The organism is Dapis purpurea BLCC-M126 (assembly GCF_050015975.1).
In the GTDB taxonomy this organism is placed as follows: domain Bacteria; phylum Cyanobacteriota; class Cyanobacteriia; order Cyanobacteriales; family Microcoleaceae; genus Trichodesmium.
On the sequence record NZ_JBNHER010000245.1, the window covers coordinates 1 to 43,095 of the forward strand.

23 protein-coding genes are annotated in these 43,095 nt (G+C 36.1%); 6 read left to right on the forward strand and 17 right to left on the reverse strand.

Features of this window, described 5'->3' with window-relative positions; translation table 11 throughout:
• The 11 genes from ACP6PL_RS21895 to ACP6PL_RS21945 form a co-directional block, all read right to left on the reverse strand.
• Positions 1-3,862, reverse strand: a 3,862-nt coding sequence (locus ACP6PL_RS21895) for a polyketide synthase (protein ID WP_426547393.1), incomplete at its 3' end; no start/stop codon positions are given.
• Positions 3,850-4,626: an enoyl-CoA hydratase/isomerase gene (locus ACP6PL_RS21900; RefSeq protein ID WP_426547394.1), complete on the reverse strand. Its 777-nt coding sequence runs from the start codon at positions 4,624-4,626 to the stop codon at positions 3,850-3,852. The genes ACP6PL_RS21900 and ACP6PL_RS21895, both read right to left, overlap by 13 nt.
• Positions 4,617-5,876 (reverse strand): hydroxymethylglutaryl-CoA synthase family protein, encoded by a 1,260-nt coding sequence (locus ACP6PL_RS21905; RefSeq protein ID WP_426547395.1) that lies wholly within the window; start codon positions 5,874-5,876, stop codon positions 4,617-4,619. The genes ACP6PL_RS21900 and ACP6PL_RS21905 overlap by 10 nt, the downstream gene beginning before the upstream one ends.
• 4 nt (positions 5,877-5,880) lie before the next feature.
• Positions 5,881-7,104: a beta-ketoacyl synthase N-terminal-like domain-containing protein gene (locus tag ACP6PL_RS21910; RefSeq protein ID WP_426547396.1), complete on the reverse strand. Its 1,224-nt coding sequence runs from the start codon at positions 7,102-7,104 to the stop codon at positions 5,881-5,883.
• A 34-nt stretch (positions 7,105-7,138) separates the two neighbouring features.
• Positions 7,139-7,384: an acyl carrier protein gene (locus ACP6PL_RS21915; RefSeq protein WP_426547397.1), complete on the reverse strand. Its 246-nt coding sequence runs from the start codon at positions 7,382-7,384 to the stop codon at positions 7,139-7,141.
• A 29-nt stretch (positions 7,385-7,413) separates the two neighbouring features.
• On the reverse strand, positions 7,414-16,386 hold the full coding sequence (locus ACP6PL_RS21920; RefSeq protein WP_426547398.1) for an SDR family NAD(P)-dependent oxidoreductase: 8,973 nt from the start codon (positions 16,384-16,386) through the stop codon (positions 7,414-7,416).
• Between the two features lie 55 nt (positions 16,387-16,441).
• Positions 16,442-20,134, reverse strand: a complete 3,693-nt coding sequence (locus ACP6PL_RS21925; RefSeq protein ID WP_426547399.1) for an AprA-related methyltransferase — start codon at positions 20,132-20,134, stop codon at positions 16,442-16,444.
• A 485-nt stretch (positions 20,135-20,619) separates the two neighbouring features.
• Positions 20,620-21,795, reverse strand: a complete 1,176-nt coding sequence (locus ACP6PL_RS21930) for a glycosyltransferase family 4 protein (protein WP_426547400.1) — start codon at positions 21,793-21,795, stop codon at positions 20,620-20,622.
• A gap of 312 nt (positions 21,796-22,107) precedes the next feature.
• Positions 22,108-22,419 carry a DUF6200 domain-containing protein gene (locus ACP6PL_RS21935; protein WP_426547401.1) on the reverse strand — a complete coding sequence of 104 codons (312 nt, stop codon included), beginning with the start codon at positions 22,417-22,419 and terminating at the stop codon, positions 22,108-22,110.
• Between the two features lie 103 nt (positions 22,420-22,522).
• A complete protein-coding gene (locus ACP6PL_RS21940) occupies positions 22,523-22,765 on the reverse strand; it encodes a DUF6200 domain-containing protein (RefSeq protein WP_426547402.1) in 243 nt (80 codons plus the stop codon).
• 563 nt (positions 22,766-23,328) lie between these two features.
• A complete protein-coding gene (locus ACP6PL_RS21945; RefSeq protein ID WP_426547404.1) occupies positions 23,329-23,658 on the reverse strand; it encodes a DUF6312 domain-containing protein in 330 nt (109 codons plus the stop codon).
• A gap of 1,035 nt (positions 23,659-24,693) precedes the next feature.
• Here ACP6PL_RS21945 and ACP6PL_RS21950 point away from each other — a divergent pair.
• Complete coding sequence (locus ACP6PL_RS21950) at positions 24,694-25,935, forward strand: serine hydrolase (RefSeq protein ID WP_426547405.1); 1,242 nt, start codon at positions 24,694-24,696, stop codon at positions 25,933-25,935.
• 137 nt (positions 25,936-26,072) lie between these two features.
• Here ACP6PL_RS21950 and ACP6PL_RS21955 read toward each other — a convergent pair whose 3' ends face one another.
• From ACP6PL_RS21955 to ACP6PL_RS21965, 3 genes are all read right to left on the reverse strand, one after another.
• A complete protein-coding gene (locus ACP6PL_RS21955; RefSeq protein WP_426547406.1) occupies positions 26,073-26,714 on the reverse strand; it encodes a Uma2 family endonuclease in 642 nt (213 codons plus the stop codon).
• Positions 26,715-26,978: 264 nt separating this feature from the next.
• Positions 26,979-28,439, reverse strand: coding sequence for a helix-turn-helix domain-containing protein (locus tag ACP6PL_RS21960; protein WP_426547407.1), 1,461 nt, complete (start codon positions 28,437-28,439; stop codon positions 26,979-26,981).
• Between the two features lie 930 nt (positions 28,440-29,369).
• A complete protein-coding gene (locus ACP6PL_RS21965) occupies positions 29,370-30,308 on the reverse strand; it encodes a glycosyltransferase family 2 protein (protein WP_426547408.1) in 939 nt (312 codons plus the stop codon).
• Positions 30,309-30,748: 440 nt separating this feature from the next.
• Here ACP6PL_RS21965 and ACP6PL_RS21970 point away from each other — a divergent pair, with 440 nt between their 5' ends.
• The gene (locus ACP6PL_RS21970; RefSeq protein WP_426547409.1) at positions 30,749-31,372 is read left to right on the forward strand and encodes a TenA family protein; all 624 of its coding nucleotides are present in this window, start codon (positions 30,749-30,751) and stop codon (positions 31,370-31,372) included.
• Positions 31,373-31,623: 251 nt separating this feature from the next.
• Here the strand turns inward: ACP6PL_RS21970 and ACP6PL_RS21975 are convergent, their stop codons facing one another.
• Positions 31,624-32,928: a pentapeptide repeat-containing protein gene (locus ACP6PL_RS21975; protein WP_426547410.1), complete on the reverse strand. Its 1,305-nt coding sequence runs from the start codon at positions 32,926-32,928 to the stop codon at positions 31,624-31,626.
• A gap of 692 nt (positions 32,929-33,620) precedes the next feature.
• On the opposite strand from ACP6PL_RS21975, the gene def reads away from it, so the two are divergent.
• From def to ACP6PL_RS21990, 3 genes are all read left to right on the forward strand, one after another.
• A complete protein-coding gene (gene def, locus ACP6PL_RS21980) occupies positions 33,621-34,184 on the forward strand; it encodes a peptide deformylase (RefSeq protein ID WP_426547411.1) in 564 nt (187 codons plus the stop codon).
• A 101-nt stretch (positions 34,185-34,285) separates the two neighbouring features.
• Positions 34,286-34,486 carry a hypothetical protein gene (locus ACP6PL_RS21985; RefSeq protein ID WP_426547412.1) on the forward strand — a complete coding sequence of 67 codons (201 nt, stop codon included), beginning with the start codon at positions 34,286-34,288 and terminating at the stop codon, positions 34,484-34,486.
• Positions 34,487-34,589: 103 nt separating this feature from the next.
• Entirely contained in the window at positions 34,590-35,951 is a 1,362-nt protein-coding gene (locus tag ACP6PL_RS21990) for a PrsW family glutamic-type intramembrane protease (RefSeq protein ID WP_426547413.1), read from the forward strand.
• A gap of 426 nt (positions 35,952-36,377) precedes the next feature.
• Here the strand turns inward: ACP6PL_RS21990 and ACP6PL_RS21995 are convergent, their stop codons facing one another.
• Positions 36,378-36,773: an NUDIX hydrolase gene (locus ACP6PL_RS21995; RefSeq protein WP_426547414.1), complete on the reverse strand. Its 396-nt coding sequence runs from the start codon at positions 36,771-36,773 to the stop codon at positions 36,378-36,380.
• A gap of 1,501 nt (positions 36,774-38,274) precedes the next feature.
• Positions 38,275-40,437, reverse strand: a complete 2,163-nt coding sequence (locus tag ACP6PL_RS22000) for a hypothetical protein (RefSeq protein ID WP_426547415.1) — start codon at positions 40,435-40,437, stop codon at positions 38,275-38,277.
• Between the two features lie 800 nt (positions 40,438-41,237).
• Here ACP6PL_RS22000 and ACP6PL_RS22005 point away from each other — a divergent pair.
• A complete protein-coding gene (locus ACP6PL_RS22005) occupies positions 41,238-42,332 on the forward strand; it encodes a glucose-1-phosphate thymidylyltransferase (protein WP_426547416.1) in 1,095 nt (364 codons plus the stop codon).
• Positions 42,333-43,095: the final 763 nt, after the last annotated feature.

A 43,095-nucleotide genomic window follows, 5' to 3' on the forward strand; every position in this document is an offset into this window, starting at 1 on the left:
ACAGTTGCCTTCCCATATTCACATACTGAGAACCTTGGCCTGTGAATAGGAATGCTATTTTCTGACCTTCGCTATTTCGTTTTCCTGAAAATAGTCCTACTAATTCTTCCTGAGCTTTCCACCCAAGTAGTTTCTCTATTAATGCTTTTGGTTCAGAAGCAATAACTCCTAATCGATAATTAAAATGTGCTCTACCTGTAGAGGCTGTATAACATACATCTGCTAGTGGTAACTTGGGATTAGTTTCTAAATAATTTTGATAATTACTGACTAAATCTTCTAGAGCCTTTTCTGTTTTCGCAGATAGAGTTAACAGATGGATCGGACGTTCAACAATATTCTGACTTTTAACTTGAGAAGGAGCCTCTTCTATAACTATATGAGCATTAGTGCCACTAAAACCAAAAGAACTAACTGTAGCTTGCCTTGGTTGGCCTTCAAGCACTTCCCAATCTTTTAATTTTGTATTGACATAAAAAGGGCTATTTTCAAAGTCAATATGTGGGTTTGGTTGATTAAAATGTAAGGATGGAACTAATTTTTGATTTTTGAGGCACAAAATTGTCTTGATCAAACCAGAAACTCCGGCAGCCGCTGCTGAATGACCAATATTAGTTTTTACCGAGCCAATCGCACAAAACTGTTTTTTGTTCGTCCATTTAGAAAAGGCTTCTGTTAAAGCTTCTACTTCTATCGGGTCTCCCAGAGGTGTTGCTGTACCATGAGCTTCTACATAACTAATAGTTTCTGGGTTAATTCCAAATTTCTGATAAACTGTTTCTTCTAAACTGGCTTGAGATTGACTACTAGGGGCACTAATCCCGTTAGTATTACCATCATAATTAACTCCTGTTCCTTTGATTACTCCATAAATATGGTCGTTGTCTTGAATTGCTTGACTGTAGCTTTTTAATAAGAGAACACCACAACCTTCGCTCCAGGCTGTACCCGATGCTGAAGCATCAAAAGTCTTACAACGTCCATCAGGAGATACAACTTGAAACTGACTTGACATTATTTGGAAGTCTGATGTTGGCATTAGAGTAATACCTCCAGCGATCGCTATTTCGCTCTCTCCTCGTTGTATGCTTTGGCAAGCTTGATGAACAGCTACCAATGACGACGAGCAGGCAGTATCAATAGCTACTACTGGCCCTTGAAGGTCAAGCATATAGGCAATTCTTGCTGGTATCATTGACGGACCATTTCCTGTAGCCGCCATCCTATGAACATCTAATCCTGAAATTGACAACAACTTAAGATAACCACCATTTACCGTAACTCCCACAAATACTCCATATTGTTTACCTCTAAGAGAGTCTGTAGCATATCCAGCATCTTCTATAGCGTGGTAAGCTTCTTCTAAAAATATTCTTTGCTCAGGCTCCATAAACCGAGCTTCTTCCGGAGAAATATGAAAAAATAAAGGGTCAAATTTATCAATTTCATCTAAAAAACCGGCACATTTTGAATAGGAAGTACCTGGATTATCTGGATCTGGATGATACCAATTTTTTTCTTCCCATCTTCCAGGAGGAGCTTCCGTTACACTGTCAATTCCATTCTTTAAATTTTCCCAAAATTCTTTCCAGTTATTCGCTCCTGGATATCTACATGAAATACCAATAATCGCTATATCTATAGTTGGTATATGATTTTGACTAGGATTAACCTCATCATTAAGCTCTGTCTTAACTTCTGGTTCTACTACTTCTAATAATAATTTTTCTGCTGTTTCTAAAGATATTTCTCCTGAACTAATCAAAGATAAGATTTTCTCTGAGCTATCCATGTTAATTAACTTATTTTGAATATTATCTATTTGATTTTCTGCTATAGCTTTCTCTTGTGTTTCTGTTTCCGTATTTCCTAACAATAGTTGTTCCGCATTTTCTAAGGAAACTTCACCAGATTGTAATTGAAATAATATCTGTTCCTCTTTAGTCATTTGGTCTTGAATGGATAGCCGAGCATCCAATTCTTTTTCCTTTCCAGAATAGGAGTCAGGCATAACTACCACTACCCTGCCGAAATGCTTCCCACGTCGCATATAATCAAAGGCTTTAATAACATCTTCTATTGGAAATGTTTTGTAAGGTAGTGGCTTCAAGCGATCGCGGTCAAATTCAAGTGCCAAATTATCCCATATCTGAGAAAACAATTGATTATCTTTGGCAAATTCTTCTAACAAATCAAAAGTAAAATATTTGATGTCTGGGCGTTTCTGATAGACTTGCTCGTGACTCCAAATGCCCAACTTACCAAGTTCAACATATCGCCCTCTATCGGCAAGGATATCTATATTTTTCTGGATGTATTCTCCATGAGTCAGGCTATTGAGAATAACATCTACCCCACGGCCTTGAGTGAATTCCATCACATCATTTACAAACTCCATCGTTCGAGAATTCATCACATACTTAATTCCCTGTTCCCGGAGATAATTCATCTTACCTGGACTAGTAGTAGCAAATACTTCCGCCCCAAAAAGTTGAGCCAACTGAATTGCTGCTTGTCCAATCCCACCTGAAGCAGCGTGAATTAATACTCTATCTCCTGGCTGAATTTTGGCTAAGTTAATCAACCCGTGATATGCAGTCGAAAACGGCCCCCAAATACTAGCTCCATCTTCCATATTCAGATTAAAATTTTTACGCACCAGTTTGTCCGGCGAGCAGATAATAAAGCTACTAAATGCATCGTGAATTCTCATTACCATTACTTCATCGCCGACTTGCCACTGCGATACTTCTGCCCCAACAGCTACGATAGTACCTGCACCTTCAAAACCAAAAGTGAGTTCTTCAGCATTAGCAATGCCAAATGTGTTTTCATAATACTCTTGGAGCATACCAAGTGCATTGAGTATATCCCGAAAATTAACTGGTACAGTTTTGATCTGAACTTCAACTTCATTTTGGCTTGGAACTCTACGTTCTAGAGGTACCAAAGTTAAATTGTTTAACGAACCATAACTAAATGTCTTCAACTGAAATGGTTGACAATTCAATGAATCTGTTCTTATTTCTTTTCTTATAACCTCTTGAGGAAAATTTTGAGGGTTATTACTTGCCGTTGTCCTTTTGTCAAAATTTTCCTCTATTCTACTTGCTACCTCTGGTTGGTGAAAGGTTATTTCGTGCATAGCTACTTCTTTGTCTATAACTTCTGGTAGCGTTTTCCGGATTTTTGCAGTTAAGTGTTCCTTTAAAGTTATTAAAGATAGTCTGGGTTTTTCCGACATTTCATAGGCTATCTTTTTAGCCACTTTTAGCACATCTTTTCTGGGTACAACTGGAAAAGAAACACCCCGTTCAGCTAATTCTTTCCCTCGATAATTTTGGGCAGTATACATCATTTCAAACCCTAAAGCACCTAATTTTTCAGGGACAATTAACGTGCATCCGACACCTGGAGTAAAACCATACTTCATAAAATTAGTAGTGTAAATACTTTCTTGACTTAACACAACTAAATCTGCATAAAATCCCAAAACCAAACCACCACCAATACTATGACCTTGCATCGCTGCAATTACGGGTATTTCACAATCTAGTGCTATCCTAAAAAAATCTAAATCATTACATTTACTTTCTCCTTTCCAAATACTTATTAACCCTTCTTTTGTCCCTCCCGAACAGAAATAATTTCCATAGCCTGTCAAAATTACTACTTTATAACTTTTGTTTTCAGCAACTGCACCAAAACATTTGTATAATCCCTCAATTATTCCGGCAGAACAGGTATTGCGGTTTTCTTCATCTTGCATCGTAATTTGTACAACACCATTACCCAACTCTACCAGTTGTACTACCTCAGAGTGGCCCTCTACTAAGTCCAAATTAAGATTTAGGTTTGCCATGGAAATAATCCTTCTTTTTGAAAACGTTTAATTTTTTCTTGAACCGTAGGTTCTGCTATTAGACTAGAAATCTGATTGACAGCTAAATCTTGAGTTTCTGCTTGAATAATCCATAACTGATTAATATAGTTTTTTAACTCTTTTACCCCTGATGAGGGTAAATACTTTAAACGTCGAATATATTTACTTATTAACTGATTAGTATTACTGCCATATTCATCAATTAATCCCCATTGATCAGCTTCTGATGCTGAAATAGCTTGAGTCGTTAGTGCTAAACGGTAGGCTTTTTGAAACCCCACTCGACGAATCAAAAAAGGTAATACACAAGCTGGTAATAATCCAAATAATAATTCTGATAAAACAAAAGTTGCTGTTTCATCAGCAATCACTAGATCGCTTGCTGCTACTAAACCCACTCCCCCTGCCTGTACTTTACCACGTACAAGTGACAAAATTACTTTACTACTTTGAGACATTTGTTTCAAAATATTGTAGTAACGGTGATTACTTGCTTTTGGGTCTAGTTGTTTTCCTGTTGCCACTTCTTCAAAATCCATCCCCGTACAAAACACATCAGGTAGTCCTTCCAATATTATTACTTTAACAACTTCCTCTGCTTCAGCAGCTTGCAAAGCTGACAACAATTCCATTGTTAACTGACTATTGATGCTATTGTTAAATTCAGGCCGATATATCTGAATTCTTTGTACAACATCTTGATAACTGATTTTTAGGGTTTGATAATTCATAACTATACCCATTCATATTCTCGATGAAATTCCTTGATTCTTTTCAGCACTAAACGACCTTTACCTTCAATTTGTTCCCATACACCTGGAAGGATTTTGTAATCTAGGGTAACATTTCTAGTACCAAAAGCAACTGTCGAACTATGAATTAGTAACTGCTCATATTCTTCCATACTTAAGCCATAACGTTTTTTTAACTGTGATGCAATTTTTCGTTGAGCTTGAATTTCCTTTCCTTGTGGGGTGACAACTCCACTATAAAATTCCGAACAACAACCAGAACCATAAGAGAATATACCAATTCGTCGGGATTTGCTAAAATCTGCATTATCAATCATGCTAGCTAAAGATAAAAATACTGTAGCTCCCATAATATTCCCCACCTGTTGACAATAGACTAATCCCGGCATCACCCGTTTCTGAAAGTCTTCTTCAATCTCCACAGGTTTTGCCCTTTTAAACTTACGCATCATACTTCTGTGAGCCCCTTTCACCATTCCCCCAAAAGGAGTATGAAAGCTCAAGTAATCAAAAGTTTTTTGGTAATCTACTCCTTCTACTCGATCTTGATATTCCCGGTAAGCATTTTCACAACAATCTAGGTAAGATAGCAATGATAAATCTGAATCTCCTGCTTCTGAGTCTGGGTTAGGTCTGCAAGTATCCATAACCTCATACCCATAATAACCATTGCATCCTACATCAACTTGGAAAATTTTAGGAACATCACTGACCAAAATAGCTACTGCTCCAGCGCCACTGCTTGGTTCCACAAAAGACCAATCTTCGCTGAGAGCTTCTCCTCCCTCTACAACAACAGGCCGAAATATATCAGTTCCTATAACCAAAGTTTTAGCCCCTGGAGATGTTTGGGATAAAATCAAATTTAATGCCATCTGTAAACCTGCTGTACCTGAGTAGCAAGCTTGCTTAATCTCAAACATTCGGCAGTTACGACTTAGCCCCAAATAATCATGGATATAAGTGCTCATAGATTTGCCAAAATCAATGCCAGATTCACTACAAGCTATCACCATTTTGATTTGTTGCTTCTCCAGATCGCTGAGACTATCAATAATAGGTTTGGCTGCATTAATAGCATTAGAAACTGGATCTTCATAGGGCATAGCAACTGTCTTCTCTTTCATCAGAAGATTATCGAAGCGAGTCGTGTCTAAGTGACGTGCTTCGCCTAACATTCGCACATCGAGTTTAGCCGAACCCCCATATACATTTAGTGCTTCTATTCCAACTTTTTGCATTAGTTTACTCCTGTGCAATTAATAAAGCTGTATTAATCCCTCCAAAACCAAAACTGTTGCTGATAGCATATTTTATCTCAGCCTTAACAGAAGTTTCTTTGACCCAATTTAGACTGGTATCAATGGGATTAACTAAATTTTTAGTTGGATGACAAAAAGCAAATTTCATTTGTAATATGGAAGCGATCGCTTCCACTACACCAGCAGCAGTTAAACAGTGACCAGTTAAAGATTTTGTTGAATTTAGTTGGCAGTGGTGAAGTCCCGCAGATTTTAAAGCTGCCACTTCTGTTCTGTCACCAAGGGGGGAACCAGTACCGTGGGTATTCACATAATCAATACTCTCTGGCTGAAGGTCTGCCATGGCTAAAGCAGTATTCATAGCCCGTTCTTCCCCTTTTTGGGAAGGTTCGGGACTACGATTCCCATCTAAAGCTAATCCCCAACCCTTAACTTGGCCATGGGATTTAGCGCCCCGTTGCTTGGCGTGGTCAGTTCTCTCTAAAATCACTGCTCCACAACCTTCTCCATATATAAAGCCATCATGGTCTTGGTCAAATGGCCGACAAGCAAGGTCTGGGCGATCGGCAAAACGTTCGCTCCCCATTGCCCCTAAATTCCTCAGTGCTTGGAATTCATACGCCGATAGATCGGATAAAGTTCCCAAGGCAATGCAAATATCACTGTTACCCATTAAAATTTGACGGGCAGCATGAATTATAGCAACTGCTCCACTGGCGGAAGCTCCACCTACACTATAGCCTTCGCCTTGAATCTGAAAACACTGGGAAATCAGACCCATTATATCAGTATCCCAAAAGGTCAGACCATAAGTTGGTCGTATAAACTCCTGGCGTGACTGATAACGTTGCCAGGTTTGCTGCTGATAACGTTGTTGTAAATTTGAACCACCTACGACTAATCCTACTCGTTCTGGATTAACTTTACTAGAGGTTAGTTGAGCATCTTGCCAGGCTTCAGCCACAGCTACTATTGCTACTTGGGCGCTCTTAGTAGCAGTACGTAACAATCCACTATACTCAGGAAATAAAGTTCTGACGTCAATATCGGGAATTTCGGCACCAATAAATGGTTTGATGCTTTCACGTCCAGGCTTTTTTAGATAAGCAAATTGAGTTTCCCCTGATAACAGAGCTTCTTTAAAAGTAGCAACTCCTTGACTAATGGAAGTAATAATGCCCATACCTGTTATCTCTATGTTGCTCATTGATAGCCCCTCTAGTTTTTTTAATTCCTTACTTCTAATTTCCTAATTTCGCTGCAAATAGATCGGCTAGTTCTCCTATATTTTTGGCTCCAGCTAATTCAATGCGTGGGATATTTAAGGATAAGTCTTCCATTACCATCATTATAATTTCTGCCCTATTTACTGAATCAATGCCTAAGTTTTTGAGACTATCAGTTGGCGCTATAGGTACTTCTTCTAATTCTGGTGCTATTTCACAAGTATGTTTTTTGATGATGTTAAATATTTGTTCTTTGTTCATAAAATTATCCTGATGAATATACTATATTTTTATTTTACTTGATTTTTGATTTTTTGAATCATTTGATTTGCTTCTTGGGCTGTTAATTCTTTATTGGCTACTTTACTCAATATTGAGCGTAATTTTTGTTTCATTTCCTCTTGCGAATCTACAGGTAAATAGTCTTTTTGAGTAGATTCTTTATCCTCTGTTTGGAATCTACTTCCTCCTGTACAATTAATTTCCTGGGTAATATATTTGGTTAAATCTAATAAGGTAGGGTAGTCGTATAGTTTAGTGGCCTTTATATTCAAATTGAAGGTTTGATTGATGTTAGTTACCCATTCTACTCCAACAATGGAATCTAAACCTAAATCAACAAACTTTTTGTCTTCTTCTATTTCACTGATATCCACATACAGGGCTTCCGCTAATTGTTGTTTTAAAATTTCCCTGACTTGTGAGAAATTCTTCTGGGAGTCATTTCTTAGTTGAGGTTGGTTACTAATACTCACTTGACTTGAAGAGGCATCTGGCGATCGCTCCACATCAATATTTTTACCCTGATTTGATAAGCTTTGAGCAATATATTTGCCTAAATCTAATAAAGTCGGGTAGTCGTATAATTTAGTGGCCTTTATATTCAAATTGAAGGTTTGATTGATATTAGTTATCCATTCTACTCCCACGATCGAGTCTAAACCTAAATCAACAAACTTCTTGTCTTCTTCTATTTCACTTATATCCACATACAGGGCTTCCGCTAATTGTTGTTTTAAAATTTCCTTGACTTGTGAGAAATTGCTCTGAGACTCATTTCTTAGTTGAGGTTGGTTACTAATACTCACTTGACTTGAAGAGGCATCTAGCGATCGCTCCACATTAGTATTTTTACCCTGATTTGATAGAGTTTGAGCAATATATTTGCTTAAATCTAATAAAGTCGGGTAGTCGTATAGCTTAGTGGCCTTTATATTTAAGTTGTAGGTTTTATTAATATTAGTTATCCATTCTACTCCCACGATCGAGTCTAAACCTAAATCAACAAACTTCTTGTCTTCTTCTATTTCACTTATATCCACATACAGAACATCTGCAAGACTTTCTTTGAGGGTTTCTCTGATTTTAGTCTCATCTGTGTCAAGGTTATTCAATTGAATATTTTCAGATTCAATATCGGCAGGTTTTACTTTTACTCCCAACTTAGCCAGTTCCTTTTTGGGTGAAGGATCTATAGTTGATGCCGAATCCGATAAAGATAGTGATCCTGGAGCTGATAATTTTAGTTTTGGTTGCTGTGACATTTTGTCTTTGTTCATTTGTATTTCCTGTTGCTGGATATTTACTCCATTGAGTTTTACTTGTTTTTCAGATTTTATGCTCTTTTTCTCTTGACTTTTCCATTGTCGAATATCTGTTATCCAATACCTTTTTCGTTGCCAAGGATATGTTGGTAATTCTACCTTATTACGGGAATAATCCCGATCAAATCCTAACCAATCAATCTTTATTGCCTGTGCATACAATCCCCCAAGACTTTGTAGCATTTGTAACCAGTCTGGTTTTCCTGAACGTAAACTGGGCAACCATAGTTTTCTTTCTCCCATCAGACACTCACGACCCATACCTAACAGTATTGGTTTTGGTCCTATTTCTAGGAAGATGTCAATACCTTGTTTGCGCAAAGTCTCCATCCCTTGAGCAAATCTTACTGGTTGACGCACATGACCCACCCAATATTCAGCAGTGGCTATTTCTCCATCTACTTCAGTACCAGTAACATTTGATACTAGTGGTGTTTTGGGTTCATTATAGATAATTTCTTTCGCGACTGCTTCAAATTCGGCTAACATTGGTTCCATCAATGGAGAATGGAAAGCATGGGATACTTGTAGTTGTTTTGTCTTAACTTCTTCTGATTCAAATCGACTACAAATACTTGCTATGGCTGCACTCTCACCTGAAATTACTATACTTTCAGGTCCATTGAACGCTGCTATTGTTACTTGGGAACTATATTCTTTGATGGCTTCTGTTACCTGAGATTCTGATGCCATTACAGATACCATTTCACCACCGGATGGTAACTTTTGCATTAACTTTCCTCGCATTGCTATTAGTTTCAGACCATCTTCTAGGCCAAATACTCCCGCAACGGTTGCTGCTACATATTCTCCTACACTATGACCCATCATCACATTGGGTTTGATTCCCCATGATTCCCATAATTTAGCTAGGGCGTATTCTATGGCAAATATAGCAGGTTGGGTATAACGTGTTTGGTCTATCAAAGTCGAAGTTTCATCTTTAACTTCACCTGGATAAAGCACATCTAATAAAGAAACTTCTAGATATTTTCCTAGAATTTCACTACACTGGTCGATAATTTTCTGAAAAGTGGGTTGAGTTTCGTATAACTGCCTTCCCATTTGCAGATATTGAGAACCTTGACCGGTAAATAGAAAGGCAATTTTTTTCGTTGTTTCGCTTGTTACTTGTCCTGAAAAGATGCCAGTAACATTCTCTCCTTCTTTGTATTGTTTGAGTTTTTTGATTAAATCTTGTTTTTCAGAAGCAAGGACAGCTAATGTATGGTCAAATTTAGCTCTCCCGATGTTGGCTGTGTAGCAAATATCCCCCAACTCATTATCATTATTTTCTGCTTCTAAATAACTTTGATAACTATTGACTAAATCACCCAGAGCTTTTTCTGTTTTCGCTGACAGAGTTAGTATATGAACCGGACGTTCTAGTTCACCCCCCCTTTCAAAAGGGGGTTGGGGGGATGCTTCTGGGTTCTGAGTTCCGACTTCAGTAGGAGCCTCTTCTAAAACTATATGAGCATTCGTACCACTCATACCAAAAGAGCTTACTCCTGCCACTCTTTTCTCCTCTGATGACAGCCAAGGAGTCAGTTGAGTCGGGACCTTGAAAGGCATATTCTCCCAATCAATATAGGGGTTAGGATTAGCAAAATTCAGATGAGGGGCAATTTTTTGATGTTGCAGTTGCAAAACCACCTTAATCACACCTGCTATTCCCGCTGCAGGTTCTAGATGACCAATATTAGTTTTCACTGAAGCGATATGCAATGGATTTTCCCGATCGCGTCCCTGCTCAAACACGCTAGCTAAAGCTCTCACTTCCATAGGGTCTCCTAGAGAAGTCCCTGTACCATGAGCTTCCACATAACTCACTTGTAATGGTTCCACTTTTGCGGCTTTCAGAGCTTGCTGAATCAGTTTTTCCTGAGCTAGTTTATTAGGTACTGTTAGTCCGCCACTAGGCCCATCATGGTTGACTGCTGAACCACGAATTACTGCACAGATATTGTCTCCATCTTTGAGTGCATCCGACAAACGCTTCAGTACCACAATGCCACATCCCTCTCCTCTACCATAACCATCAGCAGCAGCATCAAAAGTTTTACACTTGCCATCAGGTGATAGAGCCTTTGTTCTTGATAGTCCAGTTGTCACTTGAGGAGAGAGAATTAGTTGGACTCCTCCAGCTAAAGCGAGATTTGACTCTCCCTGACGCAGACTCTGACAAGCTTCATGGAGAGCTACCAGAGATGATGAACAAGCTGTATCTATTGCCATTGATGGGCCTTGCAATCCTAAAAAGTAAGATAACCTACCTGCTGCAAAACAAAACGTATTTCCTGTAACATCGTAAGGGCTAACATCTTCAACTTGGTTCAAACCTAAATTAGCATAATCATTTTGACCGATACCCAAAAACACCCCTGTCTGAGTGTTTTCTAATTGCTGGGGATTAATACCTCCTCTTTCTAAAGCTTCCCAAGTTACTTCCAAAATCAAACGTTGCTGTGGGTCAAGACTATGTGCTTCTCGGCCAGAGATACTAAAAAAAATCGGATCGAAGCGATCTACCTGGTCAACTAATGCTGCGTGACGGATATACATTTTTCCCGGAGTCTCAGGGTTGGGATCGTAGTAATAATCTAGGTCCCAACGCTCTAGTGGAATCTCTTTAACAGAGTCTTTACCATTAGATAACAATTCCCAGAAGCTTTCTGGTGTGTTGGCATTTCCAGGAAATCTACACCCTATACCGATGATGGCGATAGCTTCGCTTCTTGAGCTTTCCATCATTTCTAATTTTGTTTCTTGATTTTCTTGAGATAATGATGCCTCCAATTCTGTTGTCTTCCATCCTATTAATTCCTCTATTATGTATGAGGACAATTTGGCAATGGTTGGATATTCTATGGCTATTGTCTCAGATAAGGTTGTTCTTAGTTGATTTTGCAGTCGATTTTTTAATTCCACTGTCATTAAAGAATCCATGCCCATTTCCATAAAGCCTAAATTTTTAGGTAATTGAGATGAACTTAAACCTAGTATCTGAGCTACTTGCCCTCGAATGTGTTCAGTTAAAATTTCTTGACGTTCCTCTAATAAGGCCGTCTCTAATTTTGCTAAAATTTCTGCTTTGACTTTCTGTTTCGGTGTCTCTTGTGCCTTCAATTCCTCCTTCTGTAATAATTCTCTTACTAATGAACTTTTTTCGATACTACTCCATTGTTCTGCCAATACCTGCCACTGTACGGCCATTACACCTACTTGACCTTGAGCAGATTGATTTCCTAAAAGTAAATCCAAGGCATACATTCCTTGTTTGGGGGCAATCTCATTAATCCCACTGCTCTGTATACGATTTTGATGCTCCACTGCTAAACGAGCTGCCATACCTCCAGATGCCCATGCTCCCCAATTAATAGCCAATCCTGATAATCCTCTGCTGCGACGATAACTAGCGAAAGCATCCATAAAGGCATTGGCCGCCGCATAATTTCCTTGACCAGGGGAACCAATTAAGGAAGCTAGTGAGGAGAAACAGACAAAGAAATCTAATGACAGATTTTGGGTTAATGTATGCAAATGCCAAGTTCCTGCTACCTTGGGCGACATGACTTTAGCAAAACGCTCCCAATTCATCTGTTTTATGGTTCCATCATCTAGCACTCCTGCTGTATGAATTATGCCTTTGAGTGTTGGCAAAGATGTCTGAATCTCTTCGAGAATTTTCGCTATATCTGCTTCAATCGACACATCCCCTAACAAAACTGTTACTTGGCATCCTGTTTCTTCTAATTTTTTTAGAGATTCACTGACTTTTTCTGAGGGAGGACGACGCCCAGTTAAAACAATATTTTTGGCTCCCTTGGATACTAACCATTCCGCCATAAGTAATCCTAAAGCTCCTAACCCTCCAGTTATTAGGTAACTACCATCTGATGATAAGGATAGGGGTTCAGGAAATTCTGGAGGTTCTTGCCTAGCCAGACGAGCTACATAAGTATTTTCTCCCCGTAAAGCTAGATTATCTTCTTCTTGTTCATTAACTAATAATTGCCACAGCATTTCTACTTCGTTTCCTGCTGCAACTTGTGGGTCTAAATCTACTAATCCTCCCCATAATTGGGGATGTTCTAGGGACACTACTCTACCTAATCCCCACAAGGGTGACGCTGCTAGTCCTGCGATATTATTTTCTGTTTGGGATAATACTGACTGACACCCACGGGTTACTAACCATAGTTTGGGAATGCTAGAATTTTTGAGTAAGGTTTGTAACAGGTGCATCACGCTGCCACATCCCCATCGCTGACTTGCTTCTAAAACTTCTAGGGTTAAGTCTTTTGATTCTGGAGCATCTAAACTCCACAAGTGAATTAATTTCGTAATGGGAGTTTCACTACTTTGTTGAATTTCTTGATACAGTTTGTAAAATTCTTCAGGATTATTAGGATTGAGTTTATATTTTCCTGCTGCTTGTTTTTGATAGCTCTCGCCTCGATAAACTAAGCTGTATTTATGACCCTGTTGTTGTAATTTTTGGGCTAATTTTTCGGCTACTCCTGTGGTGTCGGCAAAAATTAACCAATGATTTAATTGAATGCTCGTTTTTGATTTAGTTTGAGCTAAAGGTTGCCACTGAACTTCATAGAACCAATTTTTGACATTTACTGCTGCTAATTGTTCCTGATGTTGTTGAGCTAATACCTCTAATATTTCTGGTAAAAGTTTCAGCTTTTCTGGTGAAAAATTTACTGATCTTTCTAGTTGTTGAATAAGAGCTTCTGTTTTTCCTTGAGTGAGTAGTTTAACAATTGGAGTCTCACTAATATTTTCTGACTTTTGATGTTTCTGCGGTTGACTTACCTTGGTTTCTATCCAATGTCTTTCTCGTTGGAAAGGATAAGTCGGCAATCCTACTTTCTGACGAGCATAATCTTGGTTAAACCCTAACCAATCTATTTTCGCTCCTTTTACATACAAATTTCCTAAACTCAATAGCATTTGTTGCCACTCATCCTTCAAAAGCGCAGCATCCTTTGACTTCCCATCCTTCAAAAGCGCAGTATCCTCTGGCTTCCCATCTTTCAAAAGCGCAGCATCCTCTGGCTTCCCCCTTTCTAAGGGGGACGGGAGGGGGATTTTATTGGGGGACGGGAGGGGGATTTGATTCGGACGTAATGATGGCAACCACACACCTACATTTTCTGGCAGACATTGCCGACCCATTCCTAACAATACTGGTTTCGGTCCAACTTCTAGAAAAATTTCATACCCTTGTTGATGTAGCGTTTTCATTCCTTGGGCAAAGCGTACTGGTTGACGCACATGATTGACCCAGTATTGAGGAGAAGCAATACTCTGATCTGCTTTTGTGCCTGTAACGTTAGATATAATAGGTATTTGAGGTTTCTTATAGGTTAGTTGATTAGCTATAGCTTCAAATTCAGCCAACATTGGTTCCATTAATGGTGAATGGAAAGCATGAGATACCTCAAGTTTTTTAGTTTTGATTCCCTTTCCTTGCAGGATACTTACTACACTTGTTACTGCTACCGAATCTCCAGAAATAACTGTGCTTTCTGGTCCATTTATGGCCGCGATTGCTATTTCTTTATAAGGTTCCAGGAGTTGTCCTACTGTTGATTCTGAAGCCATCACAGAAACCATTTCTCCACCTGAAGGCAACTGCTGCATCAACCGCCCCCTAGCAGCTATTAATCTCAAACCATCTTCAAGACTGAATACTCCTGCTACAGTTGCTGCCACATATTCTCCCACGCTGTGGCCCATTACTATATTAGGTTTAATTCCCCAAGATTCCCATAATTTATATAGGGCATATTCTATGGCAAACAGAGCTGGTTGAGTATAAGCTGTTTGATTTAGTAGAGATGAATCTTGATTATTATATAAAACATCTAATAAAGAACATTCTATTTCAGAACTTAATATTGTATCACACCTATCCAATACTTCACGAAAAACAGGCTGTGTTTGATACAGTTGTTTGCCCATATTAACATATTGAGAACCTTGCCCCGTGAATAAGAAAGCTACTTTCAGTCTTCTTGTCCGCTCAGGAAGTTCCCCTGTTAATACTCCCGCTGTTGCTTCCCCAGATTGGTATTCCTTAAGCTTTTCTGCTAAGTCCTGTTTGCTAGAAGCGATCGCTGCGAATCGATGGTTAAAATGGACTCGCCCAGTATTAGCACTGTAACAAATATCAGCTAATTCTGATTCGGGATTACTGTTTAAATATTTTTGATAACGAACCACCAACTCTGAAAGAGCTGTTTCTGTTTTAGCTGAAAGAGTTAATAGATGAACTGAAGGTTCCCGATCCCCTCTGCTTTCTTGCTTCTGATTTTTTCCTTGCTCAAGAACTACATGAGCATTTGTTCCAGCAAAACCAAAGCTACTTAATCCTGCCCTCAGAGGATAAGATTTTCCTGCCCCATCAGTTTTTGCTTCCCAAGATTGAAGCTTGTCCACCACAAAAAACGGACCTTCTTTTAATTCAATATCAGGATTAAGTTGCTGATAATTTAAGGAAGATGGAAGAGTTGTATGTCTCATGCACAGCAAGACTTTGATTAGTCCAGCCATACCTGCTGCACCTTCCAAATGACCAATATTTGTTTTGACAGATCCCAAACCACAACTATTAGCAGGCAACTTACCACTTGAACTCAGACGTTGAAACGCTTCATTTAAAGCCTCAACTTCAATTGGATCTCCTAGTGATGTACCCGTACCATGTGCTTCAATATAACCTACTGACTCTATCTCAATATTAGCTTCCCGATATGCCTCTTCTAACAATTCGGCCTGAGCTTGGGGATTTGGTGCGGTAAAAGAACTTGCTTGCCCTCCATGATTTACTGCTACACTGCGAATCACCCCATAAATAGAATCACCATCCCTCAAGGCTTTTTGATAATCTTTCAGTACAACTACTGCCCCTCCTTCTCCCCTAACAAACCCATTAGCACCGGCATCAAATACCCGACATACTCCATCGGGAGATAACATACCCGCAGCAGTATAAACTCGGCTATTCACAGGAGAGCAAATTAAATTCACACCTCCTACCAAAGCTGTTTCACACTGCTCACGACGTATGGCATTAACCGCTTCATCCATGGCTACCAAAGAACTAGAACAAGCTGTATCAACAGTCAAGCTAGGGCCATGAAAATCATAAAAATAGGAAATGCGGTTGGCAAAAGTTGCTGGAGCTGTACCAGTAGCAATTTGAGCTACTTCGGTTGTCTCCAAACCTTTTTCTAATAAACTCCTGTAGTCGTAGTGACACACTCCTACATAAACTCCTACTGATTTACCCTTTAATGTATCACTTGCATATCCCGCATCTTCCATTGCTTCCCAGGACAATTCTAACAACAACCTTTGCTGCGGATCCATTAACTGGGCTTCCCTGGGAGTAATTCTAAAAAAGGATGAGTCAAACAAATCTATCTTTGTCAAAAAACCACCACGTTGAGTGGATAAATCTATTTCCGAACTCATAGAATCAAATAGATTTCCCCAACGCTCTGAAGGAATATTCTGGATTGAGTTCCGATCTTCCTTAAGTAGCTGCCAAAATTCTTCTTTAGTATCTGCTCCTGGGAAACGGCAGGACACACCTACAATTGCTATTCTTGGTAGTGCAGTGTTGTCATTAGAATTCATTTGAATTTTACCTCATGTCGATGTCGTCAAAATGTTTTTTTCAGTCCTAGTCCTACTAACTCAAGTTAATATCTTCTCGTTCTGAAAGATACTCTGCTATCTCTATTAAAGTTTTGTAACTAAAAAAGAAGGTAGACTTTAATTTAATCCCAAACTTTCTTTCCATCACAGCACGAAATTCTAACAATTCCAGTGAGTCCATTCCTGACTCCATTAGTGGTGTTTCTGCGAACAAACTCTCCATCCGTTCAACACCCAGTAGAATTTTTAATAATTTTCGACATTCTTGTTCAAATATTTCTAATTTGGATGTACTTCCTTCTGAACTAATACTAGGAGAATCAGTTTCTGTATGACTATCCTTTTCTGAAAGATACTCTGCTACCGCTATTAAAGTTTTGTAACTAAAAAAGAAGGTAGACTTTAATTTAATCCCAAACTTTCTTTCTAGAACAGCACGAAACTCTAACAATTCTAGTGAATCCATTCCAGATTCCATTAGTGGTGTATCACCAGACAAGCTCTCCATTCGTTCAACACCCAGTAGAGTTTTTAATAATTTTCGACATTCTTGTTCAAATATTTCTAATTTGGAAGAACTTTCTATACTGATGCTAGAAGAATCAATTTCTGTCTGACTATACTTCCCATTTTCTGTTAAATTTTGTTGGATTTCCTTAGAAGATTCTATTGTCTGCAATTGATCCTTTCGAGCAAATATAACGGACTCTCTCGCCTTAGAAAGATCGTGCATCTCACAGGGTAATCCCAATGGTATTATTTCATCAAACCCACAATCACTGAGAACTTTTTGCCACAGTGGTATATTCAGTAAACAACCAACTTCTAATCGGTTTTCAGGATCTTCAAACAACCAAAATCCTTGCAGCAATCCTCCAAAGTATAAAAGAACATCTATTGGTTGAGTAAACTCTAGTAATGCCAATAACCCCCCTGTATTTAATAGTGAGTTATTGTTCTTTAAGGTTTGATGAATTAATTTTGTGTTATGGAGTACATTATTCGCAATTACTACATCAAAACTTTCAGCTTTTATTCCCTGAGCATCAAGAGATTTTTCTATGTCAAAGATTTCATATTTTACCCAAGGATACTGCTTAAATTTAGTCTCGCCATAACGTGTAAAAGTGCTAGAAATATCAGTAAACCAGAATTCTATTTTCTCTCCATGAGGAGCTAACTTTTCTAGTAATATTCCTGTCACACCCCCTGTTCCTGCTCCAATTTCCAATATCCGAATAGGTTCTGCCCTATTTTCTAACAAACGTTGTTCTACTTCCCAACAAACCCCATCTGCTAGCAATTCATTAAAGTAGTCAGCCACACGATGTCCTAGAAATAGTCCAGCAAATAGCTCCATATCCCCATCAGTAAAGACTACCTCATTAACATCAACTTCACCACGTAGAATTAATGGATATTTATCTAAGCATCTTTTTACTACCGTTAACCAGGGTGAATGAGCGGGATATTTTTCTGAAAAATACTTATGAAAGGCAGCAACGTCAGACGCAACATCTTTTATAGCAAAACTCTGACACCTTGCTAATGTCCACACTCTACCTTTTTCGATTTGGACAATACCACGCTTCTGCAAAATTTGCAACAAAGCATTTAAAAGTCTCTGGTAACGTGAAGAGATTTTAAGCTGGGATATCAACTCAGACTCTAGATAAAATTCACCCTCTCTGAGGAATACTCCCATATCTTGAAAAACACGCAAAAGCCAACGTGCTGCAAAGGCTTCTAGCTCATATTCTGGAGCCATTAAATCACATAGCTCTAATGTCGCTAATTGGTGTAGGGCTACTTTTTCTGTGAGCTTTTTGTTTAAAACTGAGGATTGATGCCACTTTGAGTTTGTCAAGCTTGAGATGGCTTCGTGGTATTTTAATAACCCATCTATTTCTTGGATTCCTGGTTTAACTATTGCCCACTGCTCCACAAATTCTAGTAAGTCTTTTGCCAATACTTGCCAATTTGCTACAGTAGTCCCTACTAAAAACTCACGAACTTCGAGTAGCTCAGTCGAATAGTTAGCTTCTGTTAAGATTGCAGCTACCAATTCACCTTGACTTTCTAACACTAAATGTGCTGTTGGATCTTGTTTTAATAAAACTTCAAACCAGGATTCGCTCCCAGGTTGATTAATTGTGGCACAGTTTAACAGATTAGGTATATCCTTGACAGTTGCATACCGGATCTGATATTCACGCTTCTCAAAATGATTGACTGTGATGCGAGTCAATGGCAACATTTTTGGATACTTGCGAAATGCTGCTTTCTTGGAGAATAAACCTACCTCTGCTGCGGCCATCAAGAACACATCTGCTTCTACTAAATGTTGCATTGAGAAAGCATGATAGGCATCAAAATGTAGAGATTCACTTTCATCAATATATTTTTGGACTACTGCTGGTGTTAAACTGTGTACTTCTAAGAGTAATAGTCCATGTCTAGTTATTACTGATGACCATCTTTCTAGATGTTCTACTAAACTTTGTACTGCTACATGAGGTGGTATAAGTTTTCCTGCTGGATCTACATCTACTACTTGATAATCTAGTTCAGACCGGACTTCAGATTTTTCTGTGTCTTTGGGAGCTATAAATGGTCTGTCATGGTCTAGGAACGAACGAATATGTAATACTTTTTCTGCCTCTATTCCTTCTACATTAAATTTCTCTAATAATTTTTCTGGTGCTCCTATATCTCCTGGAATCATTAGATGAGGAATCTCTCCTAAATTTTTATCTGTAACATCTAATGCTTCTTGGTTGTAGTCCGCTCCTACCATCACAATCGGATACTCTGTTAATACTTTTCCTCTAGCGGAGAATTCTTTGATGATTTTATATACTCGTTTCAGTAGCGTTCCATCCCCACAACCCATATCTACTATATAACTTGGTTGTTCTTCTATTGGCTGTTGGTTAAATATAGATATGATTATCTTATCTGTGTCGGCAAAAAACTTTTCGTGTTGAAAACCACTTGCTACTACATTTAATACTCTATTTACGTGTCTTTCGTTTTCAGTTTGATCTCTTTGAAATACTTTCTGAGGATTTCCGAATAGCAATTCTTTCATCTGTAATAACATAGGAGCATAAGATGCTGTTGTTCCTAAGTTTAAGCATCTATCACTCATAAATCTACCTATATCTGTTAAATATAGCCCTTCTGTTTTTTCTTCTGCCCATCCTAAATTGATGAATAATTTGGATAGTTCTTGTTTAAGTGAATTTGTTAATGTGTTGAATAATTTCTTTGATTCATCCAGTAAATTTTGTTTCTTAAGTTCTAGTAACAGAGGAATGACTAATACTCCATCCAATAAATCAGTAAGTAAGGAGTTTTCTGTATCCCATCTGCGAGATGAACATTGAATCCAATTGCTAATTTCTGCTTCTACTTCTCCTTTTAAATATGACTCAAATGGATATTTATATAAGCTCATCAGCGCTCTAGGGATAATTTGATGTTGTTGACTTTGTTCTGTTAATGTGTATGCTTCTGATTCAGAGCGATACAGGAATGATAGTGACTCTAACAGTCGTAGAGCTACCATTAGATGTCCACTATTTGCTCCTAATTCCTCTACTATTTCTTCTAATTTCAGTGATTTTTTCTGTGCTAGTAACTCGAACACTCCTGCTTCTGAACAAGTACAAATCACTGGTACAGCTACAAACCCATGAGCATAACGATTTATCTTATCTAGCATTAATTTATCCTATTTTTATGGGAATACATATTTTTATGGGAATACATAATAAACATATTTAACTACTTTGTAGTGACATTTAAAATTTTTTCTCTAGAAGTAGTAATAGTTAATAGTTAAATTTCTATGGCATCGCAATTTACTCTAGGTAGGAATTCTTTCCATTGAGATGCATATACGAACATATTACCTAATAGGAAGAAAATAATCTGCAACTTTAGATAGTGGAATAAAACCTTTTATCTGAAGTGCTAGTCCTAATTTTTGGCTTTAATGCAATAGACATAATAGTTTTTTTATTATTTGGGTAACATTTACTACTTACTAGTAATAATACAGCAAATAATTATTTGCTGTATTATTGCTATTTTGTTATTTATTAATGGAAATCAACTAATACAAATATTGATTATTCTTATAAATTTTAGGATCTGATTCCTAATCTTTATCAACTTAACTTTAGAATGGAATAATTAGCTTCAATATTATCCAGCTTCTTTATCTTGTTGTATAGACATTAATTTTGAATCGTTAATAATACTCAAAATATCCCAAGCTACCCTTGACCAACTGTAATGTAATTCGGCTAATTCACGTCCTGTTCTTCCCATGGCTTCACTTTTCTTTGGTTTAGACAATAAGTAATCTATCTGATCTGCAAACGCATCCGGATTTTCATAATCTGTGATTACAATACCATTTTTCCCAGGAACAATTACTTCAGGGTTCCCTCCCCTAGCAGTAGTAATAATAGATAGTCCAGTTGCCATAGCCTCGTAATGCACCCTAGCTAGAGGTTCTTCCCATTGAGAAGCACATACAAATATATCGCCTAATAAGAAATAATCTGCTACTTCAGATGGTGGAATAAAACCTGTCATCTGAACTGCTGGTCCCAATTTTTCAGCCTTTACTTTAATGTCACGGACATAATCGTTTTCTTTGTTATTTCCGTACCATTTACTGCCTACTAGCAATAATACAGCAGATGGGTGTTTTTCGATTACTTTGGCGATCGCAGATATTAATAGATGTGGTCCTTTTTTATCTGTTAACCTACCCACACAGAGAACAACTTGTTTATCTTCTAAACCATGAGCAGCTAACATTTCTTTTCGTTTTTCTTTTGCCCCTTCTGTCCACTTAGGCTGAAACCGCTTGAGGTCTACTCCAGCATATACAGGTTGTAGCTTATCTTGATATTCTGGGAATAACTTGGCTATCCCATCAGCAATAAATTTACTGACTGTCACTACTTTTTCTACCCTTTCCAAACAGATAATTGCCTCTTGTGGGTCAATTTTCTTATCATGGAACATTTCGTTGTGCATACTAAGTAGAAAACGACTATTTGGGGCGGCTTTGGCAACCAAGGATAAATACTTAGGACGATTGTAAATTATGACCCAATCAAATTCTTGTCCTTCTAGAAATTTAGTTACAGCTTGATAGTATTCTTCTGAAGTTTCTGCCATAGCACGCTCGTAGCGAATATTGTCTCTAATTTCACGATCTGGCAAGTCTGGGTCTGCTACTGAGAATACTGTAATTTCATGGTCTCGCTTTAGGTAAGGCAGGATACCATCTATGTATGTCTGAATAGCTCCACCTCGGATACAAGGCACTGGCAATTTTTCTGTGCAGACTAATAGTATCTTCACGTTATCAATTTTAACTCAGTAATTCTTCTAGGAGTATAAAGTATTATGAGACATCTTGTCACGAAGTTTCAAAAAATTTTTCTAATATTAGATATTCAAATAATGTATCTTGATTATCAAAACAAGACCTATGGTTTATCGGCTTGTGAATCATTACAAAAAGTCTAGACGTTTCTTTGTATTTTATGTTTTCCTTTTATTATTTTTTGCCTACAAGGCTCGTTTTCTCAGTTGCTAACCACTAAAAAAATAATCAAGCCATCCCTATCAGGCAACGGCTTGATATTTTATCATTTTCTTATTTTCAGTTACTTAGTCTAACAATCCTTTGCTACTGCTGCTCTTTTTCCTAACTATTACAATTATAGGTTGTGCATCCTCTGGGGTCTGGCCTTCTTCCTTAAGGTTTTCCATAAGTCTGGCTACTCTTTTGAAGATCTTACCTTCACCACGACGCAAATCACGAATATCTTCACTTTTCGTGCCACTCATCTCCATAATAATGGTGTTGGCTTGTTGCTTAATTTTTTTTTCACCAGAGTCTGTTGACATGATCATTATTTTTTTCTCCTTAATTTGTACTTTACCCAACTCCTTTCCTACTTGTCGAAGGGAAAGAGTCATATAGAGATTACTCAGTCAGTATACATTGCCACGCCAGCAATATTTTCACTAAAACATCTAAGTCTTCACTATTGAGTGAAGACTTGATGAAATTATCATTTACTTAGTCTAAAAGTCCTTTCTTATTTCTTTTTTTCTTAGTTATTACTATTATAGGTTGTACATTCTCACTCGCTTCACCTTGTTGCTGGAGCGTTTGTATTGTTCTAGCTATTCTCTTGAATATCTTGCCCTCACCATTACGCAAATCACGGATATCGTCACTTTTAGCTCCACTGAACTCTAGAATAATGGTGTTTGCTTCTTGCTTCATTTTTTTTTCAGAGGAATCTGATGTCATTACCATTTTTTTTCGTTCTCCTTAATTTTTACTATTTTTATTGCTGTCCTTTAGAGAGATTTTACCATAGGCTGTGCCTATATTTGACTCTTACAGTCAGTCCACAGTCAGTCGGTAATTCTACTACAGCTCGTCATAGACACTACTAGCCAAAATCCTAGCCTATTTGAACAAAAAACATTTGGTTGTATGTGTTGTATCATCTCTGGATAATAAGTCATAAAAAAGTTTTTGCTTATAGTATTGCTAGAGCAAATGAAATATCTATCTTATTGCTAGAGCAATACTACGAGAGCTTCTAATTATAACTATATCAACCGGACATGATATTAATTTCAAAGTATGGAGTATGTTCACTAACCATTCCTATTTTTTCGGTCTACCTATTTTTCTTAGCCGTTACTTTTTTTTGAATAAAACCTTAATTTTGGAGTTTATGTTGACCTACTGGGGGGGGGTTGGTAAGTGAACACCTTGATCATACAAGAAGATTTATTGGTCTTAATACAGACGCTCCTTCAACAGATAGCGCGGGTATTAGACCAATATCATAATAAAGTTTTAATTATTTATTCAAACAACTTAACACCAAGACCCATCATGCCCATTCCTCCCACTTTGCCATAGGACTTGCTATAATTTTTGGCAAGATCTTTAATCCAGCCATTTTTCTTCTTACGGTTGGATTTTTCGTGACGATCGCGATACTCTTTACTAGCTTTGTCATATTTTTTGGCCATTGAAAATATCATTTTTTCCGCAGGCTTCAAAGCTCTTGACTGTTTTTTCTTTTTCTTTTTCCGCTTGCCAGCAGACTTTCCATAGAGAGTTTCTGGTGTACCACCAAAATCCTCATCACTCTGCAAAACAGTAACGCTTTTGATTTTTTCTGTGGACATTTTTTCTCCTTATTTTTTGTATGATCGATGCTTCTATACTTATCATCATAGCAGATAATTATTGAAAAAAATTAGATTTTTTTTGATCTTCTATTGGTGTTTTTAGATAGGTAGTCTCCTAATAGTCAGTAATTAGGCTTTTTAGTGGAGGAAGATCAAAATAACCCATCATTTACAAAATATTCAAAACCTTATCCATCAATATTTTGGCCTTTTTATTTTGCTTGGTGGCACATTGACCTCTGCCAGAATATTTACTACAAACATTTGAGTTCTTAGCCCACCGAAAGTCTTGAGGTAGAATCATTAGGCATATCCAGAAAAGAGGGAGTAGCTAGGCAGGCAGATACCAGGTAAGATGCCTACTCCACCTGATACACATCTTGTCCACCATACTTGTACCTTACTTAGATGAAATCTGCTGTAATTTTCTCTATCTCCTGAGTTCTGAGTTATGACTCCTTTACCAAAAACCCCTACCCCCTCCAAAGATCCCAAATGGGTTCTATATAGCAATTACCAAAGTTATGAGGTACAGTTGTTTTTTTCTGTTCTGTTCCCTGTTCCCTGTTCCCTGTTCCCTCAAACCTAAAATTTTGTACCTCACGCTTTTTGGGAATTGCCATAGAAATATTTTATAGGAGCAAATTATCTTTATAATGTCACAAAATCTCTTGGCCTTTTTTGCCGATTAAAAGGTATATAAAAACAATTATCATATAGTTTTATATTCACAATAACTACAATAAATAGTGATATTTATATTTTAATTATTTGGGTATTATTATAGTATTATTCAAGCATTTCAAGAAGGTAAAATTACAGATATATCTAACAATACCTAACTAAAAAACTGGTCTATGAAAAAGAAGTAATTCAAACTCAATTAACTCAAGAGAATGTATTAGGTATTGATCCTGGTTCAAATAATTGGTTCACCTGTGTATCGAATGGTTGAAAATTCAACACTATTTATAGTACAGTCCTCAAAAGCAATAGAATTATTACCACTTATATTTTTCAGATACTACTCAAATGCACGCAGAAAAGCTACCACCCCAGACATTTCGTCGAGTTCGTCCACCATATCGGGCAGTTAAACAAGGGCCAGTTAAAGTACGTCGGCGGGTTAAAACCAAAAATATTAAAGTAATATTATCACAGTTAAAATATAAAAATATATTTATTCTAGTTGCTGTATTAATGACAGTAAGCTGGGTTATCACTCTACCTTTTAGGGGTCGCCCAGTCTCAGAAACACCTCTAACTACTCCTGAATCTTCTGTATCACCAACCCTCGTACCACCCTACGTACCCCCAGTTCCTAAACAAACTCCAGAAGATTTAGGATTTGCCTACAATATTCGTAGACAACCATATCAACGTTATAGCCCACAGTTACAAGAAATAGTTGATGAATTGGTTAATATTGCTGAAGAAAAAGGGCTACCAACAGAATCCTTATCTATTAGTTTAATAGATGTTAGTAGCCAAGATATTCACACATTTGCTGGATATCAAAGTCAAGTTTTGAGATATCCTGCTAGTGTATCTAAGTTATTTTGGATGGCGGCATTTTATGGGGCAGTTGAACAAGGTTTAATTGATGATGAATCTAAGTTTCATCAAGATTTAAGATTAATGATGCAGAAGTCTCATAATGATTCTGCTAGTAAAATTTTGGATGGAATTACTGATACTAAATCAGGGGTTAAATTGGCAGGAGAAAAATTAAATACTTGGTTAGAAAAAAGAAAATCAGTCAATGAATTTTTTCAAAAAGCAGGTTATCAACGTTTAATAGTTAGTACAAAAAATTATCCTAGATATTCTCCTAGTCAAACAAGTCCGGTAGGTCGCGATCGGCAACTACGCAAGGAAGATGGTAAGTTTCTGCGAAATTTAATTTCAACTGACCATGCTACCAGACTAATGTATGAAATATATACCAGACAGGCAGTTTCACGCAAGTATAGTACGAGAATGGCTTATTTGTTAACTAGAGATTTAAGACCGGAAGCATGGCAAAACGATCCTTACAATGGAGTCAAAGGTTTTCTTGGTGAGTCTCTACCTGCCAATATTTATTTTGGTTCTAAAGTTGGTTTCACTACTAAACATCGTATGGATGTGGCATTTGTCAGAACTTTGGATGATAAAGCTATTTATATTTTGGCAATTTTTGCAGAAGATGCTGCTTACGCTCAAGATGAGGAGATATTTCCTAAACTTTCTCGTCATGTTTACGATCGCATGATGACAATGGGGAGTCAATAGGAACGAAGTCAGAAGTTTGCCTATACCGATACTCCTGCATAGCAATGGTAGATGGGGATGAACTACTGCAAGGGAGCCAGATGCTCCCACTGTTTCCTTGGCCAAAATAATTACAATGCACTACCACCGTCTATACTCTAAGATTGAAACTGACTTAACAACCAAGTGTAAACTTGAGTTTGATTTGTTTGACGAGTGCGTTTTAGTGCTTCTTCTAACAAAGAAATTGCTAACCCAGGCAAAACTTGAGACTGGTTAATTCTTTTACTACCACCATCAGCAACAGCAAAGGCAATAATTTCTACATTCTGTACATCAACTATCCAATATTCAGCAACATTCATTGCTTCATACAACAAACGTTTTTCTCCTTTATCATCAGCAAGGGAAGTATTGGCAACTTCTATAACTAGATTTGGTGGAGGATAAATATCTAGGTCAATAATAGAAGTTCCCCAAGGAATGACATCAGCATTTTCGCCAATGTAATAAGAAATATCGGGTTGAGTTGCTTGATATCCTGTTTTGCGGTAGGTGCAGTTATCTTTGCCATTCAGAATGATGTTTTTGGTAGTGGTAAAGAGAGTAATTGCTGCAATGAGAAGTAGATGGTCGTTAGCATGGTCGTTTCCTAATGGTGACATTTCGATTCTGAGTTTTCCTTTATGATAGTAAATTTTTGCTTTTTCATAACTTGGGTCTTCAATAGCTTGGATATATTCTTGCCAGGTTGCTGTTATCCAAGTGTCTGTGGGTAGTTGTGTTTGGGTTGTCTTCATTGGTTTGCAGGAAAAGTTGAAAAGGTGTATTTTTTATTCTAGCAAAAACTGGCGTTGGCGGAGCCTAGCGGCAGCTATATCGCCACTTAGATCAAATCCGTTTTGTATAGTTGGGAGCAGGGGAGATTGAAGTAATTATAGAATTATAAACACATACTATTATATAAGCTGATTCTATATTAATACTCTTGAGGAGGAAACTGCCATTTGCACCTACGCATTAATCGCTCAAATTACTAAAATAAATTTAGAATTATCTCTAGACTAATTAGAAATTTTGTCTAGCATTTTGAAATATTCTCTAATTACTGGCGATACTGTAAATAATGTCAATTCGTCTTGTGTAATTTTTTCAATTAATGAGCGTCTTCCTAATGATTGAATTGTCTGAAATAAGTCGGGTGGTGATAGTGGTAATTTTTCTAAAATTTCTGTAACTGTTACAGGTTTATCTATCTGACTTAATTGGGATATTAGTTGTTTTTCCAATAATGATAATCTTTGAAAATGTTTATTTAATTTGGTAATAATTTCATCGCCCAAGAATAGGCTATTGTATGCTAAATAGTCTCTGACTTTGCCATTGAATATTTCTTGAATCATTCGGCATACTGTTTTTAAATAGTAAGGGTTGCCTCGATAGGTATTAATTAGTTCTTGCCAGCTTTCTTCATCGGATAAATTTTGTGCTTGAAAAATTTCTCTTGCTGTTTCCCCAATGCCATTTAATGACATTATTCTCACGGGAGTTTTCAAATCTGTTAAGTTGATTATTTCTAATGGTGATTCCCAACTATTGAATATTAAACAGCTTTGATGAGGGAGTTCGCCGATATTTTGAAAAAATTCACTGTAGTTTTGAAATTGATTTTGATAATTTCCCGAAAATTTTTTTTCTGCTAAGATTGCCTGTAGGTTATCTAAAATGATTAAACACCGATAATTGTGCAAATATTCATAAAATATTGACAATAATATTTCTAGGTCTAAATCTAAGAGTGAATTTTTTTCTGTTGTTTCGGATAAGGAGAAGTTAATATAAATTTGATTTGATAATGATAAGACTAATTGGGCGACTAATGTTGATAAAGTGGGAGCATGATATAGATTTTTCCAAATGATATAGTCGAAATTATCTTGTATTTTTTCTAGGAGATGTCGTGATAATGTGGTTTTGCCGATACCACTTATTCCTAATATTCCAATTAACCGACTGTTTTCTTGTAATATCCAATTTTCTAGGGTTGATATTTCTTTAATTCGACCGTAAATTTTCCCTATTTCGGGAGCTTCTCTAATATTTTTATTGGGTAAGGTTGTAACCCGATCTTCTGATTTTTTGTTTGCCGATCTGTTTCTCTTTTTGCCATTAGTTTCATTTTCTGAAGAGGTGAGGCGATCGCTACATAAACTTAAATTATTAGTAACTCCTAAATTAGCAAAATTAGAGACTGTTGAATGAATAGAAAATTGTAATCTTTCTAGAGCGGAACAAAAATTTGATTTATTGATATTTTCCCCAGATAAACTTGATAAGATTTTCCATAAATCTGAAGCAGTATCTCGAATATAACCTTCACTACAGGGAATTTTTTCTGCTATATCGGCATACTTTTTTCCATGCCAAACTCCTTCAATGATAGTTTTTTGTAGGTCATCCAAGTGTTTTCCCGTATGATTAAAAACCAGGCGATCGGCAAGTTTTAAAACATCTTGAATATCCATACTTTTAATAATTAATAGTTAATAATTACCTCTCCTTAAAAATAAGAGGATTAGAAGCTGTTTGAGAAGTGCTGCATGACACCGATGAATCCTAAAAACCTAACCCCCCTGCCCCCCTTCCCTGCAAGGGAATGGGGGATTCAAAGCCTCTCTCCTCGTAGGAGAGAGGTTTGGAGAGAGGTTTTTATGAGTTGACAAACAGTTTTTTAACTAACAAGGTTTTTTTCCTTTTGTACTATTCACAGGATAAAATTGAAACCTTAACTTTTTACCAAAACTTTAATATGACATTTTCTGACTTTTTCAGACATTAAATTCAGGACATTTCCCGACTGACAAAATATTAATGGTCAAAATAATATAAATGTTAGTAGTTAAAACCAATTTTTTAGCTTTATTCAGAGGAGATAGGTAATTTTTGTCCAGCAGCAACTTGTTCTATGGATAGAGTTAATGAGGAAGCCTCAAATTTGGGCATTCGTGATGCAGTAGGTGCAGAGGAGAGTCATTCTCAACCCCCTTGTACTGGTTTACCATAATTAGCAAATATTTTATTCAACGTCAAAACATTTAGGACTGAGTTTTCTCAGAGATTTTAGTATTAGTAAATAATTCTATCAACTCGCCTTTCCCTAACGGTTAATATCTATTAGGGAGTGGTGAGTTTTAGTCTTTATTTGTGAGTAGGAAATACCTCGAATGTAGGGACTTTATACAGAAAGTCTACAAGTGTTTACAAAAATTTCTATCTAATCTCTATTTATTTGTTAATTGAAGCTTTACCTGAAACCTCATTGACCTAACTATTATTGCTACAGTATATTCCATCCAATATATTTTTCTAAAATTACAATGCTCACCATAGTTTTGTAGGTTGGGTTGAATAACCACGAAACCCAACATTAATTTTTTGAATAGTTGCCTAATATTTTAATTCTTATCCTCAAACCCTGCTACTTCAGATAAAGTATAAAGAGGTCTACCTTTTACTTCTTCATAAATCCGTCCGATATATTCTCCTAATATTCCAATACTTACCAATTGTACGGCTCCTAAAAAGAAGATTGCCATCATAATTGTTGCCAAACCAGTTAATGGTGAATCTGGATAAAAAATCCGCCAATATAAAACTAAACAAGCCATCAATAAAGCTACGCAAGCAGCAAATAATCCTACATAAGTAGACAGTCGTAAAGGTACTTTAGAAAAAGATACTAAACCATTAATTGCTAAGGCTAAAGATTTGGCAAAAGTATATTGAATATCTCCAGCAAAACGAGGTTCTCTTTCAAATTTTATTGCTGTTTGTCGAAAACCAACCCATGCTCTTAAACCCCGAATATAACGATTAGTTTCTGGCATTTTATTTAACACATCTACCACACATCTATCCATCAAACAAAAATCACCAGTATCAATAGGAATTTCCACATCTGCTAAACGTTTTAAAATCCGATAATAAATAAAAGCAGGTAATCTTTTTAACCAACTTTCTTGATGTCTTTTTGTGCGTTGAGCATAGACAACTTGATAACCTTGTCGCCACTTTTCTATTAAGTCAGGAATTAATTCTGGCGGATCTTGTAAATCTCCATCTAAGACTACAATAACTTCCCCTCTAGCAAAATTTAAACCAGCAGTAACAGCAACTTGATGTCCGAAGTTACGAGCAAAACTTAAATAACAAATTCGAGAGTCTTGTTGATGCAATTCTCGGAGAATTTGGAGAGAGCGATCGCGACTGCCATCATTAATCAAAATTAATTCTACATCTCCATCTATTCTATTCATTATTGAGCTGATGCGTCGATATAATTCTGGGAGATTTTTCTCTTCATTATAAATAGGAATTACTAAAGAATATTTCATAAAAGGAAAAAGTAAGAAGGAAAAAAGAAGAAGGTAGAAGGAAAAAAGAAGAAGGAAGAAAAAATCATCCTCTACTTCTGTCTCAATCTCCAAAAAACGCATACAGCGAATTTCCGAAGAGCTTGAAGTTCAGCTATTATACCGTTTCACGGAAGTAAAAATCAAAAGTAAAATTTTGTAGGATCAAAACTTTGATCCCACAGTAATTTCAAGAAACTTTTTCACATATATAGTTTCAAACTATCTGTAACATTCTTTTTTCAAATTGGTATAACAGGCAAGATGCCTTACAAAGGTTTTATCATTAATATTTTTGCAAAAAATTATGATAAGATAAGTAAGAAAAAAAAGGTAAATTTTTATCTTAAGATTCAATTTTTTTTTATAAGGGGAACCATCTTACTCCCGTTGTAAATATTTATATTATTTTAAAAAAGCCTATGATATCAAATAATTTATGGAAAACTAATCAACAATTAGCAAAAGCTTGTCTATTTCATCCTTTTGTGCAAGGAATTGCTGACGGTACGTTGCCTCAGAAAAGTTTTGCCTATTATGTGGGGCAAGATGCTTTTTTCCTGAGAGCATTTGCCCGTGCTTACAGTATAGCTGCTGCTAAATCTCCTGATTGGAAAACATTTGAATTGTTTCATACTCTCGCAGATGGAGTAAAAGAAGAATTAGAATTGCATCAAAGCTATGCTACTAAATGGGAAGTAAATTTAGAAAATGTTACCCCGGGATTTTCTACACGGCGTTATACAGATTTTTTATTAGCGACTGCTTGGAGTAATAATATTGGCGCGATCGCTACAGCAATGACTCCTTGTATGCGACTTTATGCTTTCTTGGGACAACAGTTAGCTACACCGGAAATTCCAGAACATCAATATTCTGATTGGATTCGTACTTACAGCAGTCAGGAATTTGAAGATTTAGCGCAAAAGTTAGAAAAAGTGACAGACAGTTACGCAGACAATATTCCTGAAGCAGAATCAATTTACGGTTATGCTATGCTCTGCGAACGATATTTTTTTGAAGCAGCTTGGGAAATCAGAATTTAGAATTCATAATTTATAAGTTACAGCGGTTTTCATTTCGGTGGACTACAGTAAGCACTAACCATTATTAGTCAGTATATTGTTTTGGTTGTAACGTGAGATCGTCAATCTGAAAAGCACTGTAAATTAACTGTGACTATATTTGAGAGTGCCTATACTTCCCACACTCCTCCTCTCCCCTACTCCCCCGCTCTCCTACTTCTTGAAAAAGCTTTTTCAGCTTCAATTATCAATTATCCATTATCCATTATCCATTAACGTCCTAACTTATTTGGAATACCTTCACAACCACCTGGTATAGTTTTTCTACTTTTTTCCCCACACCAAGCACAACAATAATAACGTTGTTCATTAGATAAACGCTTGACTCCTGTAAAGTCAACATTTTCTACCACTGCACCAGTGCAAGCACCAGTCTGATAATTGGGGATATGAGTTCGACTGCGAGGAGTAGCATTTTCAGGAGTGCCATAAAAAAACTTTGTTCCTCTTAAATCAGCACCTACCAGACTTGCCTCATATAAAATAGTACGAGAAAAATTAGCCTTTACCAAATCACAACCGTCAAGATTAGCTCTTACTAGATTAGCATCACTTAACTCTGTCCACCGCAAATCGGTTTTTGTCAAGTCAGCTCCAGCTAACATCACTCCTAAATCAATCACACGCACCCCATTTTCCCTATCCTCCGCATAACCACCATTACCATCGAAAATAGGCCGATTTAGTAACCGATCGCGCATAATTGGGGTCACCAGTTTAGACTGAGATAAAAATCTGAGAATTTTTGCTTTCCCTTCTCCATCTACACTTTTAATAATAGCTGCTGTACGACCTTCAGCGATCGCTCGTTCCTGTGGCCAATCTTCCAAGAAACCTTTTTCATCCATTGCTAGATCGGAAACTCCTTGAAAGTAAGCATCAATAGTTTGTTGTTGAGTAATGCGGTTTTGCTGAATTGTCAAATCTTTAGAAATAACGTATTGTCGCCAAGCTACATATACAGCGATAATTGCAATTAAAATTTGACCCAACGCACCGATAAGTTCGCCCACCGCTCCAATAGCATCCCAGTTAATCTGGATATTCCGACTACCAGGTTCTTGGTTTGCCCCACTTAACATCAGCAAACCGACAATAGCTGCCAAGATACCAAAGCAAGCAATTATGAGGTTACGCCAAACTGGAGGAATCAAAGTTTTCCAGACTTTACCCCAACTAGGCCAAATCATCCGGACTGAAGCTATCATCGCTACAACCGCACTTGTATAACCAAGCAGTACATTATCCATAGCTAACCCTAGAATCATCAATGCGATCGCTAACAAGGTGACAATGGATGCAAATCTATTTCTTGGCCCTCTATCTTTTTGATTGTCTACTAAAGCATTGTGTGAGACAGAGGCGGGAAGCATTTGTTCTATTTCATTATCTATGAGGTTTAACTGCTCTATTGCTGTTTTTACAGGAGTAATTGCTTCCTGGGTACCATTTGGACTTTCTAATGTAGGGCTGGAATTAGGATTATTAGCTGGAGAGGAGTTAGAATCATTATTCATAGTATTTCTGATTTTTGCTTTTTTGAAATGTAATGCCATGGACTTGGGAACCAAGCAGAGAAAGGTTTTTGTGATATATGTAAGAATCTGCCATGATTATGGCAAGAAATTTAGAGCAATAATATGTAAGGCTAAGTTTGGCTAGAGATTAGGATTTATATCAATTAAATTGGGACGAAGGCTGTCCAGAAATAAAAGCCAGAAAATATTAGGTTAATCTAGAAGTAAGGCCAAATCAAATAATTTATTATACTCGACTAATTAATTTAGGAATTTTGGGCGTAGTAGTTACTTGGGCATAAATAGAGCACTCGCCATTGATGTTATGACATTCTCAAATGCCAAAACTTAGTTACAGCAAGAAGTTGACTTTTGACTTCTGACTTTAGCTATATATTGATAATACAATCAGGACTTATGCACGGAAACCCAGAAACATGGTTTTTCCTAGATGTCTATTCCTTTCAACAACTGGGTTTATTTACTGAATTCCTCATAATTTAAGGATAAGGTATAAAGATTTGAGGATTTATTTTTTTCTGTTGCTTTGTCAATCCCATTTTCTAATTAATTGATAGTCAGTCTAACTGTTCATGGACATAAACCTGATATTTTCTATTAAAATAGAGCAAGAGGTAGAAAAAATGCCTATAAAAAATAAAGATGTAGCGATTTTGGTAAATTAAAATTCTATGAATTCTGAAATTATAGTTAACAAGGAAAAACTGAAGACCCCACCCTTGGAAATACATTATTTGGGCGATCGCTCTTTACGTCAGTCAGCCAAGCGAGTTGCTAAAGTAGACGATGATATTAGACAACTGGTGCGAGAAATGCTCCAAACTATGTATACTGCTGATGGTATTGGTCTAGCTGCACCCCAGGTTGCTGTCCAAAAACAAGTGATTGTGATTGATTGTGAGCCAGATAATTCTGCCACCCCTCCTATAGTTTTGATTAATCCTACAATTAAAAGGTATGGCACTGATATTTGTCTTTTCCAAGAAGGATGTCTGAGTATTCCTGGGGTGTATTTGGATGTTAAACGTCCCTCAGTAATTGAAGTTGCCTACAAAGACGAAAATGGCCGTCCTCAAACTCTTCAGGCTAAAGAATTATTATCTAGGGCAATTCAGCATGAAATGGATCATCTTCAAGGAGTGCTTTTTGTAGACCGAGTAGAAAATAAATTGGCACTTAATGAAGAATTGGCCAAGCATAAGTTTTCTGCAAAAGCTGTTAAATCTGTTGCTTAAGTCTTTCAACATTAATATCTATTTAGGGGTTATCAACCGAGCCCCTAAATTTTTTATTTATCATAAAAAACAAAAAAAATCAATAAATTTGGACAAAAAATATGGTAGGAACTCCTAAATCAAGTTTGTTTTTGGGTGGGTCTTGTGTAGCAGCAATTGCAGCAGTTGGCTCTGTTTTTGAGTTATCTTCTGGGGAACCAGAATTAGGTAGTTTAGTAACAGGGGTAATTCTGAGTTTGAGTATACCTCTAGCAGCCTTACTTTTTTATTTAGCAATTCAAGACGCTAAAGCAAATCAGTAAAAATTAAACAATGAACAATGAACAATGAGCAATGAACAATTTTTAATTGATTGATTGCTCATTGCTCATTGATAATTATTTTGACTACTAACTATCTGAAAAAATGGCATTTTTGCGACAACTGTCAACAAGAAGGCTATGTGAGAAACAACTCATAAAGAAGTACCTATCTGAGACAGAAGAGGTAATGCTAGGACGCGATCCAACCTGTCAAATTTTCCTAGAGACGAAAATGTATAGGATGGTTTCTCGCCGTCATGCACTAATTCGTCTTCAGACTGAACAAACCGCAACTAATGGTTTGAGATGGGAGATTTGTGACCTAAATAGTGTCAATGGTACTTATATTAATGGACAAAGACTAGAAGAATGTCAAATTTTACAGGTGGGCGATCGTATTCGTCTGGGTTCTAATGGGCCAGAATTTATCTTCGATAATCTATCCAACCAAAAATCGACCCCATCAGTATCACCACCACCAGTAAACCTTAATCCACCTCCTATCAATTCTGTTGCCAATATTGAAGTTGAAGATACTGATTCAATAACTTTAACACAGTTATTTCCGATTGCCTCTACAGGAAAACAATTAGCTAAAAAAGCTTATCTTTATCCAGGTATTATCACTGTAATTTTTGTTGTTTTAATGTTTTTAACAGTGGGTAATGCAGGAGCTTTTAATGTACTTCTGGCAGCTTATATTGCTAGTGCAGCTTATTACTTCGTTTATCAACTTTGTGGCAAACAAAAACCTTGGTGGGTATTATTTGGAGTAGCTTTAATAACTGTTTTAATTTTATTAAGTCCAATTCTTACAGTTTTTATTGGGATATTTCGTATTATATTTCCTGGGGATATATCAGTAAATCCTCAGCAAGTGGGTTTTTTCAATTTCCTAATCAGGATGTTTTTTGGAGCAGGATTAATGGAGGAATTGCTCAAAGCATTACCTGTATTTTTAGCATTATTAATAGGTCGTAATTTACATTCCCCTTGGCGCAATAAAATAGGTGTTTGGGAACCTTTAGATGGAATTTTATTAGGAACAGCTTCAGCATTAGGATTTACTTTATTAGAAACTCTTGGGCAATATGTTCCAAGTATTGTGGATAGTGCAAATTTACAATTAGGAGTAAATGCAAGCGAATTGGTAGGATTACAATTATTAATTCCGAGAATTTTAGGTTCTGTTGCCGGGCACATGGCCTATAGTGGTTATTTTGGTTATTTTATTGGATTAAGTGTGTTAAGACGTCGTAATAGTTGGTTGATTTTAGGAGTTGGTTATTTAACTGCATCTATTCTTCATGCTTTATGGAATGCTTCTGGAGTTTTAAATATATTTCTTTTGGCATTTGTGGGCGTAGTTTCTTATGCTTTTTTAGGAGCAGCTATTTTAAAAGCGAGAGTTCTTTCTCCGACAAGAAATGAAAATTTTGCGACTCAGGCTATCATTAATAAATGAAATTTTATTTGTTTTAGGGAGTAGGGATTCAACAATTAATTATTAATTATTACCCCTTCTTATAAAGAAGAGGATTGACCAAAAGGATTTTTTTTCTTTTCTTGGTCGATTGGATATGGCGCATTTCGGAGCGACTCTAGAAGAGCGGGCAACCTCGCCATCTCATCCTAAGGTCATGCTCCGCAAACGACCGCTTTTTATCCATAAATGGAGAGGCTTTATAACTTAATTTTTCGGTAAATCTCAAAAATCCTGCTATATATGATTGGGTATGGAAGTGTGAGAAGTCTTGGGAGGAAAGGAGGTGGTGGGAGAGGTTAAAAGTATGAATAATAATTACTGACCGACTAATAATTGTCAAAAACAGAATTCTGAATTCTAAATTATTACCTTATCTTGATTAATAATTTATTTACCAAGCTGGTGCTATAAGATCTGTAAAAAAAAATCATTCAAAATCTCATTACATTGGAAAGCAAGTTGATATTTTTGTAATTCATCTTTACTAAAATAAGCTAAATACTGACCTTCGTTAAGTTTAATTTGGGTTAAGTCTAAATCTATTTTTTTCCAGAAAATATAATGTTCTCGATCGTAGACAGTGTACTTTTGAAAGAAGTTGATATTTCCTAATTCAATTTCTATTTCCTCTCTTATTTCTCTGTGAATACATTCTTCTGGAGATTCACCTTTTTCAATAAACCCACCTAATAAATTCCAAGTATTAGGGAATGGAATAGAGTCTTTATTATCCCTCAGCACCAACAAAATTTGCTTATCGCTATTTAATAAAATAATTACAGAACCTTCTAGCTTGTTCATATTTTTCTCCTAATTATATCAAATCGGGATTTAATACTTAATTATATAGTTGGGGAGGATGGGGAGATTGAATATTGGAGTATAGATATAACTATAAATATATACTATATAACCGGATTCTATATTAGAATATTTTCATTTGGGATCTTAATAAATGGGATAAATATAGCGATCGTCTAATTCCTTCGTTTTGCTCTAAACCCTGATTAATTATTGACTAACTATCAGGAAAAATTTAACCAGCTTTTTACAAATTAAGTATTTTTCAGGCTTTAGTAAAAATTAAGTAGAGTGCAGATTCAGTCACAATACTCTTCTTTTTTTTTCAAGGAATTGTTAAGTTAAATCTAAATCAAAATTTAGAGAGTAAATTATCAAAGTTCACACCTGTACTAAGTTTAATCTTTATTGGGTTTCTAGGTTTCGGTTCACGCTCGCTAAAACGAACATCACGATAGTAAATTTTTGATGTCTAAGTCGCACTAACAATAGTAAAGTAGGAAAGAACAAACCCCTACAGAAAAGTAGCTATACTGATACCAATTCTCTTGTATAGAAACTATTTGATATCTTTTAGATTAATTTTCCTGTGTAGAATATTCGCTCTGAGCTGAGAAACTGTAAAAATCTTGAGTTGAATAAAAAATCATGTGTATAGCCGAACAAAGATACTTAAATATCACATTATCACAATTTTCGTGAGGATGCAACAAAAAATCCTTTGACGTGCGATTTTTTTAGGAGCTTCAGAGAATGAAAATGTTTGTGGCTTTGCACTCAAGAGCGATGGATGGGAAGATTGGATGAGGGAAAAACCAGTCTAGTATTTGTGGAAGGCTACACAAGATGAAAATATTTCTGGTACTGCAATTTAATCACGGTTCATTAATCGATAATTACCTCTGGTTAAAAGCGTAACGGAATTGAATACAAGGAAATATCCTAGCACTTTTTGATCTTGAAACCCACATTCCGCACGCCAAGTTGTAACATTAAAAGTAGTATGAGAACTGTAGTTTGGTAAGTATTTATACTATATTGTTCCTGCATTTAACCTTTCTGAGGAGTCAGACGAGCGGAAAATATTAAGCATAAATACTCAATTACTTACTCCTCTTGACCACTATAATTATCTCCTATTTTCCCCTCCTGGGAGGGGTTAGGGGTGGGTTGTTTCCTGTATCCTATTTTTGATACTACATTTTGTCGTGCAAAATGTAAGTTGAAATAGGAGGCTTTATACCTTTATTTTTCGCTAAAGATACCAAATGGCTTCTATAGATAGATTAGATAGACACTTTTACGCTAATAAAGTAAAAATCCTGAAAGATAAAAAGTTAAACTAGAACCAACTTAAGGCAAATAATTACAGCAGATTTCGGGCAAATCAGGTACAAGCTGAATAGTGAAAATATTGCAGTGCGGGCATCTTGCCCACTTATTGGTATACTTCATAACTTCGCAAACCGCTGTATTAGTGGTTATCTCCAGGATATTTTCTCTAGTTATCAACAACTAGATCGTTAATTATCCATCCACATTTATCAGTTAACTTATCACTTTCAATACTCAGATTTTCCAGAAGTAGATAAACAGGATTTTTACCAGCAAGAGAAAAAATAAAATCAGAAGCAACTCCAGGAAAATAATTCTTAGCAGTTGTATCAAGCAAATTACCTTCTTCATCTAATATCGAAAATCTAACAGATAAACCATTACATTCTTTATCAAGAAAATCTAACTTACCAGTAATTTTTACAGTAGAAGATAAATCTCCTAAATAGAGAAAATATTTAGATGTTTGTTTAGTAACATCGGCAGGATTTGTCATTAAATTATAAGCATCACCAGAAACTTGAGTAACTGCCGAATAATTATAAGTAATATAAGGAGATTGATTTAAACTCATCCAGTCTAACTGTCTACCTGGACGTTGAGGAACTTGTTTTTGCATTGCTGATAAAGTTTGTACGGCAGTCGCTATAGAAGTAGGACGAATTCTTTGATAAAAACTAACAGTTACTCCTCCGTCTAAAACAAATTCTTCTGGCAATTTTTGGAAGTCTTGACTAATAGGTAAATTTTGATAAAAAGCATCATAAACAAATTTGACTAAATCTTGTTGCCCTGGTTTTAATACTTGTTCATCAGTTAATAATACTTTCTGAAATGGATGAGCAATAACTACATATTGTGCTTCTAATAATTCTGGCAATGGGTAAGTATCACGGGTGTCAATATGTGGTTTACTTATTGCTCTTAAGTTCGACCAATTTTCAGGATTAATTATTCGGTTAGCGTTTCTAATAATATTGGCATTAAACTGATTTGAGGAAGCGGCTACATATACTAATTCTCGATTGGGTGCTAAGTTACCTAGATATTGAGTCAAACGCAAAACTTCATCATAGTCGGAACGAATTAATGGGGAAAAGTTACTGGCAAATATTGGGCGTAGGGGGTTATTGAATTTGCCGATAGGAGTTAAACCAAAGAGGAGATTAACAATTAAATATATTCCGGTAATGCTGAAAATGATTAATCTAGTTTTGCCTCGAAAAGTATGAATACTTATCCAGATAAATGAGGTTAATCCTAAAACTATTATCGGCGTAAAATGTAGAGAGTAATGAATATTGCCATAGCGCAGCAAAATCAACCATTCAGCTACAGAAAAGATTCCGAATAATAAGAGAAAAATAGTAGTAGATGCAATTAAAAATTTTCTCAGAGTTCCTAGAGAAAATCCTATGGCAACTAATAGTAAAGTTATTAACCCATAGAAACAGCCATAACGCCAGAATATGTCAGGTATCGATAAACTCCAAGCAGCATAAAGAGTGCGATAATTTTCTGTCAAAGAACTTTGGATAAAATCCCAGGCAAAAATTGATATGGTGAGGAAAGAAGTTAAGGAAATTAAGCTAATTTTTATGGCGCTTTCTAAAAGTCTTTCCCAAGAATTTTTGCCAGACTTGAAAGTAATCAAAAAATTAATCATAGTTTGGCAACTAACAGCAGCAAGAAAAGCTATAGCGCTATAAGCAAAATGTCGTCTTAAAACTATAGATATTCCCAAACAAAATCCAATAATAGGAATTTGCCACCAAGAAGTTAATCTAATATTTTTTAAGTAAAACAAAATCCCTAATAAAATAGGTAAAGTCGCTCCTATATCGGGGTATCCTCTTAAACTCGGACTCCAACTCATAGGTATTAATAGAGCGATCGCTACTGTTGACCAAAATACCCACCGAGAATGAACTGGAATTAGTTTTGTAGCTATTGCTCCTATCAATAAACTAAAGGGTAATAAATATATGAGATTAAGACTGAGGATATAAACAATTCTGTGGTTGCCAAAAGTATAGAGAAATGGAATTAATGGCAATGTAATTAGATAATTTTTCTGTTGAGATAAAGAACCAAAAATATCATCAATAGCTCTTTGGGTAGAGGCTCTAAATAAATTTGTTAAATTATTCGCAGCATTCTGATATCCCACAAAATCCCACCAATAAATTGTATGTTCATTAGATACATATATTGATGTTATGGCAATAATAATCAAAACTACAGTCAAGAAAAGAATTATATTAATCAGAAAGCTAGACTGTGGATTAAATTTAGTATTTAATGATTGCCCAAAATAGTCAATTTTCATATTTATGATGATTACTGAAAAAATATTTATACGAAACTGTATTTATATCAAAGATAGCAGACAAAATGTAAGTATTCAGCGGTTAATTATGAGCTATTAGGTTATGGCTTCATGAATCTAGACTAGTATTGATGGACTAATAAGACGATTTTACCCAATGCTCAACAAACATTTCATTCCACCAACATTTCATTTCTTTAATTTATCAAACTTCAAACATACTTATCTTAATGCTTTAGCCTACCTTTGTGAAAATAGCTATCAACTCAAAGACAAGATGTCAAATAATTTGCAAAATGAAAAAAATATATTCCCACTTTTTTCACTCAGGCATTTTCACTCAGAAAAAAGAGCAATAATCAATTTAATATAGCAATCAGGAATCAGATGTGGTAATTGAAGTGTTTCTTGAAAAAATAAAGTATAACAGTTATCTTATTCAGATATATACATTTTTTCCTTATTCTCTATTCTCTGTTCCCTAAAAATCTCCAATATCTCACAACTCATATAATATTGCTATAGAGAGATTCTCATATCAATATATATATAATATTTTTTACCTTCTGTCAGTTATTGCCTCTAAGTTTTCTTTTCTTAAATCAAGTTTTTCCTAAAATATAACACTTGTGTACCTTATCTATTTAATAAATCCTATAATAGTTTTCCCTAGTGACCTTTCTATTCTTTATTCTTACTTATTAAAATGAAATTGATTGGTAGTCAACCTTATGTTATAGTGAAAAAAAATCACCCCCAAAAACAAAAACTACTCCAAAAAATCCTAATCATAAATTAACATGAAAGCATTAATTCTCTCTGGTGGAAAAGGAACAAGGCTACGTCCTCTTACCTATACAGGAGCAAAGCAATTAGTACCAGTTGCGAATAAACCTATTTTATGGTATGGAATTGAGGGTATTGTTGCAGCAGGTATTACCGACATTGGAATTATTATTAGTCCAGAAACTGGAAAAGAAGTACAAGAATTAACAGGAAACGGGGAAAAATTCGGAGCTAAAATTACTTATATTCTTCAAGAAAAACCTGCAGGTTTAGCTCACGCTGTTAAAATTGCCCAACCATTTTTGGGAGATTCTCCTTTCATAATGTATCTAGGAGATAATATCATTGAAAGTCAGCTAGATCAATTTTTAGATACTTTTAAACAGGAAGACTTAGACGCTTTAATCCTATTAAGAAAGGTTCCCAATCCGACAGCGTTTGGTGTGGCAAAAGTAGATAAAAAAGGGCGAGTATTAGGATTGGTTGAAAAACCTAAAGTTCCACCGTCAGATTTAGCACTGGTAGGTATATATTTCTTTTCTAAAAAAATACATAATGCCATTGCTAATATCAAACCTTCAGCGAGAGGAGAATTAGAAATTACTGATGCTATTCAATATCTAATAGACCAACAAATTTCTCGGGCAGATCAGGAAATTTCTGTTGAAGCACGAACTTTAGAAGGTTGGTGGTTAGACACAGGTAAAAAAGATGATTTACTTAGTGCCAATCAAATTATTCTAGATACTCGTATAACTAATTCAGTAAATGGGCAAGTAGATTCCCAAAGTCAAATTATTGGACGAGTAAAAATTGGTGAAAATACAAAACTAATTAATTGTAGTGTTCGTGGCCCTGTAATTATAGGTGATAATTGTCACTTAGAAAATTGTTTTATCGGTCCTTATAGTAGTATTGCTGATAATGTGACTTTAATTGATGTTGACCTAGAACACAGTGTCATATTACAAGGAGCAAAAATTATTGAAATTCATCAACGTATTGTTGATAGTTTACTTGGTCGTCGCGCCCAACTAATTAATGCTCCACAACGTCCTAAAGCATTACGATTTATGATTGGAGATGATAGTCAAATAGAATTAACTTGATTAAGTCAAAAGTCAAAACTTAGCTTGTAGGGTGAATAACTGCAGGAATAGTTTTACCCTGATCAAACCTAGAAACCCAGTTTCTTAAAGAAAATGGGTTTCTAAGTTAAATAATGTCGTGAAATTACTGTACCGTCAAAGTTTTGAGCCTTAAAAATCTTACTTTTAACTTTTAAATTCCCTGAAACCCTATTACTAGGTATATAAATTTTCATTGCTTGAAGAGATTTTCTCTCTTGATACTGACACTATTTTACATCAGTTGGTATTCCTTAAATTTCCCAAAGGAGTTCATCTCCCTTATTTAAAATTTCAGTGTAAATTCCTTTTTGACTCTAAACTCCGTTAAGGGATAGACTCCAGAATTGATCTTTGTCCCGGTTAGATATTCATAATTTTAGTAACTATATCTCCATAGGGACATGAGTAGTTTGATTCAAATATGAAGGATGGATTTTAGTTGTTCGTGTTAAGCATTGCTAAACGAACCGTCTCACTATCAATCAACAGTACAAGATTATCATTAAATATAATATCATTTTTTTAATTTTCTACTTTAATAGATACTTTACCCAATTATTAATTATTAATAATTAATAATTAAATAATTCTGGTTTAAAGCCTCCCCTTTTAAGGGAAAAAAGCGGTCGTTTGCGGAGCAGTCCGTTAGGATGGGATGGCGAGGTTTCCCGCTCTTGCAGAGCCGCTACGCTAACGCCATATCCAATCGACCAAGAGAAAAGTGCTAGGATATTTCCTTATC

Bases quoted from the DNA above. Each gene is read 5' to 3' on its own strand.
- ACP6PL_RS21900 (WP_426547394.1), bottom strand. From the start codon at position 4,626: ATGGGTATAGTTATGAATTATCAAACCCTAAAAATCAGTTATCAAGAT.
- ACP6PL_RS21905 (WP_426547395.1), bottom strand. From the start codon at position 5,876: ATGCAAAAAGTTGGAATAGAAGCACTAAATGTATATGGGGGTTCGGCT.
- ACP6PL_RS21910 (WP_426547396.1), bottom strand. From the start codon at position 7,104: ATGAGCAACATAGAGATAACAGGTATGGGCATTATTACTTCCATTAGT.
- ACP6PL_RS21915 (WP_426547397.1), bottom strand. From the start codon at position 7,384: ATGAACAAAGAACAAATATTTAACATCATCAAAAAACATACTTGTGAA.
- ACP6PL_RS21920 (WP_426547398.1), bottom strand. From the start codon at position 16,386: ATGAATTCTAATGACAACACTGCACTACCAAGAATAGCAATTGTAGGT.
- ACP6PL_RS21925 (WP_426547399.1), bottom strand. From the start codon at position 20,134: ATGCTAGATAAGATAAATCGTTATGCTCATGGGTTTGTAGCTGTACCA.
- ACP6PL_RS21935 (WP_426547401.1), bottom strand. From the start codon at position 22,419: ATGACTCTTTCCCTTCGACAAGTAGGAAAGGAGTTGGGTAAAGTACAA.
- ACP6PL_RS21940 (WP_426547402.1), bottom strand. From the start codon at position 22,765: ATGGTAATGACATCAGATTCCTCTGAAAAAAAAATGAAGCAAGAAGCA.
- ACP6PL_RS21945 (WP_426547404.1), bottom strand. From the start codon at position 23,658: ATGTCCACAGAAAAAATCAAAAGCGTTACTGTTTTGCAGAGTGATGAG.
- ACP6PL_RS21950 (WP_426547405.1), top strand. From the start codon at position 24,694: ATGCACGCAGAAAAGCTACCACCCCAGACATTTCGTCGAGTTCGTCCA.
- ACP6PL_RS21955 (WP_426547406.1), bottom strand. From the start codon at position 26,714: ATGAAGACAACCCAAACACAACTACCCACAGACACTTGGATAACAGCA.
- ACP6PL_RS21960 (WP_426547407.1), bottom strand. From the start codon at position 28,439: ATGGATATTCAAGATGTTTTAAAACTTGCCGATCGCCTGGTTTTTAAT.
- ACP6PL_RS21965 (WP_426547408.1), bottom strand. From the start codon at position 30,308: ATGAAATATTCTTTAGTAATTCCTATTTATAATGAAGAGAAAAATCTC.
- ACP6PL_RS21970 (WP_426547409.1), top strand. From the start codon at position 30,749: ATGATATCAAATAATTTATGGAAAACTAATCAACAATTAGCAAAAGCT.
- ACP6PL_RS21975 (WP_426547410.1), bottom strand. From the start codon at position 32,928: ATGAATAATGATTCTAACTCCTCTCCAGCTAATAATCCTAATTCCAGC.
- def (WP_426547411.1), top strand. From the start codon at position 33,621: ATGAATTCTGAAATTATAGTTAACAAGGAAAAACTGAAGACCCCACCC.
- ACP6PL_RS21985 (WP_426547412.1), top strand. From the start codon at position 34,286: ATGGTAGGAACTCCTAAATCAAGTTTGTTTTTGGGTGGGTCTTGTGTA.
- ACP6PL_RS21990 (WP_426547413.1), top strand. From the start codon at position 34,590: ATGGCATTTTTGCGACAACTGTCAACAAGAAGGCTATGTGAGAAACAA.
- ACP6PL_RS21995 (WP_426547414.1), bottom strand. From the start codon at position 36,773: ATGAACAAGCTAGAAGGTTCTGTAATTATTTTATTAAATAGCGATAAG.
- ACP6PL_RS22000 (WP_426547415.1), bottom strand. From the start codon at position 40,437: ATGAAAATTGACTATTTTGGGCAATCATTAAATACTAAATTTAATCCA.
- ACP6PL_RS22005 (WP_426547416.1), top strand. From the start codon at position 41,238: ATGAAAGCATTAATTCTCTCTGGTGGAAAAGGAACAAGGCTACGTCCT.